Source organism: Streptomyces aurantiaciflavus (assembly GCF_049808595.1).
GTDB lineage: Bacteria > Actinomycetota > Actinomycetes > Streptomycetales > Streptomycetaceae > Streptomyces.
The window spans coordinates 55,623-113,293 of record NZ_JBNCAQ010000030.1; the positions used below are offsets into that span (position 1 = coordinate 55,623).

The following is a 57,671-nucleotide window of genomic DNA, read 5'->3' on the forward strand; positions in this document are numbered from 1 at the left end:
TACGGTCGCCATCCGGGACGGCCGCACGGCGACGGAAGTCCTGCGCCACAGCGAAGTCGACTCCGCCACCGGCCAGGAGAACCTGGTCGCTCGCGAATACGCCATGCTCGACCGGGCCGGTCGCCTCCAACTCCCCGCCGAGTACACCCGGGCCCTGGGGATGCGCGACCGCGTCGCTCTGGAACTGGAGCCCGACCACATCGCCGTCCGCCCGGACGACGCCCGGAACGACCGTCACGGCCAGGGCTCAGCCGAGGAACAGCCGCGGCTCTGAGACGAACCGAGTGCATCGGCCCGCCTCCTCCGACGTGGCCTGATGTCGGACCCCGCGTCTGCGGTGTGATTCAGACGACTGGGCCAGGCTCGGCGATCTGGCCGTCCTTCAGCTCCAGCACACGATCGGCAAGGTCGAGAAGTGTCGTGTCATGGGTGGCCACGAGAGCCGTGATCCGCTCGCTGCGGACGACCGCGCGCAGCAGCTCCATCACGGAGTGCCCGGTCTCCGCGTCCAACTGGCCGGTCGGCTCGTCGGCGATGAGAATCGAGGGACTGTTGGCCAAGGCGCGAGCGATGGCGACCCGCTGGCGCTGCCCGCCCGACAACTCACCCGGGCGCTGCGCGGCATGGTCCGCGAGCCCCACGAGGGACAGCAGCAGTTCGACGCGCTCCCGCCGCTCGCGCGCGTCCGCCCTGCGCAACCGCAGTGGTACGCCCACGTTTTCGGCAGCCGTGAGGACAGGGATGAGCCCGAACGACTGGAAGACGAAGCCGATGCGCTCCCGGCGCAGCGCGAGGAGGGCGTCCTCACCCTGGTCCCGAAGGTGCAGCCCGTCGATGGTGACGCGTCCGCTGTCCGGTTCGTCCAGACCGCCCACGATGTTGAGCAAAGTGGTCTTGCCCGAGCCCGAGCGTCCCTTGACAGCAACGAGTTCCCCCCGAGGGACCTCGAAGGAAACGCCACGCAGGGCATGAACGGCGCTGGCGCCACGACCGTACGACTTGTGCACATCCGCCACCTGCAGCATGGCTGCGGTCACCGCCTGGCCCATCACGCCCCCGTATGCTCCGCTGTTTCCGCAGCGCGCCAGTATCTCACCCGGCAGAACAACCGGCAAAGCATGATGTGCTACGGCGCTTCCGTTCTCATGCGTCGGACCCTCCGGCGAGTCACGGTGTGTCAAGGAAGCGGATGCCCCGGTGGGGCATGTCGGCGATGGTCGTCTCAGCCGCAGGACCGGGGGGTGGCTTCATGGGGCGGCCGGCGGTTTGTCACGTCATCGCGACGACGACCTTTCCGGCCTTCGCGCGCCCCTTCCCGAGGTACTCCAACGCTTCCCGGGTCGACTCGAACGGGAAGACGCGGTCGACGACGGGCCGGATGTGGCCGGCGTCGACGAGAGCGGTGAGCTCCCGCAGTTGGTCCCCGTTCGCCTTCATGAAGAGGAACTCGTACGTCACGTGACGGCGACGTGCGCGGCGCCGGGTTCCGAAGCTCAGCGCGGCCATGACTGTCCGGAGGATCGGGTTTGCTCCCAGCTCCCTGGCGAAGGCGGCGTCGGGAGGTCCGGCGATGCTGATGACCTTCCCGCCGGGCTTGAGCACCTGCAGGGACTTCTCGAGCGTCTGTCCGCCGAGTGGGTCGAGGACGACGTCATAGTCGTGCAGGACCGTCTCGAACGCTTGCTCCTTGTAGTCGACGACGACGTGCGCGCCCAGGCTCTTCACCAGGTCGATGTTGGCCGTGCCCACGGTCGTGGCCACGTCCGCACCCAGGTGTCGGGCCAGCTGGATCGCGATGGTGCCCACGCCGCCGGAGCCCGCGTGGATGAGGACCTTCTGCCCCGGCCGCACGTGAGCCCGCTCGACCAGGGCCTGCCATGCGGTCAACGCGACCAGGGGGAGGGATGCGGCCTCCTCCATGGTGAGCGTGGCCGGTTTGAGCGCCACGTCGTCCTGGTGCACCGCGATGAGCTCGGCGAACGTGCCGATCCGGTCCTTGTCGGGGCGCGCGTACACGTCGTCGCCCACGGCGAACCGTGTCACGGCCGCACCCACCTCGACCACCGTTCCGGCCAGGTCGTTGCCCAGGATGAACGGGACCCGGTACGGCAGAATCAGCTTGAAGTCCCCGTCGCGGATCTTGAGGTCGAGCGGGTTGACGCTCGCGGCGTGGATCCGGACCAGGACGTCGTCCGCGCCCACGGGCGGCTGCGGCACCTCAGCGGCACGGACGCCGGCCGTGTCGCCGTAGCGCTCGACCATGATGGCCTTCATCGTCGTCTCCCTCGGGTGTCGCGACTCAGGCCGCATTGGGCGCCAGGGCCAGGCCCTGCTTGACGAACCGGGTGGTCTCGTCGGCGAGGATCTCGGGCAGGCCCTGCTCGATGCCGCTCAGGGCCTGGGCGGCGACATCGGCGGGGTCGGCCTTCTGATCGGCCGGGATCACACTGGCCATGTCGGTGTCCATGTAGCCGACGTGCAATGCCGAAACGGTGATGCCGTGGGGTGCCAGCTCCTCGCGGGCAGCGCCGGTCATCGCCCAGGCGGCGGCCTTGGCTGCCGCATAGGCCCCGAGGTCGGCGGGGTGCAGCCAGGACAGCACGGACAGGACGTTGAGCACGGCCCCGCCGCCATTGCCGGCGATGACCGGGGCGAAGGCCCGGGTCACGGCGAGCGGTCCGAAGAAATTGGTCGCCATCTCCAGGCGCACCACGTCCGGGTCGCCGGCAAGCAGCGGGGTGCCGGTGGAGATCCCCGCGTTGTTCACCAGCAGCGTCGCATCGGAGGCGACATGGGCCGCGGCCCGGATCGACTCCTCGTCGGTCACATCCAGGCGAAGCCGGACGGCACCGGGCAGGTCCACGCTCTCGGGGCGGCGCGCCGCCGCGTAGACCTTGGCTCCGCGCTCCAGGAGCTGGGCGGCCAGCTGCCGTCCCAGTCCCCGGTTGGCTCCGGTGACCACGGCGACCGCGTTCTCGAGTTCCATGTCTGCTCCCTGCGCTGTTGTCACTCGGCGGCCGGGCCCGGCCGCAATTAGATTACGTATGAAATCTAAACTGCTGCCTACGATAGATGACAACCGGCATCCAACGGAAGGTGACCCATGGGTCGCGTGTCACAGGCACAGGCACAGAAGAACCGTGAGCGGGTGGTGGAGACCGCCTCCCGGCTGTTCCGTGAACAGGGTGTCCACGTCAGCGTCACCGACCTGATGAAGGCCGTCGGCCTGACGCACGGCGGCTTCTACAAGCGGTTCGCCTCCAAGGAGGCACTTGTCGACGAGGCCATCGCGCACGCTTTCACCGAACTCGCCCGGTTCCACAGGGCCGGCTTCGAGCGGCATGCCGGACAGCGCGACTCGGCCCAGCAGGAGCTGATCGACGCCTACCTCTCCGTAGAACACCGCGACAACGCGGCGGAGGGCTGCCCCGTCGCCGGGCTCGCCACTGACATGGCCCGCCAGAGCGGCTCTCACGAGGCCCGCCGCGTCTACGCCGAGGGCGTGCGCGCCTTCGCCGACGCGCTCGCCACCGAGGACCAGGACGGAATCACGCGGCTGTGCACCATGCTCGGAGCCCTCGTCCTGGCCCGCGCCACCAAGGACTTCCCGATCTCGGAGGAGATCCTCACCGCCGCGCACGGAGCGTTGACGACACGCGGCTGATCCGGAAAAGGCCCGTCTGCTCGCCCGGTCCCGGCGAAAGCCACTGCTCCAGTTGCAGGGCCTTTCTCGTGAAACCCCGTGGCGGCGTGACCGCGGGCTCCTCCTGGGACCGCGTCATTCCGAGGGCTGCCGCGCTCTGTGACGCGCTGGCCCGGCCGTGGTGCTGCCTGTCGCGGCCCGGATCACTGAGCCCGCATTCCGCCGAGCGTGGCCGCTCGGCTGCCCCTCGACCGGATGCGTCTGCCCATGGCCGAACTCGGCTGGTACCCGGGCGGGCTGATGATCGGCGGTGCGATGACGTCCGACCATCACGCCCACCTTCGCCACGACATCGCCCCCGCGCTGGGGCGGCCGGTTCCGGGCACCGACGCGAACCGGATGGCCACCGTCCTGGAGTGGATGTTCGCCGTCCTGAGGAATCAGTGGCGGTCGGCGCGGCCTGACTGGTTCGTCCGTCCCCTCACGGTCGTGCTGGAAGGACCGGGCGGAGGCATCCGGTCCGTGGGCCCGGGCGGCGTCGTGACGACCGGATCGTCGGGCAGGCCGGCGGCCACGATCACCGGACGGGCCGTCGAGTCCCCGGAGTGGGCCACCCACCGGGCCGACCGGCGCGATCGGGACCTGAGGATCTCCGGGGACGCCGACTACGCCACTCGTTTCCTCGACTTCGTCAGGGTGGTGTGAGCGCCTGCTCCCGAACGTCCGGCAGCCGCTCCTGTCACTTTCGCCAGAAGAGGTGGTGCGTCACGCCGCTCGGGCTGGGCACGACCTCGAGGTGGAACCGGTCGAGCAACTCGTCGGGCGACTCCCAGAGGCGTAGCCCGGACCCGAGCTTGACCGGTGAGACCGCCACATGCATGGTGTCGACGAGGTCGGCGTCAAGGAACTGCCGGATGGTGGTGACGCCGCCGCCGAGTCGGACGTCCCTGCCCCGCGCCGCCTCCCGCGCCTGTTCGAGGACCGTGGCGGGTTCGCCGTCGACGAAGTGGAACGTGGTGTCGGAGAGCGTGAACGAAGGACGCTTGTGGTGGGTCATGACGAACACCGGGGTGCCGAACGGGGGCTTGTCGCCCCACCAGCCACGCCACTCATGGTCCTGCCAGGGCCCGCGGTGGGGCCCGAACTTGTTGCGGCCCATGATCTCGGCGCCGATGTTGTGTGCGTAGTCCCGCGTGAAGTAGTCGTCGAGGCCCCGGCTTCCCCCGGGGTCGGTGCGCATGGGCCAGCTCGCCGTGGCGCCGGCCCAGGCGAACAGCCTCCCGGGATCGACGTGGCCGAACGGACGCTCGAGGCTCTGGTCCTCGCCGGCGCCGATCCCGTCACTGGAGACGTTGAAGTTCTGGACTCTCAGTAGCTGCTGAGCCACTTGTTCCTCCTGCTGTCGCTGATGACGATGGTGAGACTCCCCGGGCCGGGAAAACTCATCGCCGCGCGGGCGCAGGCGATGACAGAGCGCCAGGCCTGCCGCGAAGCCGGGCCGCGGCCCGGCCCGTCGGGAGCTTCACAGGTTGCCCGGTCGGCGCACCCTCCGACAACGGCGCGGAAGCGGCTACGATCACCCGTCGACGAGCGACGGGGGGAGCCTGAGCCGTGCGCGAGGGACAGAGAGAGCGACGTACCGCGGACGACGGCGCGGCGCGCCGCGTCGGGCCCTACGTCCTCGAACGGCTGCTCGGCGAAGGGGGGATGGGGGAGGTCCACCTCGCCCGGCGGGCCGACTCGGGCGACGGCCCCCCGGTGGCGTTGAAGGTCGTACGCGCCCGGCTGGCCCGCGACCCCGACTTCCTGGCGTGGTTCCGGCGCGAGGTGGCGGCCGCCCGCAAGGTCGACAGCCCGTTCGTCGTGCCGCTGGTCGACGCCGACACCGAGGCCGTCCAACCCTGGCTGGCGACCGCCTTCGTACCCGGTCCGACACTCGCCGACGAGATCGAGTCCTCCGGCCCGGTGCCGGAGGACCGGCTGCGCGAGCTCGGCCGTGCGCTGGCCGGCGCGCTGACGGACATCCATGCCGCGGGCCTGGTCCACCGCGATCTGAAACCGTCCAACGTGCTGCTGCATCCGGACGAGGGGGCCCAGGTGATCGACCTGGGCATCGCACGTGCCGTGGACGGGACGCGGCTGACGGCGACCGGCCTCGTGGTCGGCTCGGCCGGCTTCATGGCGCCCGAGCAGCTCACGGATGACGGCGCGCGTCCGGCGAGCGACGTGTTCGCGCTGGGCGCGGTGCTCGCGTACGCGGCGACCGGCAGACACCCGTTCGGCAGCGGGCCCGCGCACCGGATCGGCCACCGGACGCTGACCGAGGAGGCGGACCTGCACGGGGTACCCGCCGCGCTGCTGCCGCTGCTGGTCTCCTGCCTCACCAAGGACCCGACGCAGCGGCCCACGCCGCACCGGATCAGGGATGCGCTCACCGGCCCCGCCTCGTTACCGGAGCCTGGTTCGGCCCCGACGGTGCCGCTCGGCCCGGGACGGTCGCCGTCCCCGGGGAAACCACGCCAGGGCCGGCCACCCCGTCCCGCTTCCGCGTCTTCCGCGTCGGCGTCCGCGTCCCCTCCGGCTCGTCGGACCGTCCTCGGCCGCCGGGCCGCCCTCCTCGCCGGCGCGGCCGTCCTCCTGGCGGGCGCCCTGACCGCAGGCGTCCTGGCGCTGCGCGGTGGCGACGCTCCGTCCGCCGACGGGAGCGCCGAGAAGCGGGCGACGGCCCGCCCGTCGCCCGCGGTCCCCCCGCTCGCCGAACCGGTCAGCGCTCTCGGCCCGGCCGTCCCCCGCGGCGTCTGGTCGCTGTCCTGGCAGGACACCGTCATCCTCCAGGACGCCAACAGGGCGGAGTACGACAAGGCGACGGAGCACGGCAACGACTACGCCCTCGAGGCGTGGCTCACCGACCGGGTGCTCGCCCGCGTCGGTCGCCGGTCCGTCCAGGGACTGTCCCCCGACACGGGCCGGGTCCTCTGGACGCTGAAGCCGCCTGCCCCCGGGCTGGTGCCCTGCGCCGCCTCCCGCACCGCACAGGACGGCGTCGGCGCGGTCGTCTTCGGCCAGGCCAACCAGAACGGCGAGAACCGCGGAAACGCCGACTGCGACCGTGTCGTCGCGGTGGACCTGGCTTCCGGCACCGCACTGTGGGAGCACCGTCGACCGGGTGACACGCATGCCACCGACGGCATCGACTCGGACGTCCTGGGCATCGCCGAGGACCGCGTCGTCGTCATGACCGGCGATCTGGTGACCGCGTGGCGCCTGCGCGACGGCGCCCCCGCCTGGTCGCACACGGGCAGCCGCGACAGGTGTGTGATCAACGGGATGGCCGTCGGGCAGTCCAGTGTCGTCGAGGCGCTGACCTGTCCGGCGACGGAGCAGTCCCGCCTCAACGCCCGTCCCACGACGGTCCGTTCGGTGAACGCCGCCGACGGCCGGGTCCGCTGGACGTCCACGGTCCCGGACGACGTACCCGTCGCACGCGTCGAGACGGCCGAGCCCCCGGTCATCAGTCTGCCCGGGCCGATCGGCGACACCGAGGGCCCCGTGATGATCTTCGGCAACGACGGAGAACCGGGTCCACAACTGCGCGAGGCACAACCCCAGGGCACGCTCGGTGCCTGGACGCGCAACCGTTTCCAGCTCACCCCCGCCTTCTTCGGATGGCGCGACACCGTCCTCACCCTCACCCAGTACGACGGCGAACGGCAGACCGGCACGGACGGGGTCGCGGCACTCGACTCCCGTACCGGGAAGATCCGCTGGCACCGACCGGCACCCAGCGGCTCCCGGCCGGTGATCGCGGGCGTCGACGACCGCGGCGTACTGGTGGTCCATGTGACGGAACCGGGAACGACCGCCCTGGTCCGCTACGCGCTGGACGACGGCACGCCGACGGCGGCCGGGGAACTTCCCCGACTGCCGGACCGGGCGGAGTTCGACGGCGTCCGCCTGTACGGGGACCGGCTGGCGCTGATGACCGGTGAGCACAACCTGCTGACCAAGGGAGCGATGATGTTCCGCGCACCGGGGGGCCGGTCGTGACCGAGGGGACGACACCGCTGGCGCCGGAGGACCCGCGACGGATAGGCGGTTACCGGCTCCTCGGCCGGATCGGGCAGGGCGGCATGGGACGGGTGTTCCTGGCCGAGGACGCCGAAGGCCACCGGGTCGCGGTCAAACTGGTCCACGAGGAGTTCACGGCCGACCCGGAGTTCCGCAGGCGCTTCTCCCGCGAGGTGGAGGCGGCGGGGCAGGTGCTGAGCTTCTTCACCGTGCCGCTGGTGGACTCCGGCGCCGATGCGGAGACCCCGTGGCTCGCCACCCAGTACGTCTCCGGTCCCTCGCTGAGCGCCGCCGTGCGCCGCGACGGGCCGCTGCCCGTGGAACGGCTGTGCTCGCTCGCCGCGGCGCTCGGCGAGGCGCTCATCGTCATCCATGCGGCGGGCATCGTGCACCGCGACCTCAAACCGTCCAACGTGCTGCTGGCCGACGACGGTCCCCGGGTGATCGACTTCGGCATCGCGAGGGCGGCGAACTCGGAGGAGCTGACGCGCGCGGGCCATGCGCTGGGCACCTTCGGCTACGCGCCGCCCGAGCAGATCGTCGCGGAGGAGCCGGTCGGGCCGGCCGGTGACGTCTTCTCCCTCGGAGGCGTGTTGCTGTTCGCGGCGACAGGCCGCGAACCCTTCGGCGAGGCTCCGCCGGCGGTGCTGGCGTACCGGACCGTGTACGAGGAACCCGAACTCGACGGTGTGCCCGAGGAGTTGACCGCGCTGGTTCGGCGCTGCCTGGCCAAGGACCCCGCGAGAGGCCCACTCCGCGCGAGGTGATCGCCGCCGCCCGTGCCGCCCAGTCGCGGGTACGCGGCGGACCGGTTCCGGCCCGCACGGCCGAGGAGCCCACGTCGTACCGCATCGCTCCGCCCGCGCCCGCCTCCCCGTCCCTGCCCGCCCCCGCATCCGGCCCAGGCCCCGGTCCGGGGACGGACGCCGAGCCGGGCGGAGGGCCGGAGCAGCCGCGTCGGCGCCGTCGCGGGGCGCTCATCGCCGCGACCGCCGCGGTCTCCGTTGTCGCGCTGGCCGTCGCGGGCGTGGTGTACCTGCCGGACCTGGGCGACAACAAGCGGAACGCGGGCGGCGCGACCAGAGAGCGGCCCGGCGTCAGTCCCGCCGCCGACGGCGCCGACCCGCTTCCGGACGTCACCGCGAAGGGCGACCGCCGGGCCCTGTGGACCGCGCAGCCGGGAGTCTCCGAAGTCGACTCGGAGGTCATGGGCGCCTGGCTGACCCCCAGCGCGCTGGTACGCATCGACGCCTCCGGGATCCGCGGCTTCGCCCCTCGCACCGGAACCGCCGAGTGGACCGTCGCACCGCCCGCCAAGGGCCTCGTGCCCTGCGGGGCCTCGGACGCCGCGACGGCGACCAGCGGCGGCGTGGGACTCGTCCGGTTCGGCAGGGCCTACACCTCGCCGGCCGCCTGCGACGTCGCCGCGGCCCTGGACACCGCCACCGGCAGGCTGCTGTGGCACCGCCAGGTCGGTGAGGCACCCCGGGCTGTCGCCTCGGTGTCCGGCGGCACGATGGTGGTGTCCGGCGAGGAGGGCCTCCTCGGGCTCGACCGGGTGACCGGCGAGCGGATCTGGACGTACCCCTGGACCCGGGGGAACTGCGAGGTGGACGACGTGGTCCCCGGTGTGCGCACGGTCGCCGTGTCCGACACGCGCGACGAGGAGGACATCGACGCCAAGCGCGTCGTCGAACTCGACATCGTCACCGGCAGGACCCGCGCCACCCATGACATCGAGCGGAGCGGAGCCACATCCGTGGAGCTCGTGGCGGCCGAGCCCGTCGTGGCCCAGTACGCCGACCCGTCCGGCGACGCGTATCTGCGCGTCCTCGGCTCCGACGGCGCAGAGCCGGTCGACCTGCCGGTCAAGCAGTCCTTCGGCACCTTGCGCCTCCTCGGGCCCCTCGTCGGGGAGGGCGTGCTGGTGACGGAGGCGGAGTCGGGCCCGGGCGGCACGGCTCGGGGACTGGCGGCGATCGACCTCGACACGGGAAAGGTCCGCTGGCACACCACGACGCGGGAGGAGGTCCTCGAACTGGAACCGCTGCGGATCCAGGGCGACTCGCTCTACGTCGTGGAGGGCGAGGACACGGAAGACCCGGGCGACTGGTCGTTCACGGTGCGCCGCCGCTCCCTGGCCGACGGCACCGTGACCGAGAGCGGCAAACTCCCCACCCCCTACCAGCGGAACCACCCCGACCGGCTGCTCGCCTCCAAAGGCCTCCTCGTCCAGGTCAACCAGTCCGACGAGTACGGCCTCGCGGCATTCGACACCGGGCCGGGCAGCGGTTCGTGAGCGCCGCGCCCCGGGCGGCGAAGGGGTGGGGTCGGCACTAGTTGAGTTCCAGCAGGCCCAGGCGGACCGCCTCGGACACCGCGGCCGTCCGGTTGTCCACGCCGAGCTTCCGGTAGATGCGCACCAGGTGGGTCTTGACCGTCGCCTCGCTCAGGTGCAGCGACCGGGCCATGTGGCGGTTGCTGTGGCCGTCGGCCGTCAACCGCATCACCTGGGACTCACGGTGTGTCAACTCCGGTCCCGGCGAGACGACTTGGCCGACCAGGTGGCCGACCAGTTCCGGTGCGAGGCCCACCCCGCCCTCGGCGGCGCTGCGCACGGCCCGGAAGAGGTCCTCGGGAGGACCGGCCTTGAGCACGTAGCCACGGGAGCCGGCCTCCAGCGCGCGCACGACGTCGGCGCGTCCCGAGTAACTGGTCAGCATCACCACCGGCGTCCGCGGAGCCTCGGCGGACAGCCGACGGACCGCCTCCACACCGTCGATGCCGCCGCCCCCGAAGCGCAGGTCCATCAGCACGACGTCGGGTGCCAGCCGGACGGCGAGACGGACGGCCTCTTCGCCGCTGTGCGCCTCCGCGACCACGTCGAGGTCCGCCCTGCCCTCCAGCAGCGCCCGTAGCCCGGCCCGGACGACGGCGTGGTCGTCGGCGATCAGCAGGCGCAGCGGGGAGGACGTCATCGGGTCGCCGCCAGGGCCTCGGACCCGACCGTGCGGGCACGCCGATGGTCGGGGACGGTGGCGCGGACCCGGGTACCCCCGCCAGGCAGGCTGTGGACAACCAGATCACCGCCGTCCTCACGCAGCCGCGCCCGGGCCGAGGGGAGACCGAACCCCCGGCCGTCCCGGGATGCGGACCCGGTGCCGGCGGGGTCGAAGCCCACACCGTCGTCGCACACCTCGAGCTCGACGCGGCCCGGGTGATGGCGCAGCGTCACCAGCAGGTTGGTGGCCCGGGCGTGTTCACGGACGTTAGCCAGCACGCTCTGCGCCACGCGGAACAAGGTGGTCGCGGTCTCCTCGTCCAGGTCCGGGCGGCGTCCTCCCCAGGAGCGGAACTGCACGCGGGACGCCGCTCCTTCCAGTTGTGCACGGGCGCACAGCAGCCGCAGGGAGTCCTCCAGCCCGGCCTCGGCGACGGGGACCGGGGTGAGGTCCTGGATGATCCGACGGGTCTCGGCTAGCCCCGCGTCCAGCCCGTCGGCCACCGCACGCACCCGGGCACGCGCCGTGTCGGGCCGCTCGGTCCAGTCCTGCTCGGCCGCCTGCAGCAGCATGAGACTGCCGGACAGTTCCTGGGCGAGGGTGTCGTGCAGGTCCCGGGCGATGCGCGCGCGTTCCTCCAGCACACCGCTGCGGTGCCGCTCGTCCGCCAGGACGTCACGCGTGCTGCGCAACTCCTCGACCAGCCGCTGGCGCTGCGCGACGTTCCGCTGCTGCGTCCGGTACAGAGCCACGGTGCCCCACACGGCCGCCACCGGGATGAGCACCATCTCCGCGTCGAATCCACCCGCGGTCCGGGTCAGTTGGCCGACCAGGAAGACGGTGATGGCGAGTACCGCGACGCCGGCCGCCCTCGGGCCGAGCGCGTGCAGCGCCACGCACGCCAGCGGCACGGCACACCAGATGTACGCACCGGTCAGCGGCGGCGGGTTGAGGAGGACGAGGAACCCCCACAGCAGCAGGAGGACCGTGACCCAGGCATGCCGGGCCGGCCTGCCCAGCCGGTGCCAGAGCGCCAGACCCGCCGCATAGGTCAGCGCGAGCAGTCCGCTGACGGCCACGATCTCCCGGCACAGGGGGATGTCCAGACGGACGAGGCGGACCAGCGCGGCACCCACGACGAGGAAGAACACGAGGTGCGGCAGGTGCTCCACGGACAACCGGCTGCTGCGGCCCGACGCGGCTGCGTGGGCGGTGCCGGGATCGGACACGGCAAACCCCCTGGATGATGATCCACTGGGACAGGAGGGCCGAGTCTATCCATCGCCTGTATGACCGACGTGAAGGGCGGACCGCCGGCCCACGGGGTGCGGGCGCGGGCCGGCGGCGCGGTCGGGGGCTACGCCCCCGGGTGAAGGCCGAGCCAGCCGGGGGTGGGATCGCCCTTCACCTCGCCGAAGTACAGGGCGAAGGTCTGCTTCCAGCGCTCCACCTCGGCACGGTCGGCCATGAAACGGGGGAAGCCGTCCAGGTGGGCGTCGGGGTACTCCCAGAGCGGCTTGAGACCGGCCGGGGGAGCGACGTCGGTGCGCACCGACCAGCCGTTGAAGGAGTTCCGCTGCCACTCGGTCGACAGCTGCCAGTTGAGGAACAGCTTGGCGGCCGCGGAGTTCTTGGCCTGCTTGAGGATGGCCATGCGCTGGCCCCAGCCCATGAAGGGGTGCCCGTCGGCGATCACGAACTTCACCGGAGACGACGAGGAGGGGACCGCCGAGCCCGCGGTGCCGACGCCGATCGCCTTCTGCCCGGCGAAGACGGCCTCGCCGGGGGAGTTGCTGCCCCGTGCGAACCGCACGTCCTGCGCGGCCAGCTTGGCCACCCACTCCCAGCCGTACGTCTGGGCGTACAGCTTGTAGAGGTAGAGGACCGCGTCGTCGTCGTGCGGGTACGACGACGCGATCTTCCCCTTCCACTTCGGATCGACCAGTTCGAGCGGGTTGCGGGGCGCGTCCGAGCCCACGGCCGCCGTGCCGTACAGGAAGCTGAAGGCGATCGCTCCGGTGGCCACCCACGCGCCCTGCGGGTCCTTGAACGCGTCGTACACCTTCGAGAACCCGGCGGGCTTGTAGTGCAGGAGCCTGCCCTGCTGCTTCCAGCGGACGAAGTCCTGCAGCGTCTGCAGCTGTACGACGTCGGGGACGAGGGTGCCGGTGGCGAACTGGTTGTCGACGCGGACGTCGTGGTACTTGCTGTAGTCGACGATCAGCGTCAGGTCGATGTCGGGGAAGCGCGCCTTGAAGCCCGCCTTGGTGCCGTCCTGCTGGGTCGGCGTGTCACCGCCGGCGTAGACGACGAGCTTCCCGCCCTCCGCGAGGGCCGCCCGGTACAGCTCGTCGAGCGTGCGCGTCTCCTCGGCACCGGCCGCATGCCGGGCCGCGGCGGGAGAGGCCGAGGCGGTCGGGGCGCCGAACGCGCCGGCTCCGAGAGCGGCGCCCGCGCCTACCGCGAGGACGCGTCGCCTGCTGGGAAAGATGGACATGCCGAGGAGACCTACTTTCATGGGGGGGTGTGGACAGGGCCCGGCACGATGGGCGGTGTTCATTCAAATGTCGCCGAGCCGGGCTTCGCGTCGTCCATGGGGCCAGAAAGCGCCCCAGGAGGTGGAACCTGCGTTCAACCATTCGGTTGACGCGCCTGTCGTATCCCCTCGGGCCACCGGGTCGTGGTGGCCGGCGGCGTGCCCGCGAGCGCTTGGGGCCCCCGGGCACCGGCCCCTCGGATCACAGACCGTCGCGCACCAGGGCGGCGACGATGCGGACGTGGCGGTCGGCCGCCGTGTTCGAGAACTCGTTCTCGTAGTTGAGGCCGTACGGCCAGAAGTGGCCACCGCCGGTGGACAGTTTGGCGCCCGAACCGTCGAACTGCCTCACCAGTGCCGTGGCCTGCGCGCCGGTCCAGGTGCCGCTGCCGCCGAGGCGAGACCATCCCGAGCTCGTGCCCACGCCGATGGTGTGGGCGATCTCGTGCAGAGCGGTCCGCTCGGTCATGTAACCGCGGTTGCCGAAGCGGATGGTTCCGTTGATGTTGCCGTCGGCGGTGGGCACGCCCGGGTCGTACCGGACGGTGATGGTCTTGCCCAGGTCGCTCAGGTTGTTGTAGCGGGCCACCGCGGCGTTCATGGCCCTGGTGATGAGGTCGTAGGCCGTGCGCTGGTCCTGGGTGGGGTTGGCGGCTCGTTCGAGGGTCCAGGTGATGGCGGCGGCCGCCGTCACCCGTTCCTGCGCTGCCGGTGCGGTCCGGGGGGTGGCCTGCGCGATGCCCGGGCCTGCCAGTACGGCGGCTGTCAGCGCGGCCACGACCGCCTTGTTGCGCCAGGGCACGGGCGTGCGCCGATCGGGAGTCGGGGCTCGTCGGGAACTCATCGAGGGGTCCTCCTGTGGGGGGTGGGCCGTCGCACGGGGGGGCGACGGTCGATCGGTCCGTCCGCTGAGGGTGCGGGCGGACCGACGGTGGTCGCGGGGGTCTGACCAGGCCGCGGCGGTGGTGACGGTCGTTCAGGCGCCGATCTTCCCCACGCCCGCACCGGCCCGTACGAGGGAGGGCACGTCGGCCGCGCGGTCCAGCGTGTACGAGTAGTACGTGCGCGGCTCGGTCACGGTGCCGTTGGTCTCGCAGGCACCGGACCCGGAGAAGACGTTGTCGCGCTGGACCAGCCGGCCCGGTCCCGACTCGTCGTAGCCACTGGCCGAATGGCAGGGGTGGGGGACGGTCTCGAAGTAGTTGCCCTCGACCAGCACTCCGGCGTTCATGGTCGACGCGACGCCGTAGACGGCGTTGCCCCTGTAGTAGTTGTTGTAGACGTGCACCGGTTCGCCGAACCGCACGCGCGGATGCCGCTGCCTGGAGCCGTCGAAGAAGTTGTGGTGGATGGACACCTTCAACTTGCCCGTGTCCTGACCGCTGTTGGCGTCGGAGTGGCCGAGCAGCATGCTCTTGTCGGTCTTGTTGAACCAGTTCCACGACACGGTGACGTACTGGGAGCCGCGGACGATGTCGACCGCCCCGTCGACGGGGGCGACGAACTCGTTGTGGTCGATCCAGATGTGATGCGACTCCTGGCCGACGTTGACGGCGTCGTCCTCGGCGCCGGTGAACCTGATGTTGCGCACGATGACGTTGGAGGAGCGGTGGAAGTCCAGGCCGCCGCCGTTGATGACGGCCGAGGAACCGACTCCGACGATCGTCTTGTCGGGGCGTACGCCCTGCTTGCTGGTGATGTCGATGGTGCCCTGGACCCGGATGACCAGCGGGCCCGTGGTGTCGATGTACTCCAGGAACTGCTCGGTGGTGGTGGCGGTCACGGTGGGGCCGCCGGCTCCGCCGGTGGTGCCGTTCCGGCCGAGCGCGTCGACAGCGGCGAAGCCGGTGGGTGACGCCTCCGCCAGGGGTGCCGGTGTGCTCTCGGTGGCGGCTCCGGCCGGCGCTGTCACCGTGCCGAGCAACAGGGCGAGCGTCAGAGCGGGAACGCCACGTGCGGCGCGTGACGACGACCTCATGGGGTTCCTCCCGGGCGAGGGGGCGGATCTTGGAGGGTCGTGCGGAGACAAAGGCTGGAGAAAGCGCTTTCCAAGTTTCCCGGATGCTAATGACGCGTTGTGAGCATGTCAACGAAGCCAACGCGTCCTCATGCGCCGCCCGAACCCGCCCGCCGTCTTGACGAGTTCATTACTGTGCTCAAACATGCCCTGAGCGCGATTCCTTCTGTTCGGTCCTGTTCGGCTCTGTGTTGGAAGGGAGTGCCGTGTCCCCTCGGCATCGCATCGTCCGGGCATTGACGCCCACGGTTCCCCTGGTGCTGGGCGCGAGCCTCGTCGCCGCGCCCGCGGCGAGCGCCGACCCGGCACCGCACAGCGCGGTCACCGTGCGGATCGACCCGTCCTACCAGCAGCAGGAGTTCGAGGGATGGGGCACGAGCCTCGTCTGGTTCGCCAATGCGACGGGCGGCTACCCGGACCCCATCCGAAGACGGCTCGTGGACATGCTGTTCGGCGCGGACGGCCTCCGCCTCAACATCGCCCGGTACAACATCGGCGGCGGCAACGCTCCGGATGTCCGCAAGGACTACATGAAGACCGGCGCCACCATGGACGGCTTCTGGAAGGCCCCCGAGGGAACCACCCGGCAGGACATGGACTGGTGGAACCCGAACAACCCGGACCACTGGAACTGGGACGCCGACGCCGGCCAGCGCTGGTGGGTGGACCAGATCAAGGACAAGGTCACCCGCTGGGAGGCGTTCAGCAACTCGCCGCCCTGGTTCCAGACGGTCAGCGGCTACGTCTCCGGGGGCTTCGACGCGAGCGCCGACCAGATCCGCGCGGACCGCGTCGACGACTTCGCCACCTACCTGGTGCGGGTCACCGAGCGCCTGGAGCAGGCGCACGGCATCGAGTTCGACACGATCGACCCGCTCAACGAGCCCAACACCCCGTACTGGGGCACCCAGCTCGGGGCGGACGGCCGGCCCACGGGCGGCCGCCAGGAAGGCGCGCACGCGGGCCCGGAGCTCCAGCAGAAGGTCGTCCTCGCGCTCGGCAAGGCGCTCGACGGGGCACGGACCGGCGCCCGGATCTCCGCGATGGACGAGACCAACCCCGGCATCTTCACCCAGAACTGGAACGCCTACGGCACCGCGGCGCGAGCCGCCGTCGACCAGCTCAACGTGCACACCTACGGCACGAGCATGCGCACCAGCGCCCGGGACATCGCCAAGGGCGCGGACAAGAAGCTGTGGATGAGCGAGGTCGAGGGCACCTGGGGCACCGGCACCGACTTCACCGGCATGGAACCGGGGCTCGGCATGGCCACCCGGATGGTCGACGACATGCGGGAACTGGAGCCCTCCGCCTGGGTGTTCTGGCAGCCGATCGAGGACGCCGTCCCGCAGGCCGCGGCGGGCAAGAACTGGGGCAGCATCCACGTGCCGTTCACCTGCACGGCCGAGGACACCCTGGAGACCTGCCCGATCCGGGCCAACTCCAAGTTCCACACCATCCGGAACTTCACCCACTACATCCGCCCCGGCGATCACTTCGTGAAGGTCGACGATCCGTCGAGCGTCGCCGCGGTGCAGCGGTCCGGCCGTACGGCGACCGTGGTGCACGTGAACAGCGGCACCACCGCGCGCTCGGTGACCCTCGACCTCTCGCGCTTCGGCAAGGTCGCGCCGCGGGCCTCCGTGACGCCCGTGGTGACGAGCACCGCCGGCGCCCTGGTACGGGGCACACCGGTCCGGGTGACCGACCGGTCGGCCACGCTCGTCGTCCCCGCCAAGTCGGTCACGACCTTCCTGGTCGAGGGCGTCGGCGGCGTGGCGCGGGATGCCGCTCTCGTTCAGCCCGGGCATGTCTACCGGCTCCAGGGGGCGCAGAGCGGCAAGTCGCTGGCGCCGTCGGACGACGGCAGCGGCGTCGTCATCCGGACGACCGACGCCGGCAGCGCGGAACAGCTGTGGTCCGTCCGGAAGCTGACGCGCGGCACCGACCACCGCGAGCGCTACGCCCTCACCCATGCCAGGACCGGCAAGAGGCTCGCCGTACGCGACGGTGGAGCCGTCCTGGAGGAGCCGCAGGCCGGGCGGGTCCCCGAGGCCGCGCAGTGGATCATGTCCACGACCGGCGACGGCACCTGGACGTTCGTCAACGCCGCGACCGGCCGCCTGGTCGACGTCACGGGGCAGTCGACCGCGGAAGGCGCCAAGGTGTCGACGTACACGCCGACGTCGGCGGCGAACCAGCGCTTCACCGTGATCGACGAGACCGTGGCGCGTACCGAGCCGGCCGAGGCGTTCACCGTCCCCGGTCTGCGGCCCGAGCTGCCGACGACGGTGACGCCGGTCCTCCGGGACGGCGCCCGGGGTGCGCTCCCCGTCGTGTGGAAGCTTCCGCCGGACCGGACGTGGCGCGATCCCGGGACGGTGCGGGTCAGGGGCGAGGCGACCGATCCCCTCGGGCGGAGGATCCCCGCGCTCGCGGTCGTCACCGTCGACACGATCGTCTCGACCCTTCCGGGACGCGCCAAGACCTACGTGGGCGGCACGCCGGACCTTCCGGCCACGGTCGTCGGCATCGGCCGAAACGGCGGCCGGGCCGTCCTTCCGGTGACGTGGGACCCGGCCCCCGAAGGGGCGTTCGACGCGACCGGGGTCGTGACGCTGCGCGGCGTCGCCCGGGTGGTCGGCGGCGACACGGTCGGCGCGGCGGTGCGCGTGCAGGTCACGGAACCGGTGGAGACCAACATCGCCGCGGACGACGGCGTCTCGGTCGCCGCCACGTTCACCGAGAGCGGGTACTCCGCGGAGCGCCTGCGCAACGGCGACCTGACCGAGAAGGCCTGGTCCAACTGGAAACCGGGGAACACCAAGAACCCCTCCGACACCGTCACCTTCACCCTGCCGAAGGCACGGGACCTGGACCGGATCGTCGCGCACTTCTACCGGGACGGGAACAACGCCTCGTTCCCCGAGACCCTGAAGGCGCAGGTGCGGTCGGCCGACACCGGTGAGTGGGCCGACGCCGGCGGCCCCGTCACGGTCGGGACCGAGGGGACGCCGGTGGTCGAGGTACCGCTGGCGGCGGAACCGGCGTCCGAGGTGCGCGTCGTCATGACCGCGCGCCAGGGCGGCTACATCACCATGAGCGAGATCGAGGTGTACGCCAAGGCCCCCGGGGTCTCCTCGGATGCCGCCGCCGCGTCCGTCGAGGTGTCCGGAAACCCGATCCCGTCGTTCGACCCCGAGACGACCACGTACCGGGTCGTCACCGGCGCCCCGGGCCGGAGCCGGGTCACGGCGACGGCACGCGACCCGTACGCGACGGTCGCCGTCGAGCGTCTCGACGAGCCCGGCGGAGTGTCGGCCGTCGTCTCCGTGACCGGCGAGGACGGGTCACGGACCCGGGTGTACCGGATCCACCTGGTACGACGCTGAGCCTCGGGACGACCTTGTGGGTGGCTCGCCGGGACTGGCTAGGATGCGGGCCATCGGACATCGGGAGACACCAGTGACGCGAGTGGGAGGACGGGGTGGGAACCCCGCGCCGCGCAGCGTGGACGTGGCCCGGCTGGCGGGCGTCTCGCAGAAGACGGTGTCGAGGGTCCTCAACGGGGAGCGCTACGTCTCCGACGAGGTGCGCCGGCGTGTGCTCGAAGCGGCCGAGGAACTCGGCTACCGGCTGAACAGCGCGGCCAGGGCACTGGCCTCCGGGCGGACCCGCGCCATCGGCGTGGTCACGCTGGGAACCGCACTGTACGGGCCCGCCTCGCTCATGATCGGTATCGAGCGGGCCGCCCGGGACGCGGGATACGCGCTCCGGGTGGTCAACACATTGGAAGGCGACCCGGGAGGCGTCCTCGGTGCCGTGGAATCGCTGCTGGAGCAGGGCGTGGACGGCATCGTCGTCTCCGAGCCGATCGACGAGGGAGGGATCGCCCCCGACGTCGACGTGCCGGTCCTCGTGCTCGGCGCACCGGCGGCGTTCGGCGGCCCCCGGGCGGTGGCCACCGGGGTGGACGCCGAACTCCTCGCGCGAGTGGCGACCGAGCACCTGCTGGATCTGGGACATGCGACGGTCCATCACCTCGCGGGCCCGCAGCGGTGGTTCGCCGCCCGGGACCGCCTCGCGGGCTGGCGCGGCGCTCTCGAGGCCCACGGCAGGGAGCAGCCGTCCGTGCTCGTCGGCGACTGGTCGGCCGCGTCGGGATACGCGGCCGGCCGTGAGCTCGCCTCCGACGGTGACGTGACCGCGGTGTTCGCCGCCAACGACGACATGGCCATCGGTGTGATCCGCGCGCTCACGGAAGCCGGCCTGCGCGTGCCGGACGACGTCAGCGTGGTCGGCTTCGACGACATCCCCGTCGCCGCCTATGTGACCCCTCCCCTGACCACGGTGCGTCAGCCGTTCGACGCCGTGGCGCAGGAGGGACTGCGGCTCCTGGTGCAGGCCATCGAGAAACCGGACGTGGAGCTGCCGCCGGTCCACGAACCGCCGGTCGAACTCGTCGTCCGCGCCTCGACCGCGCCCCCGCCGGCCCGAAGCACCCCGGGACGCGGGCGCCGCGCCTGACGTCCGACGCGTGAACAAAGGTCGAGGCCCGGCCCTGGGGGCCAGGCCTCGACGTGGGACGCCATGCCTACTGGACGAGCTCCCAGTCCTGGGATCCGTCGTTGACCGCGTTCTGCAGGGTGAGCGGCGCTCCGGCGGTCGCGCCGGTCAGGTACAGGCTCGTGTTCTTGACCGACTGCAGCCGGTAGAACCCGTCGGCGGTCTTGACGAGGTTCCAGCTGCCGGTGGCGCTGTTGTCGACCCACTGGCCGATCCGCTGGCCGACCGTCGCGTTGCCGGTCCAGATGGCCGCCGCGCGGCCGCCCGACTTGTTCAGCAGGGTCACCCCGCCGTTGGGCTCGGTCACGACGTGCCAGTACTGGGTGTCCGCGTTCGCCGCCGAGCCGGGGGCCTCCAGACGGACGTCGGGAACGTCGCCGTTGCCGATGTTCGCGTCGTTGGTCTTGTTCCCGGTGCCGATGACCTGGTCGGTCCTGCGGTTCACCAACTGGTAGTAGGCGCCGTCCGAGCGGCCGAGGTCGACCTCGGCGAACTTGAGCGTCGAGGTGCCCTGGTTGTTGAGTATGGAGATGCGGCCGGTGCCCTCGACGTACTGCAGGTTGCGGCTGTAGGCGCCCGGCGAGGTCGTCTGGTACTCCTTCCAGGCGCCGTCGCTGCGTCCGCTCTCGTTGACCCAGACGTTGCCGCTGCCGGCGGCGTTGTAGACCAGGCGCCCGCCGGGAAGCCTGATGAGGACCGGGCTGCCGCCCAGCGCCAGCGCCCGGGAACCCGTGTCGAGCGGCAAGCTGTTGACGCCCGTGCCGGTGGCCGAGCCGAGGAAGAACTTCAGGGGGTTGTCGGCGATCTGGTACCTGGTGTTGGCGCCGCCGCCCCAGTACTCGTAGGTGATCATCCACTTGCCGTCCGTGGTGCGGACGACGTTGGTCATGCCGGGCCGGCCACCGCCGATCTCCGTCTTCCCGCCGCCCATGTCCTGGGTCAGGCCCGCGATGTCCACGACGGGAGCGCTCCACGCCGTGCTGCGGCCGTCCCAGGTCTTGTGGACCAGGATCTGGCCCCCCGAATCAGGGGCGGTGTCGTTCGCGGGGTCCAGCGTCGGGACGCCGGTGGTCGCGTTGAAGCCGAGATAGTCGTTCTCGTCGGAGTAGTAGCAGACGAGCTGGCCCTTGTGGACCATCAGGTACGGCTCCCAGAGGGGATCCACCTGCCTGTTCGTGTTCGCGGCCGCGATGTTCTGGCCGACCGCGCCCGCGCTGCCGCCCTGCCAGCCGCCCGTCGCGACGACGTTGACGACCTTCCACGTCGCGCCGTCGTCGGTGCTGGAGTACAGGGCGATCGCGAGGTCCTTGCGGTCTCCGTCGTTGGTCGGGGTCCAGTTGGGGTCGGCCGCCTTGTGCTCCCTGTAGTAGTAGTCGTCGCCCGACACGACACTCGCGAGGAGCAGGGTGCCCTGCTTCAGGTTCCCGACGTCCTGGGGAAGCACGTAGAGGTACGGGTTGGTCCAGTTGCTCGTGTACTTCGCGTACTGGGGGTCGCCGGAGAGGTACGCGGGGGCCTTGACCTCCGACAGCGGCTGCCACGTCGTGCCGTGGTCGTCGCTCTTGTAGACCGGGAGGGTCTGCTTGTCGGCGCTTCCCGTCTCCGTCACGACCGTGGACTTCTCGAACGACGCGACCAGGCGTCCGCTCGGCAGCTGCGCCGACTTCGGGTAGATCGCGCAGTTGCCCCGCCCCTTCAGGCACGGCTCACTGCCGAGCTGGTACAGGGTCCCGCCCGTCGGGTTGTACGCCTGGGCGCCGGACGCGGGGATCGCCAGCATCGCGGATGCCGCGACGACGCTTCCCAGCGCCTTCCCCACTCTTCTTCTCTGCATGGCCACTCCTTCGTGGTTCGATCAGGACGGGTCGCTCGCTTCGGCTGCCGGTGCGTCGGCGGAGACGATGACACGTACGTCCCAGGGGCCGAGTTCCAGCGCCGAGCCCTCGGGGACGGAGGCGCCCGTGAGGGCGTCGGAGAAGTCCATCGGCGCGGGGACGCTCGCGGGCTCCCAGCTCCAGTTGTGGACGATGTGCACGCGGCGCCCGTCGGGGGAGGTGCCGGTGGTCGCGGTGACGGACGCGGGGAGGTCGCGCCACCCGCTGCACGCGGCCGGGGTCAGCCACTCGGCCAGCGCCCGGGCGAGGCCGCGGTCCGGCACCGTGCCCACGCAGGTGACGCGGCCCTCGCCGTGGCGGCGCGTGGTCACCGCCGGCCAGCGGCCGAAGTGCGGGTCGTCGTAGGCGGCGAGGACGTCGGCGTCGACGACCGTGAGGCCCTCGATCCACCGGGTCGCCGTCGCGTCGGCGGACACCTCGAACGGGCCGCCGGGCACCGCGCGGACCGGGACCTCGCGCGTGAGGTTGCTGAACTCGTCGTACCGGATGCCCGCGGCGGCGGCGAGACGTCCGGGTGCCGGCTCGTGGCGGGCCCGGGCCTCGTGGTCGGCGTACGCCGTCCGCGGTCCGAGCACGAGGTGACCGCCCGCCCGGGCGTAGGCCTCCAGCCAGTCGAGCGTGGTGTCGTCGACGACGTAGAGCGCCGGGGCGACGAGGACGGGGTGGCGCTGTACGGCCTCTTGGGGCGTCATGCCCTCCCTCCCCCCGCCTTCGGCCGGGGTGACCCCCACACCGCGCGGGTCGTGCAGTTGCCGGGCGTGGACGATGCGCACCTGGCGGCCGGCGTCGAAGGCGCCGCGGTAGAAGGGGTCAAAGAGGCGGTGGTAGGCGGCCGGGTCCGGCTCGCCGTCGGCTGTTGCGAGCGGCGGGTACTTCTGCATGAGCCACTTGCTCGGCGTCGAGTACACCATCGTGATGTCGGCGTCCGGTTCGAGACCGGCGACGAGCGGGCCGGCCTGGTCGAACTCGGCCCCGAGGCGGGCCAGTTCGGCGTACGTACGGCCGGGGCGGCCACTGTGCGGGAGGACTCCGCCCCAGTAGGTCTCCGCGCCGAAGCGCAGGGTCTGCCACTGCCAGTACTCGATCATCCGGGCGCCGCGCGCCACGTGCGCCCAGGCTGCCTGCCGCCACTGGCCGTCGTAGCCGGGACGGTTGTCCCACGCGAAACCGATGCTCTGGGCGTTGGTCTCGGTGACCAGGAACGGCTCCTGGCGGGAGGAGAACATCCAGTCCGCGGTCTGGTACATCGACCAGACGCCGGTGGTCTTCCAGACCTGCTCGTGGTCGTCGGGCGTGGGGTCGGGGAGCAGGAGACCGTCCTGCATGTCGTAGTACGGGTTGCCGGAGGCGATGTCGAGCCGGGCGGACAGCTCGTCGTCCGCCACGCCCTGGCGGGTGTAGGAGATGCAGGTGGTGACGAACTGCCCGGGCCGGGCGTACTCGCGGACGATGTCGGCCTGCCAGCCGATGAACTCCGCCACCTGGCGGGCCTGGAACTCCCGCCAGGCGACGTCGTACTGGGGTTGTTCGTTGCCGTCCGGGGTCCACAGGTCGGCCCAGGTCGACAGGCGGTGCGACCAGTAGACCAGGCCCCACTCGCGGTTGAGGGTTTCGACGTCGCCGTACTTCTCCCGCAGGTGGTCCACGAAGCGCTGGAAGACGCCGCGGTTGTGGAAGAGGTGCAGGCCCGGTTCGTTGTCCACCTGCCAGCCGATGACGGCCGGATGGTCGGCGTACCGGGCGACGACCTTGCGGATCACCCGCTCGGCGTGGAAGCGGAAGGCGGGGTGGGTGAAGTCGGCTTCCTGGCGGGCGCCCCACCCGATGCGCTCACCGGTGCGCCGCTCGCCGGTGATCTCCGGGTACTGACGGGCCAGCCACGGCGGTACGGCGTACGTGGGTGTGCCGATGACGACGGAGATGCCGCGTTCGTGGGCGCCGTCGAGGACGGGCTGCAGCCAGTCGAGGTCGAACGTCCCGTTCTCCGGTTCCCAGGTCGACCAGACCGACTCGCCCACCCGGATCACGCTGAAGTTCGCCTCGGCCATCAGGTCGAGGTCGGTCTTCAGCTGTTCGTCGGGCCGCAGTTCGGGGTCGTAGGCGGGCGTGTACTCGTGGTAGTACGCGGCACCGAACAGGACGCGGGCGGGCAGATCCGCCATGGGGGGAACCTCCTGGAGTGGGTGAGGGCGACGAGGGGTGCGCGCACGCGTCACTGCTTGACGCTCCCGGTGGCCAGCCCGCTCTGCCAGTAGCGCTGGAGCAGGAGGAAGGCCGCGACGAGCGGGACGATCGAGATCAGCGACCCGGTCACGACGAGCGCGAGCATGTCGCTGCTGGCGCCCGCCCCGCCGTTCTGGGCCTGGGCGGCCCAGGAGGACAGCCCCACCGTGATCGGGTACAGCTTGGGGTCGTTGAGCATGATCAGCGGCAGGAAGTAGTTGTTCCACGTCGCCACGAGGGTGAACAGCAGGACGGTCACCAGGCCGGGCGCCAGCAGCCTCAGGGCGATCCGGAAGAAGATCCGCGCCTCGCCGGCCCCGTCGATGCGCGCGGCCTCGACGAGACTGTCCGGGACCGCGTCCTCGGCGTAGATGCGCATGAGGTAGAGGCCGAAGGGGTTGACCAGCGAGGGCAGGATGACCGCCCACGGGGTGTTCACCATGCCGACCTTGGCGAACAGCAGGTACGTCGGGATGGCCAGGGCGGTGGCGGGGACCATGATGGCGCCGAGGACCAGATTGAAGGCGGCGCGGTCGCCGCGGAAGCGGAACTTGGCGAAGCCGTATCCGGCGGCGGCCGCCAGCAGCGCGGCGCCGAAGGCGCTGACTCCCGCGTACACGGCCGTGTTGAGCAGCCAGTGCACGAAGACGCCGTCGTCCTGGGTGAAGGTCGCCCGGATGTTCGTCAGCAGCTGCGGGGCGTCGGAGAACCACAGACCGAAGGTGCTGAAGAGGTCCTGGGTGCTCTTGCTGGAGGCCACCAGCAGCCAGAACAGCGGCAGGAGGAAGTAGGCGAGCGCGGCCAGCATGGCGATCGTCAGCGGCGTGCTGCGGCGAGCCCCGCGCTGTCGCTTCCCCGACGGCGCGGTGGGGACCGGCTCCGACGAGAGGGCGACCCCGGCGGGAGGCGCCGACGGGGGTGCCCCCTTGGCGGGCGAACCCGAGAGCTTGGGAGAGGTCACGGCTTCCTCCTGCGGTTCGCGGTGAGCAGGACGGCGTAGGAGGCGATCACGATGACCAGGCCCAGGAGGAACGAGACCGTGGCCGCGTAGTTGACCTGGTTGCCGGTGAAGGCGAGTGAGTAGGCATAGAGGTTGGCGGTGTAGGAGCTGCTGATGACGTCGGGGGCGATCTTCATCAGCAGGCTCGGTTCGTTGAACAGCTGGAAGCTGCCGATCACGGAGAAGAGCAGGGTCAGCAGGAGCGCCGGCCTGAGCGCGGGCAGCTTGATCGACCAGGCGATGCGCCAGGCGCCCGCCCCGTCCATCGCGGCCGCCTCGTACAGGTCGTGCGGGATCGTCCGCAGGGCCGCGTACAGGATGATCATGTTGTAGCCGACGAACTCCCAGGTCACGATGTTCGCCAGGCTGCCGAGCATCCAGCCGTCGCTGAGGAAGTGCGGGGCCGGCAGGTCCAGCTTCCGGCTCAGCTGGGCGAAGGGACCGAAGTCCGGCCCGTACAGATAGCCCCACATGAGCGCGGCGACCACGCTCGGAACGGCGTACGGCACGAAGATGCCGAGCCGGATCACCCGTGCCAGGCGCAGCAGGCCGCTGTCCAGGGCGAGGGCGAAGACCAGGGCCAGCAGCAGCATCAGCGGGACCTGGATCACGAAGAACAGGGCCACGCGTCCGACGCCGTGCAGGAGGAGGGGGTCCTTGAGGGCGGTGATGTAGTTGTCCAGGCCGACGAAGGTCGTACCGCCGATGAGCCGCTCCTGGAAGAGGCTGAGGTAGGCGGCGTAGCCGAGCGGAGCGAGGAAGAGCAGGGCGAAGAGCACCAGGAACGGTGCGACGAACAGGGGGCCCGCCGCGCGCCGGCGTGCGGGCCCGGCGCGTCGCGCCCGTCCGGCGGGGGCGGTGGTCGATGGGGGCGGCCCCTGGTCGAGGGCAGTCGAGAACTTGGGGGAGGTCACCTCACGCCCCCTTGACGGTGAAGCCCTGGCCCTTGGCGTAGGTGGTGATCCGCTTCTGCCAGTCGCCGAGCGCCGCGACGGTGTCCGACTTCGCGGCGAGGGACTTGCCGACGGTCTCGGTCCAGTCCGTGGCCACCTGGTCCAGGAACGGCGGCCACTGGAAGGAGGTGGAGACCGTGCCGCTGATGTCGGCGAAGACCTGGTTGACCTTCTGGCCGCCGTAGAACGCCGGCGCGTCGCCGGTGAAAGCCGGGTCCGTGAGCAGGGCCTTGGTCGCCGGGAAGAAGAACTGCTTGGTGGCGAACATCTTCGCGCTGGCCGGGTCGCTGTTGAGGAACTGGGCGAACAGGGCTGCCGCGATCGCGTTCTTGGTGGACTTGATGACGGCGGTCGTGGAGCCGCCCCAGTTGCCGGAGCGGGGCTGGGACGCGTCCCATTGCGGCAGGGGCGCCGCCCGCCAGTTGCCCGCGGTGCTCTTGGCGGACCCGGAGAGGAAGGCCGGGCCCCAGGCAGCCGTGAGCCAGGTGGCGTACTTGCCCTTGTTGAACCCGGCGTACCACCCGTCGGTGAAGTCCGGGTCGGTGCTGATGACGCCTTCCTTGGCGAGCCCGCCCCAGAAGGAGGCGAGCTTCTGGGAGACCGAGTCGTCGACGTCGATGGAGAGGTCGCTCTTGCCGGAGGTGACGTACGGTTCGGCGCCCGCCTGCCACAGGAGACCGTGCCAGGCGGCGGGTTCGTTCGCCGCGAGGTTGGTCAGGTAGACGTTCGGGTCGGCCTTGTGCAGCTTGCGCGCCGCGGCCGCGAACTCGTCCCACGTCCCGGGCACCTGGATGCCGTGCTTGTCGAAGATGTCCTTGCGGTACAGCATGCCCAGCGGGCCGGTGTCCTGCGGGATCGCCCAGACCTGGCCGTCGGGTCCGCTGACCTGCGTCCACGTCCAGTCGACGAACTTGTCCCGCAGCGCCGACGCGCCGTAGGGGGCGAGGTCCAGCAGGCTGTCGGTGATCGTGAAGGTCGGCACCGCCTGGTACTCGATCTGCGCCAGGTCCGGGGCGCCGCTGCCGGCCTTGAGCGCGGTGCGCAGCTTGGTGTAGTGGGCGACGCCCTGACCGGCGTTGACGACCTTGACCTTGATGGCCGGGTACTTCTGCTCGAAGAGCGCGATCTCCTGCTGGATGTCCGGCACCCAGGTCCAGAACGTCAGCTCGGTCGGCGTCTTCATCGCCTTGTCGATGTCGGCCTGGCTGACCGGCTTGGCGGCGGCGGACGAGCCGCCGGAGTCGCCGCCACCGCAGGCGGACAACGCGGCGCCGAGGGACACGGCTCCGGTCGCGGCGAGGAAGCCACGGCGGCTCAGAGGGGCTCGGGAGGAGTTGGTGAGGTATCCGGACATGGTGAACTCCGCAGAAGGGCGTAGGGGATCCGCGACCGGGCGACGGTCGCTGGGTGAAATGCCAGGAGTCGTGCGGGACTTGCGGGCCGGGCAGGGCCGACGGGGAGCGGGCGGGCGTCGTCGCGGCTTGGAGCCGAGCACGTCACGCTCGCTGACTGATGGGGCTCGCGCCTGTGCGGCGTGAGCAGGGGTGGGAGGCGCCTGGGTGGTGATCGGCTCCGGGGGGAGGCGTCCGGGCCGCGGCGCCGGTGGGCACGGGGTGGGAAGCCGCGGGTGGGCCGCTCGTGTGCTCAGGTGCGGGCGTCGGAACGGTGGATACGGGGTGACGAGGTGGTGGGGTGGGCGGACCTCCCATCGTGATCGGGAACGGGGGCGCGCGGGTCAGGCCGGGGTGCGCCGGTGATCCGGGGTCGTCCGGTGCGGCGGGGGTGCGGTCGAGGCGCGGACGACGAGCTCGATCGGTGGGTCGTCCACCGGGAGCGGGTCCGCATCCGGGTTCTCGATGGTGTGCACGAGATGTTTGATGCCGTCCTGCGCCGTGGCGTCGAACGGCTGTCGCACCGTCGTCAGAGGAGGAGACACGTAGGCGGCGACCGGGATGTCGTCGAGGCCGACGACACTGACGTCCTGCGGCACGCGTCGGCCCGCTTCCGTCAGCGCGCGGATCAGACCGATCGCCATGTCGTCGTTGGCGGCGAAGACGGCGGTCACGCTGTCGTCGGCGGCCAGTCGGCGGCCGGCCGCGTAGCCGGAGGCGGCCGACCAGTCGCCGGTGATGACGGGTGGTTCGCGTCTGCCGTGCGCGGCCAGCGTCGCGCGCCAACCCCCGAGACGGTCCCTGGCGGCGTACCACCGCGGGGGACCGGCGAGGTGGTGGACGGTCGTGTGGCCGAGTTCGAGCAGATGCTCCGTGACCGCCCGTGCCAGTTGGTCGGAGACGATCCCCGCGGTCACCACCCGGGAGGCGGCGAACGGCGGTGGCGCGCCGAGGACCAGGACCGGCACGTCGACGCGGAGGGAGAGGTCCGCGTCGCCCTCCTCGTCGATCGGCTCGGAGATGACGATGCCGTCCACGCCCTGGTCGAGGAGCGAGTCGACGGCACCGGCGATGCCCGCGGCGTCACCCTCCACGGTGTTGACCACGCGGAGCGCGTAACCGGTGTCCCGGACGGCACGCTCGACGCCCATCAGCAGGGAGGCGGGGCCGTACAGAGCCGTTCCGAGCGTGACGACCCCGATGGACCGGGTCCGTCCGGAGGCCAGCGCCCGCGCCGCGTGGTTCAGCCGGTAACCGAGCTCTCCCGCGGCGTCGAGGACACGCCGGCGCACCTCGTCGGAGACGTACTGCTCACCGTTCATGACCCGTGACACGGTCTTCTGCGAGACGCCCGCAAGCCGCGCCACATCGATGCTGCGCGGTGCGGCGCCGGCGCTGCGGCCTGCCAGTCGTGCCATGGGTGTCTCCTGATCGTCCTGCAGTCCGAAGCAGCTGCCGATCCTCTGTGACTGCGCTGTCATGACTGCGCAGACATATCTACGCACTCGAAAGGGACGCGTCAAGGGTTTGCGCAACATCTCGGAAATCACGGCGGGCGCCTCGGGGTGACGCGGGCCGGGCGGGCGCGCCGTGGGTCTTCCGGCAGGCCGTCGGAGACTGGGGGTGCGGCGGAAGTCACTGGGCGGGGTGCCGGTGTGGCGTGCGCGGCGTGTGGGGGCGTGGGAGCGCTCCGGCTCGGCCCGGAAGCGGGCGTGGATCTCGTGCCGGCGAGCAGGCTGCCCAGCAGGGCGATGCCGATCGTGGCGCCGACCTGGCGCAGCGTCATCAGCAGCCCCGAGCCGGTGCCCGGCCCGGTCGCGGGGCAGGGTGCCGAGGGCGCCGTCCATCGCGGGCACGACGGAGAAGCACGGTCCGGGACAAGGCGCGAACTCGGCGCGCAGTCGGCTCATGAGCGCGGACAGGGGGCGTGGTCGCGACCGGCGCCGAGCTGCCGGCAGACAGGTCCGTACCACTCGTGGACGAGGCGTGCGGTGCTCGCGAGGTGGGCGGGGAAAGCGGAGGTGAAGCACCTGCGTGCCGTTCAGCCGCGGGGAGGCGGGCTCCCGGGTGGTGGCCGCGGCCCGCGGCCCGCGGCCACGAAGTCACCGCCGTCGCCCGCGACACGGCATGCCTCGGTCAACTCCCCGGCCGTGTGCGGGCCGTGGCCGGTGACGTCACCGCCCCCGGGACGGTCGCCGCCCTGGCCCGGGCCGCCGACGCCCTCGTGCCGACCGTCGGCGGCCCCGAAGCCCGCCGAGATCGCGTTCCCCATGCGCCTCCACCGGCGTCGCCGTCGGCTACTGAGGCCACCGTCACGCGTCGGGGGCCGCGTGGACGCGCTGCCCTTCGACGAAGGTCTGCAGGACGCGGGTGGCGGCCGTCGCCTCGGGCGGGCCCGCGAACGGGTCGCGGTCGAGGACGACGAGATCGGCGGACTTGCCCACGGCGATGCTGCCGGTGATGTCGTCGAGGTGGTTCACATAGGCGCTGCCCGCCGTGTACGCGGCGATGGCGGCCCCCAGGTCGAGGCGCTGCTCGGGGAGGAAGGCCGGGGTCCCCTCGGGCGCGTCGGGGGTGACGCGGTTGACGGCGACATGGATGGCCTGGAGCGGATCGGGGCTGCTGACCGGCCAGTCGCTGCCCGCGGCGAGGGCCGCGCCGGCGCGCAGCAGGTCGCCGAAGGGGTACTGCCGTGTGCCGCGTTCGGCGCCGAGGAAGGGCAGGGTGAGTTCGTCCATCTGCGGTTCGTGGGCGGCCCACAGCATCTGCAGATTGGCGCTCGCGCCGAGAGCGCGAAACCGCGGTATGTCGTGGGGGTGGACGACCTGGAGATGCGCGAGATGGTGCCGTGTGTCGCGCCGTCCGTTGGTGGTGCGGGCGGCCTCCACGGCGTCGAGGGCCTCGCGCACCGCGCGGTCGCCGAGCGCGTGGAAGTGCACCTGGAAGCCGAGCGCGTCGAGTTCGGTGACGTACTTCCTGAGCTCGCCCGGCTCGACGAAGCTGATGCCGCTGTTGTCCGAGGCGCAGCCGCAGCCGGTCAGGTACGGGTCGAGCAGGGCGGCGGTGTGGTTCTCGGTGATGCCGTCCTGCATGATCTTCACGGTGGTGGCGCGGAACCGCCCTCCGCTCAACTCCTCACGCCGGGCGGCGAGTTCGGCGATCTGCTCGGCACCGCGTTCGCGGTCCCACCACAGCGCGCCGACCACGCGGGCGGTGAGCAGGCCCCCGTCGAGGGCCGCCCGGTAGGCGGGCGCCGGGTCGGTCATGTTGGTGTACGTGCCGATGATGGCGTCCTGCCAGGCGGTGACGCCGTGGGAGTGCAGCACGGCCTGGGCGCGCAGCAGGGCGGCGAGCTGCTCCTCGGGCGTGGGGTCCGGGACCAGCCTGCCGACGAGGTGGACCGCGCCCTCCTGGAGCATCCCCGTGGGGTTTCCCTCGGCGTCGCGCTCGATCCGGCCGTCGACGGGGTCGGGTGTGCGGGAGTCGATGCCGGCGCGCTCCAGGGCCCGGCTGTTGACCCAGGCACCGTGGTGGTCGCGGTTCGGCAGGAAGACGGGGCGGTCCGGGACGACCGCGTCGAGGGCGGCGGCGGTGGGGGAGCCGCCGGGGAACGCCTCCAGGGACCAGCCGCCGCCGGTGATCCACTCGACGTCCGGGTGCTGGTCGGCGTACGTCTTGATCCTGCGCAGATACTCGGCCGGGTCGACGGTGTCGGCGAGGTGGCACAGGCCGAGTTCGAGGCCCGCGCCCTGCGGATGGACGTGGGCGTCCTGGAATCCGGGCAGCAGCAGCTTCCCGGTGAGGTCGACGACCTCGGTGCGCGGTCCGATCAGCTCGTGCACCTCGTCGTGGCCGACGGCGGCGATCCGCCCGTCGCGCACGGCCACGGCGGTGGCGTGGCTGCGGGCGGGATCGACGGTGTGCACGGGGCCGCCCGTGAGGACGAGATCGGCCGGTCCCGTGACCCGGGGATGTGACATGGGGTGAACTCCGTGGAGGGTCGGAAGGGCTTGTCCGCGGTCAGACCGCCGTGCGGTCCATCGGGAGGGTGAGGGCCTCGGCGTCGGTGCCGCGGCCCGTCGTGAAGTACGGCGAGTGCCGGGCGTACTTGGCGACGGCGGCCATGCCGAGCCCGACGACCACGATCGCGGCGGGCAGCGAGAACATGAACCAGCCGTTGTCCGGGCTCAGTGCGAAGTGATCGCTCATGGTCAGGTACGAGTAACCGAGGTAGCCGCCGAGGCCCAGCAGGATCAGGCCGGACACGGCGGGCACTCCGACGGCGAGCAGTGCCTCGCGCGCTCCCCCGTGCAGCGCGGAGCGGAAGCGCACGGCGCAGGCGAGCGCGGTGAGGCCGTAGTAGAGGGCGACGATCAGGCCGATGGCGTTGACGGCGGCCAGCAGCATGTCGCTCAGCTTGGGAATCGCGACGGCGAGCAGGGCGATCGCGGCGGCGACGGACATCACGACGACCGTGCCGGCGGCAGGCGTGCCGTACCGCGAGTGGACGCGGGTCCACAGGGGGCCCATGGTGCGGTCGCGGCCCATGGCGAACAGTCCGCGCGCCGTGGGGATCAGGGTGGCCTGCACGGAGGCGACCGCGGAGAACATCAGCGCGACCAGGGGCAGGGTCGCCCAGGGCTCGGCGGCCAGTTTCTCCCCGAGGTAGGGCAGGGCCTGGGGTCCGTTGCGGACGATTTCGGTCAGGCTCATCTCCCGCTGGAAGGCGACCGAGGCGAAGAGGAACAGACCGAGCATGGCGAAGAGGGCGATGAGGCCTCCCCGGGCCGCGTCGCCCGGGCTCTTCGTCTCCTCGTTGACGCTGAAGGCCGCGTCCCAGCCCCAGAAGAAGAAGACCGCGAGCACCATGCCCTGGGCGAAGGTCTTGCCACTGGAGATCTCGAAGGGGTTGAACCAGGAGAGGGAGAAGGCGTGGTCGCCGGTGACCAGGGCCCACCCGCAGAAGGCCAGCAGCACCGCGTACTCGAAGACCAGCAGCGCGAACTGGAACCGGGTGGCCGCCCGCATTCCGGTGACGGCGAGGACGGTGAGGGCGACGAGGATCACCAGTCCGACCGCCGTGGTGACGCCGGTGGACGTCGGATCGAGGGCGATGCCCGCGAGACTGTGCAGGCCGGCCTTGTTGGCGAAGATCAGGACGACCGAGCCCATGATCGCGCTGGTGTAGGCGCAGAAGATGATCGAGCCGACCAGGGTGACCCAGCCGGTCAGGAAGCCGGGCCAGGGGCCGAGGGACTTGCCGACCCACACGTAGCCGTTGCCGCAGTTGGGTTCCGAGCGGTTGAGTCGGGCGTAGGCGGTGGCGATGCCGAGGACCGGCAGGAACGCCAGCAGCAGGAGCGCCGGGGCCTGAAGTCCCACGATGGACGCGATCGTGCCCATGCCGATCGCGATGCTGGTGGTGGCCGCGGTGCTGGACGCCGCGATGGCGACGCCGTCGACGACACCGAGGGAACGGCGCAGGGCGGGGCCGGATCCGGTGGACGGGCTCGGCGGGGAGGACAGGGGAGGTGCGGACGACATGGAGGGCTCCTCGAGGGACGGGAGACGGGGAAGAGCCGCGCGGTGAGGCGATGGAACAGCCGGTGTCCACATTGGGTCAACCCTGTTGACGTAAGGCGACGGGCGCCGTTCACTGAACGGTACGCAGTGCCCGCTCGGCGGAGAACGAGAGGCCCGAGAGGAACCCAGCCATGTCCACCCGTGTCCCGGAGGAACGCAGACGCCGCCGGCCCACCCGCACCGGGGTCCTGCTGTCCGAGGACCTGATCGTGGAGACCGCCCTGCGGCTGATCGGCGAGCACGGCCCCGACGCGCTCAGCGTGCGCCGGCTCGGCGCGGCACTGGGCTGCGACCCGACCGCCCTCTACCGCTACTTCCACGGCACCGACGACCTGGTGCTCGCCATCGCCGACCGGATCATCGGCGACGCGATGGCGGGGTTCGTCCCCGGCGACGACTGGGTGGCCTCGCTGCGCGAGATGGCCCTGCGCGTCCGCGCCGGATACGTCGCCCATCCCCGGGCGGCCGCCCTGGCCTCGCACCGGGTGACCCGGCGCAAGCACGAGATCCAGGCGGTGGAGACGGGGATCGGCCTGCTGCTGTCCGCGGGTTTCGAACCGGCCGCCGCCGCACGGCTCTACCTCGCCTTCATCGACACCGTGCTCAGCCACGCCGCCACGGACGCGGCCTTCCAGGCGCTCCCGCGGCAGCAGCGGGAGGCCGACCACCGGGCGTGGAGGGACGTCTACCAGGGCCTGGACCCGGCGGAGTACCCGGCCCTCACGGCGGCACGCCCCGCGCTGCCCGGGATGGCAGACAGCTCCTTCGAGGAGGCGGTGGACCTGCTGCTGGAGGCGCTGGCGGCCCGCGCCCCGGCGACCGACGCGGCCGATCGGTCAGCCCCTGACATCCGGGCCGGCGAGGCACCGGTCGCCGACCCGGGCACCTCAGAAGTCCGGGCGGGCAGGCCCTAAGGGGTCGTCGGTTCCTCGGCGGACGTGACCACGGCTGCCAGGTCTGCGCCCGCTCGCAGCAGCGCCACGGTCCTCGTGGCGATCCGGTCAAGACGCTGTTGCAGGATGCGCTGGGTCTCGCCCGGGTCCTCGGGCCGGTGCAGGGCGCCCAGGAGGTCGCGCACCGCGGGGATGCCGTAACCGGCGTGGCGCAGGGCCGCGACGATCCGGGCCGCTCTGATCGCCGGAGGGTCGTAGCGACGTGCTCGCAGTGACGTCACCCGCTCGGGGCGGACGAGCCCTTCCTCCTCCCAGAACCGCAGGGTCGAGGGCCGGACCCCGAGTGCTCCGGCGAGCTCGGTGATCGTCATCGCGTCGTCCTCCCGCTCGAACGCGTGCGTGTCCTGCTCGGACTCGCCGGTGTTCGCTTCGGCCCGGATCGCGCGCAACGCTTGCTGGGCCCGCAGAGTCTCGTCTCGTTCCCGCGCGAGCCGCACATGCACCGCGTTGATCGCCGAGGCCGCCGCCGCGAGCGGCGCTGTTCGCAGCTCCGCGAGCATCTGCCGGGCCGCGACGGGCCCGACGGCGCCCGCGAGTCCTCGATAGGCGCGCAGAGCGTGCACGTGAACGGGCGCGTAGGAGCGGTAACCGTTGCTCGATCGAGCGGCCGGCGGAATGACTCCCAGCCGCTCCAGGTCGCGCACCTGTTGCACCGAGTACCCGGACTCTCCGGCGACATCGGCCGTCCGGAGCGGCACTCGTCGCGAACCGCTCATCGTCCCGCCCACCGGCCAACCCCACAGAAGCACTTGAAGGTGATGCTTGAACCATGAGTATGGAACAGATCATCGCGGCCGTACGAGGCTTCGACGGAGCGCTCGTGCTGGTACCGGAACCGGGAGGCGACTTCCCCGAGCTCGCGTGGGGGGACGCGTTCTTCTACTACGCCCCCGACGGCCGGCTGCCCGAGAACACGCAGCCCTACGGCACGATCGTCACCAAGGACTACCCCGACGACACCGCTTCCGACCTGGACCCTCCCGGCCGCTGGCGGGTGAACATCCACGTCGACCGTGCGACGTTCCAGGAGCTCACCGGGGAGGAGCCACGCACCCTCGGCCGCCCGCGCGACCACGCGGCCGCCGACAGCGTGATGCCGCACCCGCTGTACGGCGCGCTCGGCTGGATCTCCGTCGTCAATCCCGCCGAGAGGACTACGGACACGGTCGTCCGGCTTCTGCGCGGCGCCCACGACGCCGCTCGTGCCCGGTTCGCGCGGCGACAGGAGCCGGGACAGCCGCTGGAGAGTCCCCGGGCCGGCAGGGGAGAGGTCAGCGGATGATCGGGGGCGCGGGAGGGGGAGCGCCGCGCAGGGCGTGCACGGCTGACCGCGCCGCTCGCTCCACGGTGGAGACGCCCTGGGACATGCTCGGGCTGCCGTGAGAGAGGACGACGAGGTAGAACGTGCTCCCGTGGGCCTTGACTCGGCCCATGCTGTTGATCGCCCAGCGTTGGGAGGAGGAGCGCTGGAGCCAGCCGTTCTTGAGTTGCCAACGGCTGCCCGCCGCGGATATCCCCCAGGCCTGGTCGGCGTCGATCCGGCCCATGAGCGTCTGGATCAGGTGGCGTGAGGCCGCACTGAGCGGGGAGCTGTCGGCGAACACGGCCGTCAGCAAGGCCAGTTGGTCCCCCGCGGTGGTGCTGGTGAGGCCCCAGTGGGGGCCTGGGCCCGCTTGGGTGGAGGTCAGCCCGAGGGTCCTGTTGGCGTCGGTGAGTCCTGGTCCGCCGCCGATACGCTCCCACAGGGCCGTCGCGGAGTCGTTGTCGCTGCTCTCGATCATGGAAGCGGCGGTCGATGTCTCCCACGGGGTGAGTGAGCGTCTCTCGCGCTGGGCACGCAGCAGCAGGGCCGCCAGGATGTTCACCTTCGCCAGGCTCGCGGTGATGTGCGGTTGTGAGCCGTACACCGCCCGTCGGCCGCTCCCGGGCTCCAGAACGGCGATCGACACCTGGGCGCCGCTCCGGGCCCGGATCCGATCCAGGCAACGAGCGAGCACACTGTTCACATCCGTCGGGGCCGGTGCCCGGGTGCCCGGGCTGCCCGGCGGCGCTTGGGCCGGCTTGCCGTTCCCCGACGTCGAACGCGCCTGCTTCCGTACCGGGGGACGCGCGACCTCGTCACCGGTTCCGTGGTGACCCGCTGCGAAGCAGCCCGTGAGCAGCAGGCCCACCGCCGCGCATGCCAGCGCCGACCGTATTCGCCTCCGGAGCACGCAGGCCTTGTCGTGTCCGCTCGGGCCGGGCGGGACGGACTCGTCGCCCATCCCGTGGGGCGGACAGGCGGCATGGGCCGGATTCATCGGGAACCTCGATCGCACCAGCGGGCGGCAGTCGGAACGCAGAAGCATGCCCCCAGTCTTTTCCGCGGTGCGGCGCGCCGCACCCCGTGGCGGTCTCCCCCGAAAGGCGCAACGGGCCCACCTCGGACGCCATCTGACGACCCCTTGGAAACGAAGCGAAGGCCCGTCTCTCGCGTCCCCGCGCAGATGCCCCGCACCGCCGAGCCGTGCGACGCCGCCCCCTGGTCCCGGGCGCCGTGGCCGGTCCACGCCACTCTTGCCGGTGAGCGCCTCGCGGCGTTTGGGGGAGTCGGGCACGAGCCCTGCAAACGGACGGGCCCGTGCTCCCCACGGAGTACGCGGTGCTCCTCCTGGAGGAGGACAGGAGCGCGCCGGTTCGTGCGTCGGCACCAAGCGGGAGTGCCAGCACGAGCACGATGCCTCGGCGCACCCTCTCCCGCCAGGCTGGTGATCCACCCCGACCCAGACCTGGAGATCCGTTTCTCGTGGCTACCTTGCTCTACCGGATCGGCCGGACGGCCTTTCGACGGCGTTGGCTCGTGGCGTTGTTGTGGGCAGTGATCCTCGGCGCGGTCGGTCTCGGCGCCGCCAAGGCTCCCGCCGCCTCCGACGACGGCACCTCCTTCATGCCGGGCATCGAGGCGCAGCAGGCCTTCGACCTGATCGGAGAACGTTTCCCCGGCTCGGACGCCAACGGCGCCAACGCGCGGATCGTGTTCGTCGCACCCGACGGCGAGAAGGTGACCGCGCCCGCCAACCGCGCCGCCATCGACACGCTCGTGGCCGAGGCCGCCGACGAACCGCGGGTCGCCGGTGCCGCGAACCCGTTCACGGCGGGCGCGGTCAGCAAGGACGGCTCCACCGCCTACGTCACGGTGAACTACCGGGTCAAGGCCGACGATCTCACCGACACCGACAAAGCCGCTCTGGAGAAGGCCATCGACGAGGCCCGCGCCTCCGGCCTCACGGTCGAGGTCGGCGGCACCGCACTCGCCACGCAACCCGCGGCGGGCGGCTCGTCCGAGGTCATCGGCATCGCCCTCGCCGCCGTCGTCCTGCTGATCACCTTCGGATCCCTCGCGGCAGCCGGCCTTCCCCTGCTCACCGCCGTCATCGGCGTCGCGATCAGCATGGCCTCCATCATCGCCCTCGGCAGCGCCTTCGGCCTGTCCCTGACCACCGGGACGCTCGCCACGATGCTGGGACTCGCGGTGGGCATCGACTACGCCCTGTTCGTGGTCTCCCGCTACCGGGAGGAGCGCGCCGACGGCCATGCTCCGCACGAGGCGGCCGGTGTCGCCGTCGGCACGGCCGGCTCCGCCGTGGTCTTCGCCGGCCTCACCGTCGTCATCGCACTGGCCGGCCTGTCCGTGATCGGCGTTCCGATGCTGACCAAGATGGGCCTGTGCGCCGCGGGCGCCGTGGTCGTCGCCGTCCTGATCGCCCTCACCCTGGTCCCCGCGCTGCTCGGCATGTGGCCGAACGCCGTGCTCTCCCGAGCCACGCGCAAGCGCGGCCGCGCCGTCACCGTCACGGACACGACCGCCGCGGCGGCCGCAGAGGGTCCGGCGACCGGCGACGCGGACAACGGCGGGTCCCGGTGGGCGCGGTTCGTGCTGCGCCGCCCGGTCGCCGTACTGGCGGCGTGTGTCGCAGGGCTGGGCGTCCTGGCCCTGCCCGCCGCGCAGCTGGAGATGGGCATGCCGGGCGCCGAGTCCAAGCCTGTCTCGTCGACGGAGCGACGCGCCTACGACGCCCTCGCGGACGGCTTCGGCGCGGGCTTCAACGGGCCGCTGACGATCGTGGCGGACGTCAGGGGCGCGGACGATCCGAAGGCGGCCGCGCGGGAGATCGCCCAGGAGATCGGCGCGACCCGCGGGGTCGTGTCCGTCTCCCCGGCGCAGTTCAACAAGGCCGGCGACACCGCGTTGTTCTCGGCGGTTCCGGCCACCGGCCCGAACGACGAGGACACCAAGGACGTCGTCAGGACCATCCGCTCGGAACGCCCGGGCATCGAGCGGGAGACCGGAGCGACGTTCGAGGTCACCGGCAGCACCGCGATGAACATCGACATCGCGCAGGCCCTCCAGGACGCGCTCGTGCCCTACCTGGCCGTCATTCTCGGCCTGGCCCTGATCCTGTTGCTGGTGGTCTTCCGTTCCGTGCTCGTGCCCGTCAAGGCGGCCTTCGGCTTCCTGCTGTCGGTGCTGGCCGCCCTCGGCGCGGTCGTGGCGGTCTTCCAGTGGGGCTGGGGCGCGGGACTGCTGGGCGTGGAGCAGGCCGGTCCGATCATGAGTCTGATGCCGATCTTCCTGGTGGGCATCGTCTTCGGCCTGGCGATGGACTACGAGGTGTTCCTGGTGGCCCGTATGCGGGAGGCGTACGTCCACGGCGACCGGGCCCCCCAGGCGGTCGTCACCGGCTTCCGGCACAGCGCCCGGGTGGTCGCCGCCGCCGCGGTGATCATGATCGCGGTCTTCTCCGGCTTCATCGGCTCCGGCGAGTCGATGATCAAGACCATCGGCTTCGGTCTCGCGGTCGCGGTGCTGTTCGACGCCTTCGTGGTGCGCATGGCCCTGGTGCCCGCGGTGCTGGCCCTGCTCGGCGACAGGGCGTGGTGGCTGCCCCGGTGGCTCGACCTGCTGCTGCCCCGCGTCGACGTCGAGGGCGCCGGGCTCGCCGCGCCGCCGGTGCACGACGCCGGACGGGCGGGCGGCGAGCCCGCACCGCAGGAACCGGCCCGCATCTGAGGCTCGTACCGCAGGTGGTCCGCGCATCGCGGGGCCGCGACGCCGGACACCGCGGCGCCGCGGCCCGGCGGTGTGTGAGTATGTCTGCCTTTGAACCAACCTCGGAGTGTGATGAGCACAAGCCGGCAGCGCCGGGCAGTGACCCGTCCGAAGGCCGTCGAGGCCTGGACGGTGGTCCTGCTGTCCACGTTCACCCTCTTCGGCGTCCTCACCACCCGGGCGGTCATGTCCGGGACGCCGGCCCTGTGGCCCGGCGTCGCCCTGTCCGCCGTCGCCTGTGCCGCACTGCACCGACGCCGCGACCGCCCCCTTCAAGTCCTCGCCGTCACCCTGCTGTGCACGATGGCTCAGGGCGCCCTCGGCTACCTCCTCACGCCGCTCCTGATGGGACCGCTCCTGCTCGCGCAGTACTCCACGAGCGTGCGGTCCCCTCGCCGCACCACCTGGAGCAGCGCGCTGACGGCCGCCGCCGGCATGGTCGTCAGCGTCCTGTTCGTGCCCTCGTTCCACGACTCACCGGTCCTCGCCATGGTCAACCCGGCAGCCTGGGTCCTGCTGTCGGCGGCCCTCGGCGCCTACGTCCGGGAACGCCGGGAGTACGCGGCGGCCCGGGCCGAGCACGCCGACCGCCGACGGGAGGAAGAGGCACGGCACCGGGTGATGCAGGAACGCATGCGCATCGCACGGGAACTGCACGACGTGGTCGCCCACCACCTGACCCTGGCCGACGCCCAGGCAGGCACCGCGGCCCATCTCGCACGGACCGACCCCGGCAAGGCCTTCGAGATCATCGGCAGACTGCCGGAGACGACGGCCGCGGCCCTGCGCGAGCTCAAGGCCACCGTGGGACTGCTGCGCCAGGACACCGACCCCGCGGACGACCTGGCCCCCGCCCCGGGACTGGGGCAGCTGCCCGACCTGGTCGACGCCTGCTCGGCGGCCGGCCTGGAGGTGGCCGTCACCGCCGAGGGAGAGCCGCGCGAGCTCACCCCCGTCCTCGACCTGACGGCCTACCGGGTCATCCAGGAAGCACTCACCAACGTCAGCAAGCACGCCGCCACCCGCACCGCACAGGTCGAGCTCGCCTACACACGCCGCCACCTGACCCTGACCGTCACCAACGACACCGCCCCCGGCCGCCCCACGGCCGCATCCGCCGCCGGAGGCGGCTTCGGCCTGGTCGGCATGCGCGAGCGCGCCACGGCCGTCGGCGGCACCTTCCACGCCGGCCACCGTGCGCAGGGCGGCTTCGAGGTCATCTGCGCCCTTCCGCTCCCCAGCCCCGACGAAAGCCCCGTCCCATGACCATCCGCGTCCTGCTCGCCGACGACCAGGCCCTGCTCCGGGCCACCTTCCGCATCCTCATCGACTCGGTCGCGGACCTGACCGTGGTCGCCGAGGCCGCCGACGGACAGGAAGCCGTCGACCTCGCCGCGACGCACCGGCCCGACGTGGTCATCATGGACATCCGCATGCCGAACGTCGACGGCGTGACGGCCACCGCCGCGATCTGCTCCCGACCGGAACTGTCGGAAACCCACATCCTGATCCTCACCACCTTCGAGAACGACGAGAACGTCGCCCGGGCCCTGCGTGCCGGCGCGAGCGGCTTCCTCGGCAAGGGCGTCAGCCCCGACGTCCTGCTGTCGAGCATCCGCACCGTCGCGGCCGGCGACTCCCTCCTCTCACCGGTCGCCACCCGGGCGCTCATCACCCGCTTCCTGGCCACCCCGGACACCGACGACCTCCTCGCGCTCACCGACGTCCTCAACGCCCTGACCGAACGCGAACGGGAGGTCATGACCCTGGCCGCGCACGGCATGTCCAACGCCGAGATCGCCGACCGGCTCGTCCTGAGCCCGCTGACCGTACGCAGTCACATCCAACGGGCCATGACCAAACTCCACGCCCGTGACCGCGCCCAACTCGTCGTCATCGCCTACCAGAGCGGCCTGGTCACCCCGCACCCGCCTGCCCGCGGCTGAATCCGCCTCGCCGCCCCCCGGCCCGTGGCGCGCCGGGCGTAGCGGGCCTACCGGGCCCGGGCGACCAGCAGGGCCACGTCGTCGTGGTCGTCGGGGTGGCGCAGGCCGTACAGCAGGAGGTCGCAGACTTCCTCGAGGGGACGGCCGGGTTCGTCCAGGAAGCCGAGGAGGGCGGACAGGCGGTCGTCGATGGGATGGTGCCGGGTTTCCACCAGGCCGTCGGTGTAGAGGACCAGCAGATCGCCGGGGTCGAGGTGGGCCGTGGTCGTCTCGAAGGGGATGCCGCCGACGCCCAGCGGGGCCCCGGTGGGCAGGTCGAGCAGCGTGGGGGCCTTGCCGGGGCCGGCCAGTGCGGGCGGCATGTGGCCCGCGTTGGCGATGCGGCACCGCCCGGTGCGGGGGTCGTACACGGCGTAGAGGCAGGTGACGATGTAGTGCTCCAGATCGCAGGTGATCTTGTCCAGATGCTGGAGCACGGCGCCGGGTTCGAGGTCGAGGTCCGCGTAGGCGCAGGTGGCGGTGCGCAGCCGGCCCATGGTGGCGGCGGCGTCGATGCCGTTGCCCATGACGTCTCCGACGATCAGGGCGGTCTTGTCGTCGGACAGCGGGATCACGTCGTACCAGTCGCCGCCGACCTCACTGGTGGCCTGGGCGGGCTGGTAGCGGGAGGCGAGTTCGAGGCCGGTGTGCCGGGGCGGGTGGTTCGGCAGCAGACTGCGCTGCAGGGTGAGGGCGGTGTTGCGCACGCTCTGGAACCAACGGGCGTTGTCGATGGCCACGGCGGCGCGGCCGGCCAGCTCACTGGCGAGGACGACGTCGTCCTCGTCGAACGGGAGCGGGTTGCGGGTGCGCTTGAGGTCGAGGGCGCCGAGCACCTCACCGTGCGCGATCAACGGCACGGCGAGGTACGAGTGGACGCCGGCGCGGGCCAGCAGTGAGCCGGCCTCGGCGTCCCGGGCGATGCGGGGGATGTCCTGGGCGCGGACGTGGCGCACCAGGACCGGCCGCCCGGTGTGCACGCTCAGCGTGACCAGACGGTCACCCTCGTAGGCCGCGAGGTCACCAGGGGGGTCGGCGGCGCGCAGGGCCACGGTGGGGTGGGCCGCCTTGAGCGCGAGGGCGCGGAAAAGCTCCGGGCCGTTGTCCGGTCTGCGCGAGCGCCGGCAGGCCAGGGCGGAGTCGAGGACGTCCACGGCGACCACGTCGGCGAGCTGGGGGACGGCGATCTCGGCCAGTTCGCGGGCGGTCTGCTCCACCTCCAGCGAGGTGCCGACGTGGGTGGAGGCCTCGGCGATGAGGGCGAGCCGTCGCCGGGCCCGGTCGGCCTCCGCGGCCGCGCGGTGCCGTTCGGTGACGTCGACGACCGAGGTGGCCGCGCCGAGCACCCGCCCGCCGGGGTCCTCCAGCCGGTAGAAGGAGAGGGACCAGGCGTGCTCGTGGCCGGGGTCGGTCGGCGGGCGGCCCACGTGGTACTGGTCGAGCAGCGGGGTGCCGGTGGTGAGCACCTGACGCAGCGCGGACTCGATGGTGTCGACGTCGGGGAGGGACAGGGTCTCCCGGAGGCGACGGCCGACGTGCTCCTCGGCGGGGATGCCGTCGATCCGCTCCAGTGCCGGATTGACCAGGAGGTACCGCAGATCCGGGTCCAGGAGGGCCAGGCCGATCGGGGACTGGTTGATCAGCCGCTCGCACAGGGCCAGGTCGGTCTCGACGCGCTGGAGCAGGGTGTGGTCGGCCGCGATGCCCAGGGCGTAGACGTCCCCGAGATCGTCCTGCAGCCGCATGTTGCGGAACTCCATCAGGCGGCTGCTGCCGTCCTTGTGCCGGATGGGGAAGGCGCCGGCCCAGCTCCGGCCGGTCTCCAGCACCTCCGCGAACAGCTTCACCACGGCCTGCAGGTGCTCGGGGTGGATGAACAGCCGCGCCGCGTACGTGCCGAGGGCCTCCTGCGCGGTGTAACCGAAGAGCTCCTCCGCCTGCGGGGTCCAGAACACGATGCGTCCGTCGGCGTCGACGACCACCGCGGACACGCTCAGGACGTCCAGCAGACCGGTGGGCGGGGGCGCCCCGGAGCCGTACGCGTCACCGTCGGCCCGGAAGGGTTCGGCCGTCATCCCAGATCCACCTCCACCGTGCGGCAGGAGGTGGCGACACCTGTCGGCATCGCCGCACCACCTGGGTTCCCGAGCATCGGCGTTTCCATGCCGTCCGGGCCCGGGGAGTCCGTGGGCGGGGGGTTTCCGCAGGGTGCCGTCGGCGCCGTGCACATCGGGCGGACAAGCAGGAACATGGTCGTGTAGAGGATGGCACCCATGGATTCTGCGGATTCTGCGCGAGACGCGGCCGGCGGCCGGACGCCCGAGGAACCGAGCGACCACCTTGACGCGTCCACCGACGCGGCGGCGGTCGTGTCCGCGGACGGCGTCGTGCTCGGCTGGACCCGGGGCGCCGAAGCACTGCTCGGCCACCCCGCGTCGGACGTGGTCGGCGGCCCCGCCGCGCGTCTGGTGGCGATGCCCGGCGACCCGTCCCGGGTGGCGGCCATCGCGGCGCGGTGCCGCGCGGGCAGGGGCTGGAGCGGACTCATCTGCGTACGGCACCGCGACGGCCGCCCCGTCGACGTCGACCTGCGGGTTTCCGCGTCCTTCCACATCGGCGGCGACGAGTGCTTCCTGCTCTCCGCGCGCACCCAGAGCCCGCAGTGGGCGGTGGGCCAGTCGGTCATCGACGGGTTCCTGACCCGCTCCCCGGTCGGAATGGCCGTGATGGACCTGGACCTGCGCTACGTGTGGATGAACGACACGCTGGAACGCTTCGGCGGTGTGCCCAGGGCGGAGCGGCTGGGGCGCCGGCTCAGCGAGCTGCTGCCCGGGTTGCAGGCGACCACCATCGAGGGGCTGATGCGCAAGGTCGTGGACACCGGGGTTCCGATCACCGACTACGAGTACGTGGGGTGGAGCTGGGCCGATCCGCACCGCCGGCACGCCTACTCCACGTCCTTCTTCCCCCTGACGGGCGCCGACAACTCCGTCACCGGGGTCTGCTACATGGTCCTGGACGTCACCGAGCGGTGGAACGCCCGCAGGCTGCTGTCGCTGGTCAACGAGGCCGGGGCCAGCGTCGGCACGACCCTGGACGTGATGCGGACGGCTCAGGAGCTCGCCGACTTCGCCGTGCCCCGCTTCGCGGACTTCGTCATCGTCGACCTCCTGGAGCCCGTGCTCAGCAACGAGGGGCACGGCGCGTGGCTGACGGACGCGGGTCCGGCACCCGTCAAGCCGGAGATGCGCCGCGCCGGGATGAGCTCGGTGCGCGAGGGCTGCCCGGAGGCCGTGGCACGGATCGGCGACAGGGTGGACTTCATCCCTCCGCCGCACGACGCGAAACTCCTCATCGAGGGCGAGCCGGTCCTCATCCCGGTCCTCGATCCGTCCGACGCTCTGTGGTCCGCCGAACACCCCGAGAGAGCGGAGAGCATACGCGAGTTCGGACTGCACTCCCTCATCTCGGTACCGATGCGGGCGCGGAACACCGCCCTGGGCCTCACCACGTTCATACGGTCCCTCAATCCCGTCGCGTTCCAGCCCGACGACGTCCTGCTGGCCCGGGAGCTGGTGGCGCGAGCGGCGCTGTGCGTCGACAACGCCCGCCGCTACACCCGGGAACACGCGGCGGCGGTCACCCTGCAACGCAGTCTGCTGCCGCACGCCCTGACGGGCGGAACGGCCCTGGAGGTGGCCTCCTCCTACCTGCCGGCGGACCCCACGGACGGGGTGGGGGGCGACTGGTTCGACGTGATCCCCCTGTCCGGGGCCCGGGTGGGCCTCGCGGTCGGCGACGTGGTGGGGCACGGCATCGCCGCGGCGGCGACCATGGGCCGGCTGCGCACCGCGGTGCAGACCCTCGCCGACATGGAGATGCCTCCCGACGAACTGCTGGCTCACCTCGACGACCTCGTGCTGCGGCTGAGCGCGGAGATCGAGGAGGCGGCGGCCCCGCAGAGCACGACCGCGTTCCTCGGGGCGACCTGCCTGTACGCCGTCTACGACCCGGTCACCAGGCGGTGCACGATGGCCCGCTCAGGACACCCGCCCCCCGTCGTGGTCACTCCCGACGGGCGCGTGTCCTTCCCCGAGCCCCCGGCCGGGCCGCCGCTCGGGCTGGGCGGGATGGCGTTCGAGGCCGCCGAGATCGAGCTGGCCGAGAACAGCCTCATCGGTCTCTACACCGACGGTCTCATCGAGGGAGCCGACCGCGACATGGCGTTGGGCATGTCCCGGCTCGGTGAGGTGCTGGCCCGTTCCGACGCCGACCTCGCGACGCTGTGCACGTCGGCGGTGCAGCAGCTCGTGCCCGTCCCGCAACCCGACGACATCGCCCTGCTCCTGGCCCGCACACACTCCCTGGGCGCCGACCACGTCGTCTCCTGGGACGTGCCCGTGGACCCGGCCGCCGTCGCCGACGTCCGGGCCCGGGCGACGCGCCAGGTCGAGGCCTGGGGGCTGGGGGAGCTGGCCATGACGTCGGAGCTCATCGTGAGCGAGCTGGTCACCAACGCCGTCCGCTACGCCGCACCGCCCATCCGGCTGCGACTGATCCGCGACGCCCGCCTGACCTGCGAGGTCGCCGACTCCAGCAGCACGGCCCCCCGGCTGAGACACGCCCGGAGCACGGACGAGGGGGGCCGCGGCCTCTTCCTGGTCGCCCAGCTCGCCCACCGGTGGGGAGCCCGGTACACGGGCGACGGAAAGATCATCTGGGCGGAGCAGGAGATCCCGTGACCGTTCAGCCGACGAGGAGGCCGTCCATCTGGCCGACCGCCTGCCTCATCCCCTCCTCCATGCCCATCGTCACCAGCTGGTCCATCTGCTCCCGGGTGTCGAAGGCGGAGCGGATCTCCATACGGGTGCCTTCTCCGTCCCGGGTCAGCCGTACGTGCACGGTGGTGACCGGCATGGCGGGGTTCGGGACGCCCTCCTCGTCGGCGAAGCCGTCGGTGAACTCCAGCGACGTGGGCGGGGCGACCGACGTCACGCGCCACCAGCCGCGGTGTTTGTCGCCCTCGGGGCCCGTCATGAAGTAGGTGACCTCGCCGCCGGGGGCGAGGTCGTGGTTCTCGACCGTCGCCGGGTAGGTCGGCGGTCCCCACCAACGCTCCAGCCGCCGGGGGTCGGCCCACAGCTGCCACACCTCGTCGACCGGGGCGGCGAAGTCGGCGATCACGGTGAGGGTGAGGCTGTCGTAGTCCTTGTCCACGCTGGTCACGCTCATCTGCCCTGTCCTTCTCTCGGATCGTGCTCTTCCGTGCGGGGGTCCTGGGTCAGCAGGTCGGACATCCGCTCCACCCTGCCGCGCCACAGAGTCTCCAGTTCGTCGAGCGCCTGCCGGACCCGCGACACGGCCTCGGGCTCCGTGCGGACGAGCTGTTCCCGCCCCCGGCGGTGCTTGCTGACCAGTCCGGCCCGCTCCAGCACCGTCACGTGCTTCTGCACCGCGGCGAAGCTCATCGGGTAGGCGGCGGCCAGGTGGGACACCGACAGATCGCCGAGGCCACAGCGGCGGAGTATGTCCCGGCGCGTCGGGTCCGCCAAGGCGTGGAAGACCCGGTCCAGGCCGCTGTCACTCTCCTCATCTACAACCATTTGGTTGTACGTTAGCCCGCCGCGTGCCCCTTGTAAACCGCTCGGGTGCCGTCGCGCGTCTTGTCATGGCATCGACACACCTCTAGCTTGCTTGTCGTGAACACGCCCGACGGTTGACCGCGTCGGGTCGGGGGGCGGGGGAATCGGGGGCCGGAACGGATCCCTTCTGGCGGCGACGCCGCCCTGTCGGCTGACCTCATTTCCCCTCCCTGCTCAGTGCGCCATCGACCACCACCGAGCAAGGGAGAGAACTCCGCATGAACCGTCTGTCGAGACACAGGACCACCGGCTGGGCGCTGACCGTGCTCACCGTCCTCGCCGTGAGCCTGGGGATACCGGCCCAGGCCACCGCCGCACCCGGCTCCGAGGCCGCGTCCACCTACCGGGCCGCGCCCGCGGCGCAGGCCGACGCGACCGGCGACGTCCAAGCGGTCAGGCAGAACGCCGACGGCACCACGTCCGTCACCGTCTATCGGCCGGCCCCGGGGGTCAGCGCCGACGCGCTGGCCAAGAAGCTCAAGGCCAAGGGGGTGCGGGGCGTCCAGGCGCCCACGTCGGGTGACATGACGACACGCGCCCTGCCCTGCTCGTACGGCACGGCCCGCACGATGGAGTGTTCGCCCGTCCGGTGGGCGCACAACGGCTTCGCCGACCCGCAGGTGTACTTCCTCGACCACACGTCCTCGGCCTGGCCGATGACCGCCGTGGTCCCGAAGTGGCACGAGTCGGTGGGCATCGACTCCTACTACCGCTGGTACACCGACGGCTGCCCCGGCGGCGGGCGCCACTGCGCGCACGTCTACAACAGCAACTACGGCAACACCGGCTGGACGGGGCAGACGTCCTACTCGTACAACTCCGACCGCTACCTCGTCGACGGCAGCGTCTCCATGCAGCTGAACGACTACTACGGCGGAAGCGCCGCCGAGCACCGCAACACCGCCTGCCACGAGGCGGGGCACGTGCTCGGGCTGGGCCACGGCACGTCCACGTCGAGCTGCATGTACAGCTCGCGCACCTCGACCACCGTGCCCAACGCGGACGACTTCGCGCTCCTGCCGCGCATCTATCCCTGACCTTCTGACGCGAGCTCCGCGGCACGTGCCGTGAGCGGAGCCCTCCGCGGCGCCGGGACGGACATGCCCGCCCTGGCGCCGTCGGCATGCCCGACGCGAGTCGGCGCCGACGGTGGTGCACGGGTTCAGGGGGACGCCGTCACGCTTCGACGGGGCCCGCCAGTTGCACGATGTCGTCGGAGGCGACGTCGTGCAGCCGGATGGCGAGGTCGTCCAGAGCGCGGCTGGCGGCGAGTTCGTCGCCGATCTCCGCGATGGGGCGGTCGAGCGGGTTGCGCCGGGCCGTGCCCTGGCCGGTGACCGTCGAGGTCTCGTCGGTGGTCAGCACGGCACGCGCGTGGGTGTCGTCGCCGTCCTCGGTGATGAAGATCTGCACGGTCCACTGTTTGGATTCCATCGCGATCACTTCCGTGCGGAGCGGGAGGCGAGGCTTCGGGACGGGCCTTCGCGGGCGGGACGTCCTTCCCGCCCTCTCCTCAGCGTGCGCCTCCGCACCGAGCAGGTCCAGGGCGGACGCTCTCCCGCCCCGCGACCTCCTTCATCCGGGGTGTCACCAGGTGTGCGCCACGTCCACCACGACGTGGTCGGCCAGGCGCAGCACCCGGAAGGGCAGCCGGGCCCGTACTCCGAGGCCGAACTGCGTCACGCCCTCGAAGCTGCCGGCGAACCGGGTGTCACGGAAGGTGCGGTAGCCGGTGAGGTCCACGCCCGGAAGGGGCTGGGCGACACGTCCGGGGTAGGTGGGGGTGCCGGTCTCGATGTCGTAGGCGGGAGCGTTCACCCGGACCTCGATGACGGCTCCGCCGCCGACGGGGATGGGGCGGCCGGAGCCGTCCTGGTGGAGCTGGTCGACGTACCCGACGGAGAAGCCGAGCTCGTCGACGGCCGCGCCGGGGACGTCGACGACGAACCGGTCGTAGCAGTCGTGGCGGCCGGTCCTGACGTTCTCCACCGGTGCCGACGTACCGGAGGGGTACGTCTTGTCGAGGCTGCCCCAGCCGGTGGGGCAGGCGGCGGCCCGCGTGGCCTGGGCCGGGGCGGTCGCCTCGGCGGGGACCGCGGCCACGCCCAGTGCCACGGTCATGAGGGCGGCGGTGGCCCAAACGGTTCTGTTGCGCACCATGATGTCCCCCAGAGGGTGTGTCCGATATCAGCTGAGACAGCCTGACCAGCCCGATGGTTGCACTGTTTTCCCGCCGAAGCGTGGTGTGACCGGTGCGGTGCCTCGACCTGGACCGGGCCGTTCGCCGAGTGGCTGTAATTGCACTTTCAACTGATCTTTCGAGGGTGTCAGGATCACGTCGCCCGAGCGCGACCCACCGTCCTCGAAAGGCACCCGCATGCGCAGCAGGCCCCTCACTCTCCTCGTCGGCGCCCTGGCCTGTTGGTGGGCGACGACGTCACCGGCACAGGCCGCGGTCCAGCCCGGTACCACGTACGCCGGTGAGGGCACCTTCTACGGCGCGACCGGCGTCGGGAACTGCCTCTACGACGCGACCGGCGACATCGGCATCGCGGCCCTCAACCACACCGACTACGAGAACTCCCGGATGTGCGGGGCGTATCTCCAGGTGAAGGGCCCCCGGGGTGAGATCACCGTGAAGATCGTCGACCGCTGCCCGGAGTGCAGGCCCGGGGACGTCGACCTCGGTGAGCGCGCCTTCGCCCGCATCGCCGATCCCGTGGCCGGCCGGGTGCCGATCACCTGGAAACTGGTCAGCCCGGACCTGAGCGGCCCCGTCGCCTACCGCTACAAGGAAGGCTCCTCGCAGTGGTGGTGCGGCATCCAGGTCCGCAACCACCGCAACCCCGTCGCCACCCTGGAAGTCCGCACCGGCTCCACCTGGCGTCAACTGCCGCGCCAGGACTACAACTACTTCGTCTCCGCGGACGGCGCCGGCTGCGGTTCCGACATCCGCGTCACGGACATCTACGGCGAGAGACTGACCGACACGGGCATCGCCATCACCCCGAACGTCGACCAGCCCGGCCGGGCCCAGTTCGTCAAGCGCTGACATCCGTCGAGCACCGCCGAGGCGCCGGCATTCGTCCCGCGCGGACAAAGCCACCGCCCCAGTGCTGCGTTCTTGTGAGCAACGCCCGACCGCGTGGTCCGCGCGGACCTACGGTCCGGCCATGAACACACGTCTCAGCAGAGGAAGAACCGCACAAGCCCTGCGCGGCGCCGCGCTCGCGCTGCTGCTGACCACCGGGACGCTCACCGCGGCCGCCCCGAACGCGCGGGCGGACGGCGGGAGGACCGAGACACCCGTGGCGTCGACGAGTCCGGTCGCCGGGGTGACCGAGTCGGTGGTGCGGGTGAAGGCGCCGTTACCGGCCTCCTTCGGGACCCGTCCGGCCGCGTGCGACTGGCTGTCGTACCTGCGCTACCGCGCCGCCGACGGGCCGGCGGCCTCCGCCGACGCCGACCGGATCCTCGTCGCCCAGCCGGGCATCCTGGAAGGGGCCGGAGCGTTCGACAGCGTCGCCCGCAACACGGTGGCGCGCGCCGCCGCACAGGGCCTGCACATCGAGTTCTGGGCCCTGGACCGGCGCTCCAACTGCCTGGAGGACCGCACCGGCATCGCCTCCGGCGACCAGCACACGGCCGTCGACTACTACTACCGCGGCAGACAGGTCGACGGCCGCGCCTTCGCCGGGTTCCTCGGCAACGACCGGCTGGGATGGATGGCGAAGCTCGGCATCGAGCAGACCGTCCGCGACCAGTACGACCTGCTCACCGCCGAGTTGCCCGACCAGGGCCTGCGCAAGCGGAAGGTGCTGTGCGGAGGCCACTCCCTGGGCGGCGTCGTCACGGGGTACTTCGCGGCCGCCGACTTCGACGGCGACCGCGCCACCACCGCCGACGCCGGGTACCGGCAGTGCGCCGGCTACTTCGCCCTCGACACCACCGTCTCCACCTCGCTCGCCGACCTCAGCGGCAGCATCCCGGACGACACCAACCTGCCCGACATCGGCCTCGGCTACGGCGCCGTGCAGGCCGGGCTCGACAGCGGGCTGCTGCCGCGCTCGCTGTCCGCGCCGGTCCTGCTCAACCCCGAGACGATGACCCTGCTGGCCATCGCCGGACTGGGCGCCGTACAAGATCCCGGAGCGGAGGCCGACCTGCCCCGCTATCTGCCCTCCAACCTCAACATCGAGGCCACCAACCGTTTCCTGTTCTCCGAGGACGCCGCGACCTTCCTCAGCGGCTCACCCGCGGTGAAGGACTTCCGGCTCACCAACGCCGCCGTGCTCGGAGCGCTGATGGACGACAACTCCGTGCCTCTGGCGTTCCTCCAGAGCAGCGTCGGCTTCTTCGACGGCGGGCCGATCGCCGACAAGAACTTCCCCGTCGCCAACGGCGGTTCGCAGCCGGCCGGGCTGTTCGGCACCGACTACAAGGCCATCCCGGACCGGCCCCACGGGCCGCTCTACACATGGCGCGATTACGACCGTGTCGGCGATCCCGACGACCCCGGGTACCGCTCGGCCGACGGGACGCCCTTCACGGGCGCCGGCAAGGAGGTCACCGACCTCCAGGAACTGGCCCGCAGCCTGGCCGAGCAACCGCTGGACTTCACCGAGCAGTACTTCCCGACCAAGCTGGTCACCGACCTCCAACTGGGCACCTCGCCCCAGGTGAAGAAGCTCGTCGCGCACCCTGACGGACTCACCGCCAACCCGACGCTCACCGTCCTGGCGGGCGACGGACTCCTCGCGGGCCGCATCCCGGCCGACCTGCACCCCGTGGTCGCCGACGGCTACCAGCACCTCGACGTGCTGACCGCGGCCCCCGAGCAGAACAACGGCCGGCCCGAGCCCGTCTCCACCCACCTCACGGAGTTCGCCCGGGCCCCCAGGTAGGCGCGCCCGGAACACAGGCAGGGCCCGGGAGCGATCCTCCCGGGCCCTGCCGTGTCCGTCGGTGAGACGGTACGGCTCAGACCTTGCCCGCGGCGAAGGTGGCCGCCGCGTCGGCGTCGGCGGTGTAGCCGAGATGCGCCAGCACGTCGTCTCCGCCGTTCTCGCAGATGGGGTCGCCCTGCGCGCAGAGGTCGAGGGTACGGCTCTGGTAGGTGCCGGTGACGCTCTTGCCGAGGGCCCGGATCGGGTTGCCGAACAGCAGCACCGCGGCGACCCTCGGTTCGAGAGCGGCCGGGACGGTGGCCACGATGGGGCTGCCGACGACCGCGCCGGCGCTGCTGATGCCGATGGAATTGTCGACGACGTTCGCGCCCTGCGAATACCCGACGAGCACGAAACGCTGATTCGGGCAGGCGGCCGCCTGGCTCTTGACGTGGTTCACCAGGTCCGCGTTGCCCTGCGCGGCCGACGTGAGGGAAAGGTCGGCCGGGTAGTTCACCTTGTAGCTGGACAGGGTTTTGCCCGTGATTTTCTTCTGCAGCGCGGAATACACGGGGTCGCCGACGATGAAACCGAGCGTGCCCGGCTCGAACGTGCCGCGGGCCGCGACAACGTCGATGTCCGTGCAGGCCGCAGCCGATGCCGCGGGTGCCGAGAGGGTGGCCAGTCCGGCCCCGCCGACCAGTGAGAGCGCGGCGAGACACAAGCGAATGCGCATGGGGATCCTTTGCGGGTGGGGCGCGTGAGCGCCTGCGGAAAAGGACGTCCCGAACGTATTCGTGTTTCCGGACCGGGTGTTATGGACGGGAATTCAGAAGCCCCCGCTTTTTTGTTGCCGAGGTGAGCGTGCGGAATGCGTCACGCGGAAAAGGTGCGGTGGTGCCGCAGTTCCCCGGCGCGCAGGGCCAGGATGAGGTCCAGGCGGGCGCCGGGGTCGTGCAGCGCGTCGCCGAACAGCTTCTCCAGCTGGCGCAGGCGGTAGCGGACCGTCTGTGGATGGACGTGCAGCCGTGTGGCGACGTCGGGCACGTTGCTGCCGCTGAGCAGCCACGCCAGCAGCGTCTCGGCGAGCCGGGCGCGCTGCCCCTCGGAGACCGCGTCCAGCGGCGCGAGGACACGCGCCTCCAACTGGGCCAGCAGCGGCTCGTCGCCGTGCAGCAGCAGGGTCGAGAGGTGGTCGGCGCACCGCACCACGCCCTGCCGGGGGAGGACGCCCCGGCCCATCAGCCCCAGGGCCCGGGTGGCCCAGTGCAGCGACCGGGCGGCCTCGGTGAGCGGGACCGTCGGGCCGATCGCCGCCGGACGGCCACGCAGGGCGAGGGCGAACGCCCGGCCGCCGAAGCGGCCGGAACCCTCAGGGTCGGGCACCAGCATCCGGGGCGGCCGGGACTCCATGTCCACCAGCGCACCCGCCGCCGCCAAGGGCCGGTCCTTCTCCCGCTGGTCCGCGCCGGCCGCGATCGCCACGACGGCGACCTGCCGCGGCACCGTCCACCGGGCACCGTGCGCCAAATCCTGCACAGCCTCCGGGGACACCGGCCCGTCGCCCAGCAGCAGGTCGAGCAGGCGCCTGCGGCGCCGTTCCAGCTCGTCCGTGCTGCGCAGCTGGGCCTCGGCGTAACCGGCCGCGGCCGCCTCGGCCACCTCGTGCACGGTCCGGAACGCCAGCTCGCCCAGCGCGGCCACGACCGCGGAGTCCAGCCCGAGCTCCTCCGCCGTACGGCCCATCAGCCGCCAGGCGTGCAGCCCACCCACGCGCAGCGCGGACTGCAACGCGTCCAGACTGCGGCCCTCCAGCGCCTCGCCCCGCCCGAGCTCGTAGTACGTCGCGGCGATCGCGTCCCCCCGGCCGCGCGGGTCGGCGATGTGGTCGACGAACAGGGTGAGCGCCTGGACGACTCCGGCTCTCAGATGCGCGCGGTACGTCCCGTCGGCCGGCCGCGCGTACTCCGGGACCTGCCGGCGCACCTCCTCCTCCACCTCGTCGGCGACGGCCTCGAGCTGCGCGCGCAGCAGCTTCGCCAGGTCGGGCGGCACCGGGGCGGCGCCGAGACCTTCCGGTACGCCGTGCGGGGTGGGGGCAGCCACGGCGGACCCTCCTTTCACCCGGAAGCGGCTCACCCGCGGGCCGTTGCCCGTGGGGCGAGGGGTAAGTCCTGTGTTGGACGGACGTCCCCTGCGCTCCGTTCCGTGCCCCGACGGCACCGACATCACTCCGGCACCCCCAGCGCACGGGCGAGCATCGGCCATGACGCGGTGAACTCCCGCTTCCAGTAGGCCCAGCTGTGTCCTCCTCCCGCGTAGTAGTGCGTGGTGACCGGGATGCGGAGCAGCGCGAGCGTGTCGGTGAAGCCGTGGGCGGAGGGCCACAGGGCGCTCTCCAGCGCCTCGGGGAGCCAGTCGCCGCTGCCACCGGCCACTCCGCTGCCGCTCGAGACGTACAGGGCGGTGCCGCGCAGCCCCGCGGCCCGGGCGCGCGGGTTGTGCTCGCGCCAGGTGAGGAGGTTCAGCACCGGGTTGCCCCACAGGGCCGACGGCAGCAGGTTCTCGCGGGCGACGATGGCGTCCACGATCGGCGGCACGCCCGGTGCCGTGGTGTCGAGGATGCCGCTGTAGGAGGCCGCCGCGGCGAACACGCCCGGATGGCGTGCCGCGTGCGCCATGGCGCCGTAGCCGCCGGTGGAGACCCCGGCGACGGCCCGCACGCCGGAGGCCCGGTACTGCCGGGCCAGCAGCGCCGGAACCTCCGTGAGCTGGAAGGTCTCGTAGTCGGGGCCGCTGCGCCAGGCCGTGGGGATGCCGGTGGGACCCGCGTCCGGCATCGCCACGATCAGGTCCCGGCCCTCGGTGATGGCCTCGACGTCCGTCTCCCGGGTCCAGGACGTGTAGTCGTCGTGCGCGCCGTGCAGCAGATACAGGACGGGGTAGGTCCGCCCCGGCTGGGTGTCGAAGCCCGACGGCAGGATCAGCCGTACCGGCGCGGTGCGGCCCAGGGCGGCCGAGGACACCGACACGTCGAGGGTGCGCGGCCCGAGCCGGGTCGCGGCCCGCGCGGTGGCGGCCCCGGCGCCGAACAGGGCGGTCAGCCCGGCGGTCGCCGCGGCTTTGGTGACGGTGCGCCGGGACACTCCGGCGGTGCGGTGGGACATGGCGGCTCCTCGGGTCCGGTTCAACGGGATGGCTCGGCGAGCTCCCGCCGCAGCCGGGCGGCGAGCTCGTCGACGTACGGCGGGTCGAGGAGCGACAGATGGTGCCCCGCGACCGGTACGACCGTCAGACGCGGGCACACCTCGTCCCAGCCGAGCGCCTCGTCGTCCCGCTCGTACGCCGGGTCGCGCACGGTGTGCGGAGCGGGCTCGGTCGCCCGGAACAGGACCACCCGCCCGTCGTGGCGCCCGGGCCGGTGGGCCTCGCCGATCCTCAGGTCCAGGTAGGAGGCGCGCTGGTGCTCCAGCGCGGCGGACGGCACATCGGCGGCCTCGCGCAGGGCCCGCAGCACGGTGTCGATACGGTCGCCGTCGTCGTCCATCGCCACGAGTTCGTCGTACGGCAGCTCCAGCCGGACCCCGTAGGTGTCGGCGACATGGCGGGCGAAGCCCGAGAAGTGGGCGCGGATCCGGTCGGCCGGTGTGCGGCCGGGCCGGGGGAGGGGACGTACGGAGTCGATGAGCACCACCAGCTCCACCTCCCGTCGGGCGGCGGTGAGTTGTCGTGCCGTCTCCTGGGCGACGAAGCCGCCGAAGGACCAGCCGCCCAGCAGGCAGGGCCCCTCGGGGTGGACGGCGGCGACGGCCTCGGCGTAGCGGCGTGCCTTGTCGGTCACCGTACGGGCCTCCTCCAGCCGTTCCAGTCCGTGCACCGGGCGCTCGTCGCCGAGCCGTTCGGCGAGGGCCCGGTAGACGTCGCTGGTTCCGCCGGCGGCGTGGACGAGGAAGAGCGGGGGCCGGGAGCCGGTGGCGCGCAGGGTCCGCAACGGGGAGTTGTCCTCCCCCGGCCGTGCGGTGAGTGCCCGCTCGATGCGGGCGGCCGCCTCCTCGACGGTGGCGGCGCCGAGCAGGTCGCGCAGGGGCAGCGCGATCCGGAACTCCCGTTGCAGGGCGGTGCGGATGCGGACCGCCATCAGCGAGTCCAGGCCGAGGTCGGCCAGCGCGGTGGAGGGCGCGACGCGGGTCGGGGGATGGCCGGTGACGGCGGCGATGTGGTGGCGGAGGCGGGCGGAGACCGAGGTGTCCTCCACCGCGTCGGCCTCCCGCACGGGTGCCGTCGGCGGGGCCGCGGCGCCCGTGCGCCCGTCCGTCCACCAGTGCCGGACGTGCCGCCAGCGCGGCGCGGGCAGGTCGATGACACGGCCGGGCGGCAGGGGCAGGCGTCCGCCGGCGGCGTACAGGGCCCCCACCTGCGTGAGGAACGTGGCGGAGCCGTCGGCGTCCCGGCGCAGCGTGCCGAGGGCGAGGGCGCCCGGCACGGTGTCGGTGACGGCCCGCGTCAGGACCGGGTGGGGCGAGATCTCCACGAACGCGGTGTGACCGTCGGCCGCGGCCGACGCGACGGCCCGGTCGAGACGCACGGGCCGCCGCAGGTTCGCGGCCCAGTGGGCGGCGTCGAAGACACAGTCGCCGCGCGGGTCGTCCAGGACGGTCGAGTAGACGGGGACGCGGGGCCGCCCGCCCCTGAGATCGGCCAGCGCATCGATCAACTCCGGCAGCAGCGGCTCGACTTGGGGCGAGTGCCCGGCGCCGACGACCCGCATCGCGCGGACCGCGCGCCCCCGCCGCTCCCACCGGCGCACCAGCAGGGCCACCGCCGGCTCCTCACCGGTGACGACCTTCTGGCCGGGCGAGGAGTGGACCGCGACATGGACGCCGGGGAAGTCCCGGGCCAGCGCGTCGAGTTCGCCGTCGGCGAGATCGACGACGGCCATGGCGCCGCCGCGCAGCCCGCTGAGCAGCCGGGCCCGCACGGCGACGACCCGGGCCGCCTCCGACACGTCCAGGGCGCCCGCGCACACCGCGGCGGCCACCTCGCCCACGGAGTGGCCGATGACGGCGGCGGGTTCGGCGCCGTACGAGCGCCACAGCTCCGCGAGCGCCAACTGGAAGCCGAACAGGACGGGTTGGGCCACCTCCAGGCGGTCGAGAGCGCGCCCGGACGTCAGGTGGTCGTACAGGGACAGACCGCACTCCGGGGCCAGGTGGGCGTCGAGCTTCTCCACGGCGGCGGCGAAGGCGGGCTCCTCGGCGAGCAGACGCCGCCCCATGCCGGCCCACTGGCTGCCGTACCCGGAGAAGACCCACACCGGCCCGCGCCCGACGAGATCACGGTCGCCGGTCACGACCCGCTCGTGCGGGCGGCCCTGGGCCAACGCGTCCAGTCCGTCGGTGAGTTCCCCGTGATCCCGGGCGACGACGGCGGCGCGCACCGGCCCGCGCCCGGTGCGCCCGGCGAGCGTGCGCGCCACGTCCGCGGGGTGCGCGACGCTCCCCCCGGGCGTGCGGAGCCAGTCGGCGAGCCGGGCCGCGGTGTCGCGGACGCGTGCGGTGTCGACGTCGGAGAGCAGATGGAGACGGGCGGCCGGCCCCTCCTCCGCCGGGGGCGGCGGGAGGACGCCGGGCCGCCATTCCTCCAGTACGGCATGGGCGTTGGTGCCGCCGAAACCGAATCCCGAGACCCCGGCGGTGGCCGTACCGCCGTACCGGGGCCACGGCTCCGGCTCGGTCACCACCCGCAGCCGAACGTCGTCCAGGGCGCTGCCCCCGGAACAGTGCAGGGACGGGGGAATGAGGTCGTGGTGCAGGGCGAGCACCGTCTTCACCAGTCCGGCGATGCTCGCGGCCGACTCCAGATGGCCGAGGTTGCCCTTGACGGAGCCGAGGAGCAGGGGCTGGTCGGGGTCGCGGCCCGCACCGAGCACGGCGGCGAGCGCGCCCGCCTCGATGGGGTCGCCGAGCGGGGTGCCGGTGCCGTGCGCCTCGACGTGGTCGATGTGCGCAGGACTCAGCCCGGCCCGCGCGTAGGCCGTGGCCAACAGGGCCTGCTGAGCCGCGGGGTTGGGCGCCAGGAGGCCGTTGGAGCGGCCGTCGGAGTTGACGGCCGTGCCACGGATGACGGCGAGGACGCGGTCGCCGTCCCGCTCGGCGTCGGACAGCCGCTTCAGCACGACGGCCGCGCAGCCCTCGCCGCGTCCGATGCCGTCGGCCGCCGCCGAGAACGGCTTGCACCGC

General features: G+C 72.0%; 45 protein-coding genes and 1 pseudogene (2 of these 46 cut by a window edge). 18 read left to right on the plus strand and 28 right to left on the minus strand.

The genetic code is table 11. The annotated features are described in order from the left end of the window. Positions 1-274: the final stretch of an ABC transporter ATP-binding protein gene (locus ACPT94_RS30490; protein ID WP_360335871.1), read on the plus strand. The gene continues 722 nt to the left of window position 1, outside the view; the window shows 274 of its 996 coding nt (coding positions 723-996); its start codon lies off the left edge, out of view; it ends in the stop codon at positions 272-274. Positions 275-344: 70 nt separating this feature from the next. On the opposite strand, the gene ACPT94_RS30495 is transcribed toward ACPT94_RS30490, so the two are convergent. The 3 genes from ACPT94_RS30495 to ACPT94_RS30505 form a co-directional block, all read right to left on the minus strand. After that, a complete protein-coding gene (locus ACPT94_RS30495) occupies positions 345-1,049 on the minus strand; it encodes an ABC transporter ATP-binding protein (RefSeq protein WP_360335930.1) in 705 nt (234 codons plus the stop codon). A 220-nt stretch (positions 1,050-1,269) separates the two neighbouring features. Further along, complete coding sequence (locus ACPT94_RS30500) at positions 1,270-2,274, minus strand: NADP-dependent oxidoreductase (RefSeq protein ID WP_360335869.1); 1,005 nt, start codon at positions 2,272-2,274, stop codon at positions 1,270-1,272. A gap of 25 nt (positions 2,275-2,299) precedes the next feature. After that, positions 2,300-2,986: an SDR family oxidoreductase gene (locus ACPT94_RS30505; protein WP_360335867.1), complete on the minus strand. Its 687-nt coding sequence runs from the start codon at positions 2,984-2,986 to the stop codon at positions 2,300-2,302. A gap of 117 nt (positions 2,987-3,103) precedes the next feature. On the opposite strand from ACPT94_RS30505, the gene ACPT94_RS30510 reads away from it, so the two are divergent. Beyond that, positions 3,104-3,664, plus strand: a complete 561-nt coding sequence (locus tag ACPT94_RS30510) for a TetR/AcrR family transcriptional regulator (protein WP_425247306.1) — start codon at positions 3,104-3,106, stop codon at positions 3,662-3,664. Between the two features lie 207 nt (positions 3,665-3,871). Continuing rightward, the gene (locus ACPT94_RS30515) at positions 3,872-4,348 is read left to right on the plus strand and encodes a hypothetical protein (protein WP_425247307.1); all 477 of its coding nucleotides are present in this window, start codon (positions 3,872-3,874) and stop codon (positions 4,346-4,348) included. 34 nt (positions 4,349-4,382) lie between these two features. Here ACPT94_RS30515 and ACPT94_RS30520 read toward each other — a convergent pair whose 3' ends face one another. Beyond that, a complete protein-coding gene (locus tag ACPT94_RS30520) occupies positions 4,383-5,030 on the minus strand; it encodes a dihydrofolate reductase family protein (RefSeq protein WP_360335863.1) in 648 nt (215 codons plus the stop codon). Between the two features lie 224 nt (positions 5,031-5,254). Between ACPT94_RS30520 and ACPT94_RS30525 the strand changes: the two genes are divergently transcribed. Genes ACPT94_RS30525 through ACPT94_RS30535 form a run of 3 tightly spaced genes read left to right on the plus strand, consistent with a single transcriptional unit; the run spans position 5,255 to position 10,010 of the window. Then, on the plus strand, positions 5,255-7,690 hold the full coding sequence (locus tag ACPT94_RS30525) for a protein kinase domain-containing protein (RefSeq protein WP_425247308.1): 2,436 nt from the start codon (positions 5,255-5,257) through the stop codon (positions 7,688-7,690). Further along, entirely contained in the window at positions 7,687-8,478 is a 792-nt protein-coding gene (locus ACPT94_RS30530; protein ID WP_425247309.1) for a serine/threonine-protein kinase, read from the plus strand. Before ACPT94_RS30525 ends, ACPT94_RS30530 begins: the two co-directional genes overlap by 4 nt. After that, a complete protein-coding gene (locus ACPT94_RS30535) occupies positions 8,475-10,010 on the plus strand; it encodes an outer membrane protein assembly factor BamB family protein (RefSeq protein ID WP_425247310.1) in 1,536 nt (511 codons plus the stop codon). Before ACPT94_RS30530 ends, ACPT94_RS30535 begins: the two co-directional genes overlap by 4 nt. A 37-nt stretch (positions 10,011-10,047) precedes the next feature. On the opposite strand, the gene ACPT94_RS30540 is transcribed toward ACPT94_RS30535, so the two are convergent. The 5 genes from ACPT94_RS30540 to ACPT94_RS30560 all read right to left on the minus strand — a co-directional run bounded on the left by ACPT94_RS30540 (position 10,048) and on the right by ACPT94_RS30560 (position 15,227). Next, complete coding sequence (locus tag ACPT94_RS30540; protein ID WP_360335857.1) at positions 10,048-10,689, minus strand: response regulator; 642 nt, start codon at positions 10,687-10,689, stop codon at positions 10,048-10,050. Beyond that, positions 10,686-11,942: a sensor histidine kinase gene (locus tag ACPT94_RS30545; protein WP_425247311.1), complete on the minus strand. Its 1,257-nt coding sequence runs from the start codon at positions 11,940-11,942 to the stop codon at positions 10,686-10,688. Before ACPT94_RS30545 ends, ACPT94_RS30540 begins: the two co-directional genes overlap by 4 nt. Positions 11,943-12,070: 128 nt before the next feature. Further along, the gene (locus tag ACPT94_RS30550; RefSeq protein ID WP_425247312.1) at positions 12,071-13,210 is read right to left on the minus strand and encodes an ABC transporter substrate-binding protein; all 1,140 of its coding nucleotides are present in this window, start codon (positions 13,208-13,210) and stop codon (positions 12,071-12,073) included. Between the two features lie 241 nt (positions 13,211-13,451). Further along, on the minus strand, positions 13,452-14,093 hold the full coding sequence (locus ACPT94_RS30555) for a hypothetical protein (RefSeq protein ID WP_360335851.1): 642 nt from the start codon (positions 14,091-14,093) through the stop codon (positions 13,452-13,454). 132 nt (positions 14,094-14,225) lie between these two features. Then, complete coding sequence (locus ACPT94_RS30560) at positions 14,226-15,227, minus strand: pectate lyase family protein (protein ID WP_425247313.1); 1,002 nt, start codon at positions 15,225-15,227, stop codon at positions 14,226-14,228. Between the two features lie 245 nt (positions 15,228-15,472). On the opposite strand from ACPT94_RS30560, the gene ACPT94_RS30565 reads away from it, so the two are divergent. Together ACPT94_RS30565 and ACPT94_RS30570 are read left to right on the plus strand one after the other, a co-directional pair. Continuing rightward, positions 15,473-18,658, plus strand: a complete 3,186-nt coding sequence (locus ACPT94_RS30565; protein ID WP_425247314.1) for a glycoside hydrolase — start codon at positions 15,473-15,475, stop codon at positions 18,656-18,658. Positions 18,659-18,776: 118 nt separating this feature from the next. Beyond that, positions 18,777-19,793 carry a LacI family DNA-binding transcriptional regulator gene (locus tag ACPT94_RS30570; protein ID WP_360335928.1) on the plus strand — a complete coding sequence of 339 codons (1,017 nt, stop codon included), beginning with the start codon at positions 18,777-18,779 and terminating at the stop codon, positions 19,791-19,793. A 67-nt stretch (positions 19,794-19,860) separates the two neighbouring features. Here the strand turns inward: ACPT94_RS30570 and ACPT94_RS30575 are convergent, their stop codons facing one another. The 6 genes from ACPT94_RS30575 to ACPT94_RS30600 form a co-directional block, all read right to left on the minus strand. Beyond that, complete coding sequence (locus tag ACPT94_RS30575; RefSeq protein WP_360335845.1) at positions 19,861-21,666, minus strand: RICIN domain-containing protein; 1,806 nt, start codon at positions 21,664-21,666, stop codon at positions 19,861-19,863. A gap of 21 nt (positions 21,667-21,687) precedes the next feature. Next, positions 21,688-23,889 carry a beta-galactosidase gene (locus tag ACPT94_RS30580; protein WP_425247315.1) on the minus strand — a complete coding sequence of 734 codons (2,202 nt, stop codon included), beginning with the start codon at positions 23,887-23,889 and terminating at the stop codon, positions 21,688-21,690. Between the two features lie 50 nt (positions 23,890-23,939). Continuing rightward, positions 23,940-24,911 carry a carbohydrate ABC transporter permease gene (locus ACPT94_RS30585; RefSeq protein ID WP_425247316.1) on the minus strand — a complete coding sequence of 324 codons (972 nt, stop codon included), beginning with the start codon at positions 24,909-24,911 and terminating at the stop codon, positions 23,940-23,942. After that, on the minus strand, positions 24,908-25,750 hold the full coding sequence (locus tag ACPT94_RS30590) for a carbohydrate ABC transporter permease (protein ID WP_360335924.1): 843 nt from the start codon (positions 25,748-25,750) through the stop codon (positions 24,908-24,910). Before ACPT94_RS30590 ends, ACPT94_RS30585 begins: the two co-directional genes overlap by 4 nt. Before the next feature lie 115 nt (positions 25,751-25,865). Beyond that, complete coding sequence (locus ACPT94_RS30595) at positions 25,866-27,257, minus strand: extracellular solute-binding protein (RefSeq protein WP_425247317.1); 1,392 nt, start codon at positions 27,255-27,257, stop codon at positions 25,866-25,868. 381 nt (positions 27,258-27,638) lie between these two features. Next, a complete protein-coding gene (locus ACPT94_RS30600) occupies positions 27,639-28,712 on the minus strand; it encodes a LacI family DNA-binding transcriptional regulator (RefSeq protein ID WP_360335839.1) in 1,074 nt (357 codons plus the stop codon). A 584-nt stretch (positions 28,713-29,296) separates the two neighbouring features. Here ACPT94_RS30600 and ACPT94_RS30605 point away from each other — a divergent pair. Continuing rightward, positions 29,297-29,494: pseudogene (locus ACPT94_RS30605) on the plus strand (hypothetical protein); the annotation flags it as partial. Positions 29,495-29,606: 112 nt separating this feature from the next. On the opposite strand, the gene ACPT94_RS30610 reads toward ACPT94_RS30605, so the two are convergent. Together ACPT94_RS30610 and ACPT94_RS30615 are read right to left on the minus strand one after the other, a co-directional pair. Next, positions 29,607-31,274, minus strand: a complete 1,668-nt coding sequence (locus tag ACPT94_RS30610) for an amidohydrolase (RefSeq protein ID WP_425247318.1) — start codon at positions 31,272-31,274, stop codon at positions 29,607-29,609. 40 nt (positions 31,275-31,314) lie between these two features. After that, entirely contained in the window at positions 31,315-32,838 is a 1,524-nt protein-coding gene (locus ACPT94_RS30615; RefSeq protein ID WP_425247319.1) for an APC family permease, read from the minus strand. A gap of 170 nt (positions 32,839-33,008) precedes the next feature. On the opposite strand from ACPT94_RS30615, the gene ACPT94_RS30620 reads away from it, so the two are divergent. After that, entirely contained in the window at positions 33,009-33,791 is a 783-nt protein-coding gene (locus ACPT94_RS30620) for a TetR/AcrR family transcriptional regulator (protein ID WP_360335829.1), read from the plus strand. Here ACPT94_RS30620 and ACPT94_RS30625 read toward each other — a convergent pair. After that, positions 33,788-34,546 (minus strand): MerR family transcriptional regulator, encoded by a 759-nt coding sequence (locus tag ACPT94_RS30625; protein WP_425247320.1) that lies wholly within the window; start codon positions 34,544-34,546, stop codon positions 33,788-33,790. The genes ACPT94_RS30620 and ACPT94_RS30625 overlap by 4 nt on opposite strands. A gap of 59 nt (positions 34,547-34,605) precedes the next feature. Between ACPT94_RS30625 and ACPT94_RS30630 the strand changes: the two genes are divergently transcribed. Further along, positions 34,606-35,112, plus strand: a complete 507-nt coding sequence (locus ACPT94_RS30630) for a DUF6194 family protein (RefSeq protein WP_425247332.1) — start codon at positions 34,606-34,608, stop codon at positions 35,110-35,112. On the opposite strand, the gene ACPT94_RS30635 is transcribed toward ACPT94_RS30630, so the two are convergent. Next, complete coding sequence (locus tag ACPT94_RS30635) at positions 35,102-35,779, minus strand: serine hydrolase (RefSeq protein ID WP_425247321.1); 678 nt, start codon at positions 35,777-35,779, stop codon at positions 35,102-35,104. The genes ACPT94_RS30630 and ACPT94_RS30635 overlap by 11 nt on opposite strands. Positions 35,780-36,615: 836 nt before the next feature. On the opposite strand from ACPT94_RS30635, the gene ACPT94_RS30640 reads away from it, so the two are divergent. From ACPT94_RS30640 to ACPT94_RS30650, 3 genes are all read left to right on the plus strand, one after another. Continuing rightward, on the plus strand, positions 36,616-38,880 hold the full coding sequence (locus ACPT94_RS30640; protein ID WP_425247322.1) for an MMPL family transporter: 2,265 nt from the start codon (positions 36,616-36,618) through the stop codon (positions 38,878-38,880). Positions 38,881-38,991: 111 nt separating this feature from the next. Then, positions 38,992-40,185, plus strand: coding sequence for a sensor histidine kinase (locus ACPT94_RS30645; RefSeq protein ID WP_425247323.1), 1,194 nt, complete (start codon positions 38,992-38,994; stop codon positions 40,183-40,185). Further along, on the plus strand, positions 40,182-40,865 hold the full coding sequence (locus tag ACPT94_RS30650) for a response regulator transcription factor (RefSeq protein ID WP_425247324.1): 684 nt from the start codon (positions 40,182-40,184) through the stop codon (positions 40,863-40,865). The genes ACPT94_RS30645 and ACPT94_RS30650 overlap by 4 nt, the downstream gene beginning before the upstream one ends. A 47-nt stretch (positions 40,866-40,912) precedes the next feature. Here ACPT94_RS30650 and ACPT94_RS30655 read toward each other — a convergent pair whose 3' ends face one another. After that, positions 40,913-42,979 carry a SpoIIE family protein phosphatase gene (locus ACPT94_RS30655; protein WP_360335817.1) on the minus strand — a complete coding sequence of 689 codons (2,067 nt, stop codon included), beginning with the start codon at positions 42,977-42,979 and terminating at the stop codon, positions 40,913-40,915. Positions 42,980-43,177: 198 nt separating this feature from the next. Here ACPT94_RS30655 and ACPT94_RS30660 point away from each other — a divergent pair, with 198 nt between their 5' ends. Next, positions 43,178-45,646, plus strand: a complete 2,469-nt coding sequence (locus ACPT94_RS30660) for a SpoIIE family protein phosphatase (RefSeq protein ID WP_360335815.1) — start codon at positions 43,178-43,180, stop codon at positions 45,644-45,646. 4 nt (positions 45,647-45,650) lie between these two features. Here the strand turns inward: ACPT94_RS30660 and ACPT94_RS30665 are convergent, their stop codons facing one another. Together ACPT94_RS30665 and ACPT94_RS30670 are read right to left on the minus strand one after the other, a co-directional pair. Next, complete coding sequence (locus tag ACPT94_RS30665) at positions 45,651-46,136, minus strand: SRPBCC family protein (protein WP_360335813.1); 486 nt, start codon at positions 46,134-46,136, stop codon at positions 45,651-45,653. Next, a complete protein-coding gene (locus ACPT94_RS30670) occupies positions 46,133-46,507 on the minus strand; it encodes an ArsR/SmtB family transcription factor (RefSeq protein WP_360335811.1) in 375 nt (124 codons plus the stop codon). The genes ACPT94_RS30665 and ACPT94_RS30670 overlap by 4 nt, the downstream gene beginning before the upstream one ends. 257 nt (positions 46,508-46,764) lie before the next feature. On the opposite strand from ACPT94_RS30670, the gene ACPT94_RS30675 reads away from it, so the two are divergent. After that, a complete protein-coding gene (locus tag ACPT94_RS30675) occupies positions 46,765-47,583 on the plus strand; it encodes a matrixin family metalloprotease (RefSeq protein ID WP_360335809.1) in 819 nt (272 codons plus the stop codon). 139 nt (positions 47,584-47,722) lie between these two features. Here ACPT94_RS30675 and ACPT94_RS30680 read toward each other — a convergent pair whose 3' ends face one another. After that, on the minus strand, positions 47,723-47,980 hold the full coding sequence (locus tag ACPT94_RS30680; protein WP_360335807.1) for a DUF1876 domain-containing protein: 258 nt from the start codon (positions 47,978-47,980) through the stop codon (positions 47,723-47,725). 153 nt (positions 47,981-48,133) lie between these two features. Next, positions 48,134-48,706, minus strand: a complete 573-nt coding sequence (locus ACPT94_RS30685) for an AMIN-like domain-containing (lipo)protein (protein WP_360335805.1) — start codon at positions 48,704-48,706, stop codon at positions 48,134-48,136. A 217-nt stretch (positions 48,707-48,923) separates the two neighbouring features. On the opposite strand from ACPT94_RS30685, the gene ACPT94_RS30690 reads away from it, so the two are divergent. After that, positions 48,924-49,598, plus strand: coding sequence for an expansin EXLX1 family cellulose-binding protein (locus tag ACPT94_RS30690; RefSeq protein WP_425247325.1), 675 nt, complete (start codon positions 48,924-48,926; stop codon positions 49,596-49,598). Positions 49,599-49,719: 121 nt separating this feature from the next. Beyond that, positions 49,720-51,450 (plus strand): hypothetical protein, encoded by a 1,731-nt coding sequence (locus ACPT94_RS30695; protein WP_360335801.1) that lies wholly within the window; start codon positions 49,720-49,722, stop codon positions 51,448-51,450. 76 nt (positions 51,451-51,526) lie between these two features. Here ACPT94_RS30695 and ACPT94_RS30700 read toward each other — a convergent pair whose 3' ends face one another. The 4 genes from ACPT94_RS30700 to ACPT94_RS30715 form a co-directional block, all read right to left on the minus strand. Further along, complete coding sequence (locus ACPT94_RS30700) at positions 51,527-52,168, minus strand: cutinase family protein (RefSeq protein ID WP_360335799.1); 642 nt, start codon at positions 52,166-52,168, stop codon at positions 51,527-51,529. Between the two features lie 140 nt (positions 52,169-52,308). Then, a complete protein-coding gene (locus ACPT94_RS30705; RefSeq protein WP_425247326.1) occupies positions 52,309-53,538 on the minus strand; it encodes a PucR family transcriptional regulator in 1,230 nt (409 codons plus the stop codon). A gap of 122 nt (positions 53,539-53,660) precedes the next feature. Beyond that, entirely contained in the window at positions 53,661-54,599 is a 939-nt protein-coding gene (locus tag ACPT94_RS30710) for an alpha/beta hydrolase (protein ID WP_425247327.1), read from the minus strand. Between the two features lie 20 nt (positions 54,600-54,619). Beyond that, positions 54,620-57,671, minus strand: the 3' portion of a protein-coding gene (locus ACPT94_RS30715; protein WP_425247328.1) for an acyltransferase domain-containing protein. 941 nt of this gene lie beyond the right edge of the window; 3,052 of the gene's 3,993 nt are visible here — the last part of the coding sequence; its start codon lies beyond the right edge, outside the window — the gene reads right to left on this strand; it ends in the stop codon at positions 54,620-54,622.

Coding starts and splice junctions, on each gene's coding strand:
- ACPT94_RS30625 (WP_425247320.1), bottom strand. CDS start 34,546: ATGAGCGGTTCGCGACGAGTGCCGCTCCGGACGGCCGATGTCGCCGGA.
- ACPT94_RS30540 (WP_360335857.1), bottom strand. CDS start 10,689: ATGACGTCCTCCCCGCTGCGCCTGCTGATCGCCGACGACCACGCCGTC.
- ACPT94_RS30700 (WP_360335799.1), bottom strand. CDS start 52,168: ATGCGCATTCGCTTGTGTCTCGCCGCGCTCTCACTGGTCGGCGGGGCC.
- ACPT94_RS30500 (WP_360335869.1), bottom strand. CDS start 2,274: ATGAAGGCCATCATGGTCGAGCGCTACGGCGACACGGCCGGCGTCCGT.
- ACPT94_RS30560 (WP_425247313.1), bottom strand. CDS start 15,227: ATGAGGTCGTCGTCACGCGCCGCACGTGGCGTTCCCGCTCTGACGCTC.
- ACPT94_RS30505 (WP_360335867.1), bottom strand. CDS start 2,986: ATGGAACTCGAGAACGCGGTCGCCGTGGTCACCGGAGCCAACCGGGGA.
- ACPT94_RS30610 (WP_425247318.1), bottom strand. CDS start 31,274: ATGTCACATCCCCGGGTCACGGGACCGGCCGATCTCGTCCTCACGGGC.
- ACPT94_RS30600 (WP_360335839.1), bottom strand. CDS start 28,712: ATGGCACGACTGGCAGGCCGCAGCGCCGGCGCCGCACCGCGCAGCATC.
- ACPT94_RS30620 (WP_360335829.1), top strand. CDS start 33,009: ATGTCCACCCGTGTCCCGGAGGAACGCAGACGCCGCCGGCCCACCCGC.
- ACPT94_RS30660 (WP_360335815.1), top strand. CDS start 43,178: ATGGATTCTGCGGATTCTGCGCGAGACGCGGCCGGCGGCCGGACGCCC.
- ACPT94_RS30595 (WP_425247317.1), bottom strand. CDS start 27,257: ATGTCCGGATACCTCACCAACTCCTCCCGAGCCCCTCTGAGCCGCCGT.
- ACPT94_RS30670 (WP_360335811.1), bottom strand. CDS start 46,507: ATGGTTGTAGATGAGGAGAGTGACAGCGGCCTGGACCGGGTCTTCCAC.
- ACPT94_RS30555 (WP_360335851.1), bottom strand. CDS start 14,093: ATGAGTTCCCGACGAGCCCCGACTCCCGATCGGCGCACGCCCGTGCCC.
- ACPT94_RS30615 (WP_425247319.1), bottom strand. CDS start 32,838: ATGTCGTCCGCACCTCCCCTGTCCTCCCCGCCGAGCCCGTCCACCGGA.
- ACPT94_RS30665 (WP_360335813.1), bottom strand. CDS start 46,136: ATGAGCGTGACCAGCGTGGACAAGGACTACGACAGCCTCACCCTCACC.
- ACPT94_RS30690 (WP_425247325.1), top strand. CDS start 48,924: ATGCGCAGCAGGCCCCTCACTCTCCTCGTCGGCGCCCTGGCCTGTTGG.
- ACPT94_RS30680 (WP_360335807.1), bottom strand. CDS start 47,980: ATGGAATCCAAACAGTGGACCGTGCAGATCTTCATCACCGAGGACGGC.
- ACPT94_RS30630 (WP_425247332.1), top strand. CDS start 34,606: ATGGAACAGATCATCGCGGCCGTACGAGGCTTCGACGGAGCGCTCGTG.
- ACPT94_RS30655 (WP_360335817.1), bottom strand. CDS start 42,979: ATGACGGCCGAACCCTTCCGGGCCGACGGTGACGCGTACGGCTCCGGG.
- ACPT94_RS30710 (WP_425247327.1), bottom strand. CDS start 54,599: ATGTCCCACCGCACCGCCGGAGTGTCCCGGCGCACCGTCACCAAAGCC.
- ACPT94_RS30510 (WP_425247306.1), top strand. CDS start 3,104: ATGGGTCGCGTGTCACAGGCACAGGCACAGAAGAACCGTGAGCGGGTG.
- ACPT94_RS30675 (WP_360335809.1), top strand. CDS start 46,765: ATGAACCGTCTGTCGAGACACAGGACCACCGGCTGGGCGCTGACCGTG.
- ACPT94_RS30495 (WP_360335930.1), bottom strand. CDS start 1,049: ATGGGCCAGGCGGTGACCGCAGCCATGCTGCAGGTGGCGGATGTGCAC.
- ACPT94_RS30550 (WP_425247312.1), bottom strand. CDS start 13,210: ATGTCCATCTTTCCCAGCAGGCGACGCGTCCTCGCGGTAGGCGCGGGC.
- ACPT94_RS30685 (WP_360335805.1), bottom strand. CDS start 48,706: ATGGTGCGCAACAGAACCGTTTGGGCCACCGCCGCCCTCATGACCGTG.
- ACPT94_RS30695 (WP_360335801.1), top strand. CDS start 49,720: ATGAACACACGTCTCAGCAGAGGAAGAACCGCACAAGCCCTGCGCGGC.
- ACPT94_RS30575 (WP_360335845.1), bottom strand. CDS start 21,666: ATGCAGAGAAGAAGAGTGGGGAAGGCGCTGGGAAGCGTCGTCGCGGCA.
- ACPT94_RS30645 (WP_425247323.1), top strand. CDS start 38,992: ATGAGCACAAGCCGGCAGCGCCGGGCAGTGACCCGTCCGAAGGCCGTC.
- ACPT94_RS30650 (WP_425247324.1), top strand. CDS start 40,182: ATGACCATCCGCGTCCTGCTCGCCGACGACCAGGCCCTGCTCCGGGCC.
- ACPT94_RS30580 (WP_425247315.1), bottom strand. CDS start 23,889: ATGGCGGATCTGCCCGCCCGCGTCCTGTTCGGTGCCGCGTACTACCAC.